Origin of the sequence: Marinifilum sp. JC120, assembly GCA_004923195.1 — a bacterium.
GTDB lineage: Bacteria > Desulfobacterota > Desulfovibrionia > Desulfovibrionales > Desulfovibrionaceae > Maridesulfovibrio.
The window spans coordinates 57,672-111,815 of the sequence record RDSB01000016.1 but is presented as its reverse complement, the minus strand read 5'-3'; the positions used below and the strand labels follow the sequence as shown (position 1 = coordinate 111,815).

The window sequence follows — 54,144 nt, the reverse complement described above, 5'->3', positions numbered from 1 at the left end:
GGAGAGGTCACACCCGATTCCATTCCGAACTCGGAAGTTAAGCTCTCCATCGCCGATGATACTGCTGGGTAGCCAGTGGGAAAGTAGGTCGTCGCAAGCTTTTATTTCAAAAGCCCCCTTAAGAAATTAAGGGGGCTTTCTTGCGTTTGGAGGATTTTTGTTTTTATTGTCTGTTTATTCTTTTAAAGCCCATGCCAGAAAAAGTCTTAATATTGACTCCGCTTGATTGTACGATTCCTTAATTTCAGGGTGAAATTGAACACCGTATCTCATTTTGTCTTTGCGTCTGATGGCCTGAATGTAATCAGAGGCAGCAACTATTTCATAATTTTCAGGTAGAGAGTATATTGCCCACCCATGTACTTCAGGGGCAATAAATGGTTCCGGTGTGTTCTCGAATATCTGATCGTTAATTTTTTTATTGATCCGGGTGCGTTCCTCCGGAGTCTGCATGGCTGATATGTCTGACCAACCCATGGAATGTACTCTGGTGTAGCCGTGGGCAAAAGCGTGCATTTGGCAGCCAGCGCATATTCCGAAGATGGGGATGTCTGCTTCACGGATAATTTCGTATTCTCCGTTGTATTCAAACATGGGCAGTTTGTTGTAATCAGCATTGTTGCCGCTAAGAATTATTGCCGCTGGCTTGTGGGGAAGGTTTTTGATCATTTCCATGTTTGCCTTCCAAAAGGGAATTTGTAGGACCTTAGCTCCAGAAGCCAATTCTTCAATTCTCTGGCTTAAGCGGGTAAAAGTGAAGCCATTGCGTTGGTTTCCAATAACTATAATATACGGGGTGTCAGGAATATTCGGGATTTCCGGCTGAGACGGAGTGAATAGCATAATTTCATTCAGTGCCGGAGCATAACCTCTGTATTTGGTAATTGTCAGTCTCCAAAAACGGGCTTTTTGTTCTGGAATATCTTTAATGATTCGGTAGGAATCCGATTTCTTGACTATTCCGCCTGCAACTTTTTTCCAGTATGCTCCATCGTTACTCATTTGCCAGTAAAAGTCAGTGGGCCAGCCGTCCGGTTGACCAAAGTCCGAGAGCATCCAGATGCGTGAAACCGGGGTCGGTTTGCCCAGATCAAGTTCTATCCATTCATTCTGCGGTCCAGGAGGGGCCGCCCGCCACTGGCTGTTTAGTCCTGCGTCGCTGTAATCAATTAGATATTCGGGGTTGGAACCGCTTCCTGCTTTTACTGATAGTGGTATGATTCTTTGTAGCCCGGAATAATTATCGTCGCTGGCAGTATCAATAAAAAATCTGCTTACAGCCCAGTCGCCAACCTTGTTGCCTGTGATGGTTCTTACACGCCACCACCAGCGGCTGTTATCTTGTAATGGATTGTCGTTCGGAATCTGGAGTCCAGCGACTTTTCCTTCAGTTGTTTTTAGAATGTATTTGCGCAACTCCGGTGAGTTGAAATTTTTTTGACGATCTAGATGAATTTCAAATTTTGTGATTGAGTCGCTATTTTTCTTAAATGAGAGCAGCGGTGTAGTTCGAGTTACAATTACATCCATGCATGGATTAGTGTCCAGTGAGGGACTTGGAATATCTGATGCGTAAACTGAACAGCAAAATGCAGTAGTTAAGAGGACAAAACAAAAAACTTTTTTCATAGTTAACTCCTGATTTGTTTCTGACAATAATGAGAGCATAGCTAAATTTTTATGGCAACAGAATCCTGAAAATGTTTTGATTCACATTTATCGGGTAATGGGCGTGTTGCAGAGTGTAGTCTTGAACTCTTGCCCACTTCATATTAAACAGGATTTAATCTTATATTTTAGTTGAGAAGGATCATACATGAGCTTCAAAGTAGATGTCGCCATAAATGTTTTTGGAAAAGTTCATCAGACAGCACTTTCCCTGCTTTCATTAATGGAATGCAGCAGTGAACATATTGATAGAATTTATTTTCAAGAAGAGCCTTTTACTGCTGAGTATGAATTCAAGAAACATGATAAAATTCTTGAGTACTTTAGTCACAAAATTAAACATTATGTTCCAAAGTATTGGAATGGTATCGATCCTACTGATGTTGAGCGCGCCGCCTCGTCAGATGATTATCGTTTATCCATAAGATACCAGTACGGTTGGGAAAAAAGTCGGCAACGCTATTTGCTTACCGTTCATAATGATATTGAGGTGACTACAGATATTATCGCAAATCTTTATGATGAGCTGGATGGGAATACAGGGGTAGGGGAAATCGGTCAGTGCTGGTGGTGTCCCGCTGGTCAAAACGGTCTTTGCGATTCTGAGCGGTACACTAAGTTTAAACCTTCCTATCAGTATTTGATGAAAATTTATAATAAGGACATGGATTATACCCAGAGGCGGGCCTATAACCTTGGTCTTTCCGAACAGTATAAGGAAAATGCGTGGCCCCTGCCTGAATGCCGTTTAAATGAGTGGTGTGCTTTGATTGATATGGATAAGGCCCGTAACAGTACCATGCCTCTGGGAAGTGCGGTTCCTTTTGGCGCGCGCATGCCCTCTGGAGCCTGTATCGGCAAGAATTGGGATCGTCCTGTCTGTCTCGATGTGGCGGTGCAATGGTTTCGCGATATGTTGCACATTGGTCATACATTTAAACATTACGATGTGAACAAAGACATGATCCATGATAAAAAAGGAAGTGTGAAGCTGGATTCAGCAGAGGCTTACGTTATGGCAGAGCAGAAGGCATTGATCCGTCTCAAACAAAGATTCCCCGAATATTGCGATTTTGCCGGGCTGGGGTAGGTTCAGTTTCAGAAACGATTAATTATTTTTTATCCTGACCAGCAAATTATCCTTGCATTTACTTACGTTCTGATTACTTTTTTTCCATTATGCAAACAGAATTAAAGATTCCTATTCTTCCCCGCAGGATTGTCTCGCAGCAGTTCAGTGATGCTGATATTGAGCGTCTTGCCCAAGGGCTGGCTGATCCTGAAAATCGCATGACTGAGATCATTGGTGCATTGATTAATGTGCACAAGAATGATGTCTGCGATACCCGCGAAATCCGGGTTAAATTTAAAGATATGCAGATCGAAGTGGCTCCAGTGAACGGGCATATCAATCTGCAATGTACGCGTGTGCCGAGGGATTGTCTTTATGACGGACGAAATGTCATCTGGCAGTCTGTGGAGCATATTTCTGCGGTCATTCGTGATATAATTTTTGCCCCTAAATTCGATTGTGGCACTGATTGCTGCCGGTCTACAAATATTAAAAAATTTGTGGAGCATTCGGGGTTAATGTACCGGGGTGAGCGCGGTCTGGTTATGTTCACTTGGGGCGGGCATCAGGTTCCCATTGAGGAATACAATTTCGCCAAGGAACTCGGGTATTGGACAGCTCTTTTTATGCCGGACATGGAAAATATCACCGGGTGCGGCGTGGGTGTTATGAAGGCTCCGTTCAAAGGTGCTCAGGTTGCTTATGGTAAGCAGAATTCTTTTGAACGGTTTGGGCATCGCGACTTTATTGGATTTTCAGAGAAGAAGATTCTGGCTGCGGAAGCTCCTAACGAGTTGGTTACCCAGCTTCTAACTTTTCCTACCATTGAAGAACGTATGGAAGCCTTCATTCGTGCCTCGCACCGTGGTAAGGTTCATCCCGGTGGTGCCGGTACTGTTGAAGAAGTTTTGACCATGCTGGCTTTGCTTTCCATGCCGGACAACAAGGGCATTCCTTATGAATTCGACCTTGTTGAGAGAGGCGGCGGGGTGTATTTTAAGGAACTCGACGAGTATCTTAAAATCTGTTTTGGAGATGCTCTGGATGGTTTGTATAACGTGCATGTCGGTACTGCCCGTTCGTATGCTAATTATGTTGCCTACCAGACTCAGCATTTGAACACTCGCTACTTATGGAATGATGATCTCGTTTTTGAGCCCCGGATTCAGGAGCCTTTTGCGGTTACTTTTGAATCCATGGAAGGTTTGGATCTTTCCCGTGATCAGGAGCCTTTTTCTCTGCTTATTAACCTGCGCCGTTTCTTCTCAGGCGTTGTCCACCTAACAGTAAAAGACCCGGATATGCTTGATTCGTGGGGGGATGACAGACCGCTTATCAAAGGTGATAAGAATATTCTGGCAGCTACAGACCAACTGGTCCGTAAGTTGGCCAAGCAGGGCAGGATTCATCCCAGCAAGAGCAATAAACCTGCTTATCGTATTGAATAGTTTATATTGATTTTGGGAAAATAAAAACCGGTCTGTTTTCGAACAGGCCGGTTTTTTAATGGATGAATTCATTAACGATGGCTTCAATTTCATCACTGCATTTCATTTCGTATATCACTTGATTGAATTTTTTTATAAAATTACGTTTGAATGGCGGATTGTTCTTGCGGGAGAAGGCCAGATGTCCGTATTCGGTGCTGATTTTTATTCCTTGCACCAGCTTAGAAGAATCGACGCCCATTAGTTTTGCTGTATAGATGATTGATTTGCTGTCATTCACGTAGCAATCAATGCGTCCGGCAAGGAGTTTTTTGATATTTCTTTCATTGCTTGAGGCATCTTCAATTTTCAAATCATCTGCATCAGGGATTATGAACCCGTCATTAACCCCTATGCGTAGGTCTTTATAGTCTTCTGGCCAATTGGGGCGTGAAGTATCCAGAATACCGTCGGCGCAGAAGATCGAATAATCTTCCTCAAGTATCGGCGTAGAGTATGCGTCTATCCATGGGCGTTTTTGTGGAAACTGGTACGGGGGAAAGGCTGCGAATATTTTTCCATTTTCAAGTCCCAGCAATAACCGCTTATATGGGACTGGTACAATTCTGATGTCGTATCCTTTCATTCTGGAAAAAGCCTTTTCTAGAATCCGTACATAGATACCGTCAAAAGTGCCATTTTGCATGAAGCAATATGGAACATATGCATCATCACCATAGACAGTTACTCTGATAATTGCGTCTACCTGTGGAGTGCATGTAAGTAACGTTGCAAAGAGTAGGAACGTGCTGAAAAAGTTTTTCATTCAGAACTCGCACTTGGATTGTTCATGGATTACAATGAATAGTACAATACTATTCAATTTTAGCGAACAAGGTCAAATGGATTGTTCTGAAGTAGTAGTAATTTTACTTGCTGGCCCGGATCATACGCAGAATTTCAAATGAATAGTTACCGCAAAGTCCATTGAATACGGGGCTTAACTGCATAAATCCTTCCTCTTTATAGAAAGATAGCGTGTCCTGAAGGCATTCAAGTTCAGATGCGCTGAAGTCCAGAATGTCGCTGACGTCCATTTTCCCGGCTTCGATGCAGGAGGTCAGATGGGCGTAGACTGTGGCTGGTTTGATATTGCGGTTCTCAGCTACCTTTTCGATATCCGTGAGTTCTTCAAACAGTTCAAGAGTTTCAAGGGCCGAAGCTGAAACTGTGGGGCCTTCTTTCTTGGGGTGCGAGGTTGGAACTTCCTTGATTTTATCTTCGGGAATGGGAAAAAGATCGTCCGGTCTGCCATGCTTTTCCTGATGGTCCAACAAGACATCCACAATAGCGGCTCCGTAGCGAAAAATTTTCTGATCACCCAATCCGCTTACTGCGTAAAGCTCCCCGGTGGTCTGGGGGCGGTAGCAGCCTAGTTCTAGTAGAGTCTTGTCCGCGAAAATGGCGTAGGCCGGGACATGCTGTTCCTGAGCGAGAGTGTTACGGAGTGAGCGCAATGATTCCAGCAGCTCCTGTGCTTCCGGGCTGGAAAGAGATGGGCTGTTTGCATCACCGATGATTAATTTTTTACTTGAGCGGCGGTTTTTTGTTTTTGCCAGAACCGGGTCTTTGCGCAGGTCCACTTTTCGTTCTTTGCGAAGTACTTCCCAGCTTTTAGCATTCAGCTTAAGCGATCCATACCCCTCCATATCAACATCCACCAGCCCTTGGGAAACAAGTTGGCGGTGAATGGAAAGCCATTCATCGGAATTAAATTCTTTGCCGATGCCATAGGTACTCAGGCTTCCGTGTCCTTGTGCTGAAATTCGTTTATTTTCTTTGCCCAGCAGAATGTCGATCAGATAGTTGGCTCCGAAAAGTTGTTCGGTGCGGTAAATATTTGAGAGAGCCTTCTGCGCGGGAATGGTGCCGTCAAAGGTTGAGGGCGGGTTAATGCAGGTAAAACAGTTTCCGCACGGCTTTTCAAGTTCTTCCCCGAAATATGCAAGCAGTGACTTGCGCAGACATCCCGGTGATTCGCAATAGGCCAGCAAAGCATTGAGTTTACGCAGCTCAAGGGCTTTGCGGTCATCCGGGGCATTGCCGGACATGATCATTCGTTTGAGGAAGCCGATATCTTGAATCCCCACAGACATCCATGCCTCGGCGGGCAGCCCGTCACGTCCTGCGCGTCCTGTTTCCTGATAGTAAGCCTCAATGGTCTTGGGCAGGTCCAGATGGGCAACGTAACGCACATCCGGTTTATCGATACCCATGCCGAAGGCGATGGTCGCCACCATGACTATACCGTCTTCGGACATGAACCGGGCTTGATTGGCTTCGCGGGTTTGGGCGTCCAGTCCTGCATGGTAGGGCAGGGCTTTGATGCCCTGTTTGCAGAGCCATGCTGCGGTGGATTCCACTTTTTTGCGACTCATGCGGTAGATAATTCCGCATTCGGCAAAGTGGTCATTTTTGATGAAATTCAGTAGCTGCCGTTTTTCCTGATCTTTGGGGATGACAGTATAACGGATGTTGGGACGATCAAACCCGGTAGCGAAAATATCGTCCTCAGTGAATGACAATCGATGAAGGATTTCTCTGCGAGTCGGTCCGTCAGCAGTGGCAGTCAGGGCCATGCGTGGGACCATAGGGAACATTTCCGCAAACACGGAGAGGCGCAGGTAATCGGGCCGGAAGTCGTGTCCCCACTGGGCCACACAATGGGCTTCGTCAATGGCAATGAGACTTACTTTGATCCCTGAAAGCATATCTAAAAAACCGGGTTGAGCCAGCCGTTCGGGGGCAACATACAGCAGGTCCATGTTGCCGCTATGCAGTTCATGGATGATGTGATTGGCCTCGGAAGCTTGTATAGATGAATTCAAGCAGGCCGCCCGCACGCCCATCTGTTGCAGGGCCGCCACCTGATCGCGCATCAGGGCAATAAGCGGGGAAATGATGATCCCCACCCCCGGACGCAAAATAGCCGGAATCTGATAACAGGCGGACTTACCTCCCCCGGTGGGCATGAAAACTACAGCGTTGCCGCCGCTCATGATGCGGTTGATTATATTTTCCTGTGGACCACGGAATGATTCATAGCCGTAAGTCTGGCGCAGGACTTCCAGAGGAGTGCGCTGGTCTGGTTGATTCATGGTATCTTTTGGCTTTTTGTTTATGCGGGAAAAATCGTTTTTTTGCTGTAGCCGCTTTGTGCGCGAAAGTAGCGGGTCTGGTTGTGGCGGTCAATGAATTTGGGAAGAGAAAGGCCCCTTTCGGGGGTTCCAAAAGGGGCCTTTTGTAAGTTTAATTACTATAGCTAGTTACATTGCCCAGCCTTCGCCGTTTTCACCACAGGTCAAAACCTGTGCTCCTGTGGAAGTTACAGCGATGGTATGTTCAAAGTGGGCGGAGGGCTTGCCGTCCTTGGTGATGATGGTCCAGTGATCTTTTAGGGTTTCAGTTGTTTTTACCCCGGCATTGATCATGGGTTCCACTGCGATTACCAAACCCTGTTTGAGCTTGAAATCCTTAACCAGCCTGCTGTGGTAGTTGGGCACCTGCGGAGATTCCCAAAGACCTTCACCAATGCCGTGACCGACCAGTGATTCAACTACAGAGAAGCCTTCATTGCGGGCATATTTGGACATTTCCTTGGCAATTTTGCTCCACTTCACACCCGGCTTGATTCTCTTGATGGCGATGCGCAGGCATTCTTCGGTTACATCCATCAGTTTTTGCTTTTCGTCATCAATTTCGCCGATGGCATGGGTGCAGGCGCAGTCAGAGCACCAGCCGTTCAAGCGCACGCCGATGTCGATGCTCAGGATATCGCCGTTTTCCAGCTTACGGGCAGAGGGGATACCATGCACAATGGCTTCGTTGATGGACATGCAGCAGCCCGCGGGAAAAGGGGTTTTACCGGGAACTCCTTTGAAAAGCGGGATGGCATCGTGAGAGGTGATGAATTTTTCCACTTCGGCATTGATTACTTCGGTTGTTACACCCGGTTCGCACATCTCTTTAGCCACCATGTGGGCTTTGTGAAGCAGGATACCTGCTTCGCGCATGAGGTCGATTTGTTTTTTATTCTTTATAATCATTTGGATAACTCCAGAAAATGTGTTCGTGACCGGGACAGGCTACTCCTAAATTTAGCTGTGTCAACCCACTATTTTAGCCGTATAAGAGGATTCTTAGTGATAAAACAAACTTAATTCAAAAATGCTGGACTAAACTTTCTGTTTCCGTATTCTATAAACAGAATAAGAAAACTCTTATTTATTTAAGCCCAAGCTCAAGCTGTGACGGTGAAATTATGGAATATAAGTATTCGGGCAAAGTCATATCCGTGCGGGGAAGTGTTGTGGACGTGCGTTTTCCTGAAGACATTCCTCCTTTGCTTTCAGTCATGCATTCCGGTGGAGAAAAGGCTGTAACCCTTGAGGCAGCCGACCATCTGGATATGAATTCCGTACGCGCCATTGCCATGACTCCTACGGGAGGACTGGCCCGTGGTGATGCTGTTTATAGTGACGGAGAAACCCTGCGAACTCCCGTGGGTGAGGAATTGCTGGGCCGGGTTCTTAATGTTTTCGGTGATCCGGTGGACGGCAAGGATTTGCCTGAAGATGTGGAATTTCGTTCCATTCATAATCAGCCCATCGAACTTTCAAAGCGTGTAGTTTCCGAGGAAATATTTACCACCGGAATTAAGGTTATCGATTTGCTCATGCCTCTTGAGAAGGGCGGCAAGGCCGGGCTTTTCGGCGGTGCCGGGGTGGGCAAGACTGTACTCATCACCGAATTGATCAACAATATGGTTGGTGCACATAGCGGGATCAGCATTTTTTGCGGAATCGGCGAACGTTGCCGCGAGGGTGAGGAACTTTATCGCGAAATGGGCGATGCCGGGGTACTTGATAATACGGTCATGGTCTTCGGACAGATGAACGAACCGCCGGGGGCGCGCTTTCGTACCGGACACACGGCCCTGACTATTGCTGAACATTTCCGCGATGATCAAGGCAAGGATGTGCTGCTGCTCATCGATAATATTTTCCGTTTTATTCAGGCCGGGATGGAGCTTTCGGGTTTGCTGGGACGTCTGCCTTCGCGCATGGGCTATCAGCCTACACTTGGCTCGGATCTTGCGGAATTGCAGGAGCGTATTTCTTCCAGCCGATCCGGGGCAATTACTTCAATTCAAGCCGTATACGTTCCTGCCGATGATCTGACCGACCCGGCGGCGACCCACACATTCTCTCATCTTTCATCTTCCATAGTCCTTTCCCGCAAACGCGCGGGGGAAGGATTTTATCCGGCTGTGGACCCGCTTGAATCACGCTCTATGATGCTTTCTCCTGCAATTGTGGGGCAGCGTCATTATGACGTGGCCCGTGAGGTGCGGCGCACTCTTGCCCTGTACGAAGACCTCAAGGATATCATTGCCATGCTCGGCCTTGAAGAACTTTCCCGCGAGGATCGTAAGATTGTTTCCCGGGCGCGCAGGCTGGAGCGGTTCATGACTCAGCCGTTCAACACCACCAAGCATTTTACCGGAATGGATGGCCGCATTGTTTCCCTTGACGACACGGTCCTCGGCTGTGAGCGGATTTTGAATGACGAATTTCCTGACGCATCTGAGCGCGATTTTTACATGATCGGTTCACTTGAGGAGGTCGGCAAATGAGGCTGAAGATTCTGGTTCCCGCAGGTCTGTTTCTGGACCGTTTAGTTGATAAGGTTTTGGGCGAGAGCACTCAAGGCGGATTTTGCCTGCTGCCTAATCATATTGATACGGCTTCGGCTCTTGCTCCGGGAATTCTGACTTACGTTGCTGAAGGTGAGCCGCATCATCTGGCTGTGAACGGCGGTGTGCTTGTCAAGAAAGGGGATGCCGTGCGTGTCTCTTCCCGCGCAGCGGTTGCCGGGGAGCTCGGCAGGTTGGAGGCCGAAGTTTTGCGCATGCAGGATGAAGCCGCAGAAGCAGAGAAGTCCGCCCGAAGTGCGGTGGCAAGGCTTGAAGCCGGGTTTGTGCGTACTCTCATAGAAGTGGAGACTACATGAGTGAGCGGAAACCGAGCGAGCCTATGCCAAATAAGCCTGAGTCGGATGAATTTCGTCAAACTGTGGGTACTAAAGAACAGCGCAGGATACGAGCGGAGCAGAAAGGGACGGTCGGTGCATGGTCGGCTTTTGGGGCCATGGGTGCTGTGGGCTGGCTGGTGGCTTTGCCGATGGTGCTGGGAAGTCTGTTCGGTGCATGGTTGGATTACCGATGGCCTGCCAAAATCAATTGGACCATGACCATGCTCGGGGCTGGTTTGGCTGTGGGATGTTTATTTGCCGGGATATGGATGAATCGTGAAAAGAATAAGATTATTAAGGAACGTGAGGAATGGGAGCAGCAGGATTTGAAGCCCAAGGATGGAGCCGAAGATGATCATTAGCAGTTTCATGATAACTATTGCCGCTTTCGGTATCGGCTTGCTCCTTTCGACAATTCATTTCGGAGGATTGTGGTTGACTGTGCGTATGCTGCCAAGTTGCGAAAGACCAAGATTATTCTTTTGGTCCAGTTACTTAGGCCGTTACGGCATCACCCTCTGGGGTTTTGCGCAGGTGATGAGTTACGGGCCTTTGCCATTTGTCTCAGCTTTTTTGGGATTTTATCTTTTGCGTACTTACGCGCTGGCAAACCATTGCGGCATGGGCATGTTGGATATCGTTAGAGTAAAGAGGTCTGAATGGAAATAAGCCCGGACCATATCATTTATTTCAGTTTTGGATTTATCAAGCTGAATGCCACCATCGTCTTTACATGGCTGGTAATGGTCCTCCTTGCGGGATTTTCATGGTTCGTTACCCGCAAAGTTACTTCCTCTGCGCTGATTTCAGGGCAGCAAAATTTACTGGAAGTTTTAGTCGGCGGACTTCTCTCCCAGATCAAAGACGCCACCAATCAGCAGCCGGAGAAGTTTCTGCCCTTGCTTGGAACATTGTTCATCTTCATTCTCGTTTCTAACTTGCTTTCCGCTGTGCCGGGGTTCAAGCCCCCCACGGGATCGCTTTCCACCACAACGGCTTTTAGTCTGATCGTATTTTTCGCTGTTCCCTATTATGGAATTAAGGAGAACGGCTTGCTAAATTATCTCAAAAGTTACGTGCAGCCTTCGCCGTTTATGTTGCCGTTTAACATAATCGGTGAGGTCAGCCGGACTTTTGCTTTGGCGGTGCGTTTGTTCGGGAATATACTCAGCGGAACCATGATGGGGGCGATTCTGCTGGTCATCATGCCGTTGTTTGTTCCGGTGATTATGCAGATGCTGGGACTGCTCATCGGAGTGGTGCAGGCTTATATTTTTACGGTGCTTGCTGCGGTTTTTATTGCAGCAGGGCTTGAAGTACATTCGTGATAAACACTGGAGAAAGTCTATGGAAACTCTTGGTTGGATTGCTTTCGGGTCGATTATTGCGGCAGGGCTTTGCATGGGCATCGGGGCTATTGGGCCGGCTATTGGCGAAGGGATGGCCCTCTCGCGGGCACTCAGTTCCATTGCCCAGCAGCCGGACGAGACTAATACTATTGTGAAGTTCTTGTTTGTGGGTATGGCAATGGTTGAATCAACAGCTATTTATTGCTTTGTACTGGCAATGATCTTGCTTTTTGCCAATCCGTTTTGGTCATACTTTATTGAAAAGGCCGGAGGCTGATAATGCTGCTGGACTGGTTCACGATCTTTGCCCAGATCCTGAACTTCTTTGTGCTCATCGTATTGCTCAAGTTGTTTCTATATAAGCCGATTGTTGAGGCCATGCAGGAACGTAAAGAGCGTATTGTGAGTGAGACGCGTGTGCTGCGTGAAGCCAGGGTTGAAGCGCAGACTCTTAAGATAGAACTCCTTCGTAAGCGTGAGGATCTTGAGAATCGCGAATCCGAGGTCATGGCTGAGATTCATGCCGAGGCTGAGAAGTGGCAGCAACAGGCCATGGAATCTGCTCGTGCTGAGATTGACATCATGCGCAAAGAATGGCTGTCCGCGCTGGAGCGGGAGAAGGAAAGTTTCGCGCTAAATTTGCGTAAGAAACTTATTCATGAGGTCTCAGCCACAGCTGCACGCATTGTGCATGACCTCTCCGGCAGCGACCTTGAGCAATTGATTTTAAGCGGCTTCATGCAGCGTATTGATGAAGAAGCCCGTGGAGTGGATTCCGGAAATTCTGAAATTTTAATTCGAACTGGGTTTGAACACACCGATTTACAGAAACAAAAACTTAAACAGTTTCTAGAGGAATTGTTTCCGGTCCATAACGAACGAATTTTCATTACAGATTCCAGACTGGGCCTCGGCATTGAACTAATTGCCGGAGACCGCAAGTGGGAGTGGAATCTAAATTCGTATGTTACTGAACTTGAAACTAAAATTTTAACGGAAATAAACAGCTAAATATTTACTCACTCTCCTCCAGACGTAGCGGCGAAGCCTATTAAAAGGTTCTGAAGGGGATGGGGTCTGGGGAAGGGGAAACTCTTGCAAGAGTTTCCCCTTCCCCAGCCGCCGGAGGCAAACAATATGGGGTTCCTTGAAAAAAATATAAATCAGGCTCTGAATGCTCATGAAAAGGGTCGCGAGAAGATGGAATACAGCCCGGATTCGCGCGAAGTGGGCCGGGTTAAATCCGTCGCCCGAGGCGTTGCGCATGTGCAAGGGCTTGGCTCCGTGCGCTCAGAAGAGCTGATAACGCTCGGCAACGATGTTCCGGGCATGGCTTTGGACTTGCTGCCGGATTCCATAGGTATCGCACTACTGGGCGCGAATACTGGATTAAAGGCCGGAGATGAGGCCGTTCCGTCCGGCACGGTACTAAGCGTGCCCGTTGGTGAGTCTTTGATCGGGCGCGTTGTAGATCCGCTTGGTAATTCGCTGGACGGCGGCCCGAACCCCGAAACATTCGAAACCCGCGTGGTAGAATCGGAAGCTCCGCCGATACTGATGCGTGCTCCTGTGGATACGCCTATGTCCAGCGGTATTAAGGTGATTGATACGCTGATTCCTATTGGCCGTGGACAGCGGGAGTTGATTCTAGGCGACCGCCAGACCGGGAAGACAGCTATAGCCCTCGACATCATCCTGAATCAGAAAAAAGAGGATGTTGTTTGCGTGTATTGCGCCATTGGGCAGCGCAGTACTTCCGTGGCAAGAGTAATAGATACCCTGCGCAGTCATGGGGCCATGGACTATACTTTGGTGGTCGTGGTTGAGGGAGATGCTCCATCGGGCATGCAGTATGTTGCGCCTTATGCAGCAACAAGCATGGCGGAATTTTTCATGGAGCAGGGCAAGGATGTACTTATTATCTATGATGATCTGACACGCCACGCACAGGCATACAGGCAGCTTAGTCTGCTCATGCGTCGCCCGCCCGGACGTGAGGCTTTTCCGGGTGATATTTTCTACATCCATTCAAGACTGCTGGAACGATCTACAAGGCTCAAGCCGGAACATGGCGGCGGCACGCTTACCGCACTTCCCATTGTGGAAACCGAGGCCCAGAACATTTCGGCTTACATTCCGACTAACCTTATTTCTATCACTGACGGGCAGATTTATCTTTCTCCGGTGCTGTTCCAGAAGGGCATGCTCCCGGCAATCGATGTGGGGAAGTCTGTTTCCCGTGTAGGCGGACGTGCACAACCCAAGGCTTACCGCAAGGTCTCCGGTGATCTGCGTTTGACCTATTCCCAGTTTCAGGAGCTGGAGGCATTTGCGCGGTTCGGCACAAGGCTTGATCAGGATACCCGAAATCGCATTGAACATGGAATGCGAGTGCGGGAATTGCTCAAGCAGGACCGCTTTTCACCGCTCAGTGCTGCCAAGCAGGTGGTGATTCTCTGGACGGTTTCATTGGGGCTGCTGGATGACATTCCATTGGAGCGTATTGCTGACGTGCAGCAATATCTGCTTACCCGCATGGAAGAGAGTTTCGAACCCATGGGCCGTCTGGCGCAGGCTGAACCTAAGGATGAAATATGGGCTGAGCTTGAAAAGGCGGTTAAGCATCATATGCAGAAATGGAGAGATGCGAATGCAGCAGCTTGAGGCTGTACGTAAGAAGATTGCGACCACGGGCGATTTGCTCTCGGTGGTCAAAACCATGAAGGCCCTTGCTGCGGTCAATATTCGTCATTTTGAGAATGCGGCTAAAGGAGTCGGCGAGTATGCCGAGGTCATTGAGCAGGGCTGGACGGTATTTTTCCGCAATGCCGGAATCCTGCCCCATGGCCCAAGGGATGGCATCGCCGTGGTGCTGGCAATTGGGTCCGATCAGGGCATGTGCGGACAATTTAATGAGCTGGCACGGGCTGAGACAGTAAAGGCCGTAGATGAACTTCATAGCGCAGGTCACAAAGTAATCTGCTGGACCTGCGGAGAACGGGTGCGCGGTGCGTTGGAAGATTCAGGAGTCGAGGTCGATTTGAATTTTCGGGTGCCGGGAAGTCTGCGCGGGGTGGATACTATTGTAGATGAGATTGAGAAGAATTTGGAAGAGTGGCGGAACAAGCGCGGGATGAACCGTTTCAGCATAGTTAATAATCTGCATGTCAGCGATGGGGCCAAGGTCGCGGCCCGTCATATTTTACCGCTTCATAAGCGCAGCGGAAGCACGAAATGGGACGGGAAATCACTGCCCATGACCAACGTTCCGGTTCAAGATTTATTCTCAAGTTTATTCAGGGAATATCTATACATCTCCGTATATGGCGGAATTGTTCAATCTTTAGCCGCCGAAAACAGTTCGCGCCTCGCCGCCATGCAGGTAGCTGAGAAAAACATCATCGAGCATGTCGAGGTCCTTGAGTCCGAGTATCGCACTACCCGGCAGGGGAATATCACAGGTGAGTTACTTGATATTGTTGCCGGGGTGGAGGCTGTTGTTGGGGGGTGATTGACGCAATCTCTGATGAAGGTTATTGTTTATTTGTAAGGTGATAACAATGGCTTTACTTTTTGATGATTCTGAAAAATTAAAAGAAGCAGTTGGAAAAGAGGCTGCTGAAGTTATTGCTCACGTGCTTGAAAGGCAGGATGAGCAGTACAAGAAAGAATTAGCGACTAAAGCAGATATAGCGCGGGTTGAAACTAAAATTGAAAATCTGGAATTGAGTCTCGATAACAGAATTAAAGTTGAAATTCATTCTGCAAAAGCCGACATCATCAAGTGGATCGCAGGATTGATGATTGTTCAGGCGGCTTCAATTGCTGCTTTGGTTAAGCTGGTTAGTTAGATATTAATATTTTTTGTGAAAGTAGTCTTCACCTGTTAATTCGGGTGAGGATTTTTTTTGTTTGGAGCTATGCGCATGTCGAGGCCCTTGAGTCCGAGTATCGCACTACCCGGCAGGGGAATATTAAGGGTGAGTTACTTGAGATTGTTGCCGGGGGATGGTCTTAGATTATAAAGTAGATAGCTTGATTTTTATCACATGATACGTATATCTTTTTCTGAAATAAGCGTTGGTGTGATTTATGTGAAAATTTAGTTTAAAGGGTGGATGAATGCTTTTTGATACAGCCTTTAAATATTTAGGGGAAATTATTGTCCGTATATTTTCCGCAACAGGTGGATCATTTGCAACTCATTGGTTTAAAGAGAAAGGATTTAGAAAGAAACATGATAAAGAGATGTTTGATTTGATTGATTCTATTCTTCCAGAGGATGTAGTGAAAAAAGTCGTTGAAGATGCGAAATCAAGTTATAATATATTTTACAATGATTCACACGGCATTACTGGATTAGATCTTCATTGGGAAAAAGAGTCATCAAAATTTCATGATAAAAAATTAAATGAACTTGCAAATGGTGTTTCGGAAAGCGGAATGGCATTGCTCAAGTATTTTGTCGGTGAGGGAATGACAGCCTTGTTTGAAAAGTATGACGGTAAATTTTATACTGTGTATTTTAAAGAATACAAAAATGAACCGATTAATCATAGTGAAGAGTCTCAAAGGCTACAAAATTAAATTAGACCAGAAGTGATCAGATTATCAAATGATTTTGAAAAAAATACTGTGAATTTCGTAAAAAAAATAAAGAAAATCTATCGTGTTAAGATTTATATAGATTGATATGAGATGTCTATATGAGAAAATTTAATAAAGAGAAATATTCAGAAGGGCTATCCATGTTGATTGATAAAGCCTACTCTGAGTATGAAATATGGGCTTTGAAAATCAAACAGACTCAATTGCGATATATAAGAACGTATCTATGGATTTCTTCTGTTATGGTGGGTATGGAATTCGTTTTTTATCGAGATTTAATTCTTAAAAAATCTCAAAATATAATTTTGTCAAATGTGGACGTAGTGAGGGAATTTTGGGTTGCTTTTGCTATATTATCGCTCTTTTTTTCAACCAGTGCGTTTGTTCTTGGATTACATACTCTTAAAGGAAAAACTCCAACCCATAGGGCTTTTGTCGATTTTAAAGATTTATTGCATGATTTATATCACGAATCTTATACGAACCAGTTTAAGGTTCAGGGGAAGATGTTGTATCGACTTGAAAATGTTCTGAAGGTTCATCAGGAAGGTTGTGCAGAGACAGGCCAACATTTGAGAGTATTATGCATGTTGTTGATTTGTTCGATAATTTGTTTTACGGTAACTTTGTTGTGTTTAACTTATAAGTTATAAGAGAGGTCGTATATGTCTGATGATAAAGATCAGGAGATTGTTTCTCCTCCTGGAGATGATTTGGACGTCCCGTTGACAACGGGTATAATCACTGATTCCGCAGATGATACTGACAACGAGAGAAAGTGATTTGACATTTGGGGATATCCCAAAAACTTCCCCCGCCTGCATAAGCAAGCGGGGGAGTTTAAGTGTAGGGTGTGAATCACAAAAAAAATTATTCTATATTCCGCCAATCCTGACTATGCCGCAACACTCGTAAAATTTCGACTTCTTCATTACAGCAGTAAGCTACAAGATACGCCCCTTTAAGCACAATTAATTCACGGGTTCCGGGCACTCTGCCAGCTCGGCCTATTTGAGGATGTTGTTCTAGTTTTTTTACGTTTTTTAATATGGCAGAAGCGACTTTTTTTGCTGATTTTGGATCGTCTTGGCGTATGTATTCGTATATGGAATCCAGATCTAAAGTGGCACGCTCAAGCCATTTAATCCTCGGCATACTTTGCCTCTAAGTCTTCATGGGCGGTCCATTTGGCTTCAGGGGTTCTGGCTTCGTCCAGTCCTTCTTGAATAGCCTTGACTTGCCACTCATTTACATCAAGATAACTTGAAATGGCTTCACCGAATAGAAAAGCTTTTGATCTATTGGTTGCTTGGGCCAATTTTTCAACCCGTTCTTTCATTTCAGAAGTCATGCGAATTGTTACTACTTCGCTCTTAGGTTCTTTACTTATCATTTTTTATGTCTCCATTTGTATTACAGTGTATTGCAGCGTAATACAAAAGGCAAGTTTTTGATTAAACGCATCTCCTTTTTATGAAAATTGGTTAAACCCAAAAACTCCCCCGCCTGCAAAAGCAAGTGGGGGAGTTTAAGTGTGGTATGTGATTCTTTTATAGGAAGATGGTTTTAGTTGGCTTCAACTGCTGCTTTGGGCTTTACGTACTTCACGAAGAAGGCACCGAATGTTGCAACTGCTGCTGCGATACCGATCATGATGGAGATGTTCATGTCCAGTCCGAAACCGATCTTGGCCTGGCAGATGAATGTGGCAACAACTGCGGTCATGAAGGTTGCGGGGATGGATGCTATCCAGTGCAGTTTTGCGCGCTGGGCGAGGTATACTGCGGAGGTCCAGAGAACCAGCATGGACAGGCACTGGTTGGAGAAGCCGAAGTATCTCCAGATTGCAGAGAAGTTCTGGGTGGAGATGATGTAACCGAGTACGAACAGGGGTACGGCAATCAGCAGACGCTTGATAGCGGGGCCCTGATCCATTTTAAAGGTTTCCGCTACGATGAGGCGGGTGGAGCGGAAAGCGGTGTCACCACTGGTGATGGGCAGGATTACTACTGCGATGATAGCGAAGATGCCGCCTACGGGGCCGAGCAGGGAGTTAGCAACTTCAGAGACTACTGCGGAAGGGGAACCGGCAGCGATTACTGCGTTGAGTGCTTCGGGGGATTCGTAGAAGGAAAGTCCGAGAGTACACCAGATCAGGCCGATGATACCTTCGATGATCATTGCGCCGTAGAATACCGGGCGGCCTTCTTTTTCATTTTTTACGCAGCGGGCCATGAGCGGGGACTGAGTCGCATGGAAACCGCTTATCGCGCCGCAGGACAGGGTAATGAAAAGCAGAGGCCAGATGGGCTTGCCGCCGGGATTGGTATTAACTGCGAAATCGAGGTTGGGCAGCATGGTGTGGCCGCTGAACATAAGGGCGATTGCCAGTGCAACAGTCATAACCAGCAGTAGTGCGCCGAATAAGGGGTAGAGTCTACCGATGAGTTTATCAATGGGCAGGATGGTGGCGAGGAAGTAGTAACCGAAGATGCAGGCTACGAGGATTCCGGTCTCTACTCCGGTCAGTCCGGTGAGCAGCTTTGCGGGGGCGAGTACGAATACAACACCGACCAGCATGAGCAGTACGAAAGCGAATACGCGCATAACCTGACGGGCGGTCATGCCGAGGTATTCACCGACCAGTTCGGGAACGGATGCGCCGTTGTTACGGATGGAAAGCATTCCGCTGAAGTAGTCATGTACAGCTCCGGCAAAGATACAGCCAATGACGATCCAGATAAGAGCTACGGGACCGTACAGAGCACCGAGGATGGGCCCGAAGATGGGGCCGATTCCCGCGATATCCAGAACCTGAATGAACATGAGCTTCCACATGGGCATGGGCATGTAGTCAACACCATCACGCATGGCGTATGCGGGGGTGGTGCGGTTTACGTCAGGCGCAAACACATTGTCCACGAATTTACCGTAAAGAAAATAACCGACAATAAGTGACGCCACACAAGCAAAGAAAAATAGCATAAAAAGTTCCTCCGTCTTTTTGCTGAAAAAAATTATGCCCTTCTTCTGGCATAATGTAGGGGGTGGGTTCTATGCTTTGTGTTTGAAATGCCGTTTTCGGTGTTTGAAACGACTTATAACGAATGGGATGGCTTAATTGAGCATTTTATTCGGGAATGAAATTTTTGCAAAATAAAGCCTGACGTGACCATAAATCACGTCAGGCTAATTCATATAGAAAGGGTGCAGCGATGCTTATTTAACGAGATCTTTGGCAAATTCGGCAGCTTTCTGTTTGGCTTCTTCCCCGAGGTTGTCGGGGTTTTTACAGCCGCCCATGAATAGAGTCGCGGTGTGTTTGGTCATGTGCGGTTTCTGCATTCTGGCGAGTCCGGTAAAGGTTTCTTCGGCGTTGTTCTCGTAAGGTCCGCCGCCAGTGATCAGAATGCCGTGACGCTGGTCTTTGAGTAGTGAGGCGTGGGTTGGCATATGGTAGTCGACGTACAGGCTGTAGGTTCTGTCGATGACGGCCTTGAGCTGTGCGGAAACACCCCAGAAGTAGAGCGGGGAAGCGAATACAACTGCGTCGGCCTGAATCATCTGTTCCAGAATTTCGGGGATGTCATCTTTGATTACACAGCCGATTTCCTCCGGTTTTTCCTTACACTTCATACAGGCCATACAGCCTTTTAGTTCCTTATCATTGAGGTAGATGGACTCAACTTCATGGCCCATTTCTGTGAGTTCTGCTTCAACCCATTCGATCATTTTTGCTGTATGACCTTTTTTTCTGGCACTGCCTTGAAGGCATAAAACTTTCATTTTCTGCTCCTGCTTTGTTAGCTCGTGTGGCGATATGGATTTGTTATCAGGCGCGACACTGGCTTGATTAGTCGAGATTGTGTGTTGCCTGCATGTAAAGCAGGCGGAAATATTGCCGGGCAAAGTTAAGCAAGATCGGCAGGAAGTGCAACGGACAAAAATAGCAAATCGTAGCGAGTTAATTCATCCCTTCAATTCAGCAACGACATCATTCACAGCGCGGTTGAAGAGCTTCATAACCTGCCCTTCGGTCTGGGGACGGCCTTTTTTGAAGATGAAGATGGGTACGGCTTTGTTTTTCTTTTCGGAGTAGAAGTAGAAGAGACGTAAACCCTTGCGTGGGGATATACGCAGGATTCTGATAGAGACCCTGATTTTGCGTAGGGCTATTTTGTTGAGGCCCCGGTAGACGACGCCTCGGGCCGGTTTTTTTATGATTTTCTTTTTGGCGCGTTTGATATCCCGCTTGGCCTGCGGGTACTTTTTTAGCAGGCTTTTTTCGTAGCGCAGGTAAGTGTCTGTTTCCTGAAGCATGGTCACGCTAGAGCACCTCTTCAAGTTCGGAGAGGGATTGCTGAATTTCCGGGTCCGAGGCAATGGAGAGGTCTAGCACGAGGTCATTCCAGTCCATTAGCGGTCCGGTGAGTCTACGCCCAGCCCAGCGTGCGAATGGGGAGGGCAGGGTGCAAAGCGTTGCGTGTGCTTCGGTCAGTTGCTCTTTGAGTGTGATTGCTTTTTGGAGCACTGTCGTACAGTCTTTATCTGCATTGATATGGCAGGATGCTTCCTGCCAGTCTTTGGAAAAATTACGGATGACGATTCGGCTGAGGCTCTTGATTACGAAAAGGGTCCTGATGGTGCTGTAAAGTTTTATGCCCGTGGTGGATTTTGCGTATACGGTTTCATGCAGGGTCTGAATCCGTGCGGCAAAGGAATTGAATATGCGGGTGTTGCAGGAACATTTGCTCATAATTTGGGCCTTTAATTGTGATTATTTAAGGGGTAATTTAGAGCAGCTGTGTTTTTTTATCAAGGCCTACCCCGCATTCCTCGCAAACTCGCGCATCTGTACGGCTGTGCGCAGTTTGGGAACCCGGAAAGTTATTTCGGTTCCTGTTCCTTCTTCACTGGTAATAACCATCTTGTACTGCGGTCCGTAAATCTGTTCCAGACGTTGGATGCAGTTGCGGACCCCGATTCCTTTTTCGCGGGAATCGATTTTCTTTTTGGCGTAGATGGCTTCAATCTGTTCCTGAGCCATGCCGATGCCGTCATCTTTGATGGAAACATTCATCTCTTCATTTTTGCAATGAATATCGATTGTGATGGTTCCGCCTTCTTCGCGGCCCATTAGGCCGTGCTTTACGCTATTTTCCACCAGCGGCTGAATGATCAAAGGTGGCATGGGCCAGTCCTTACATGCGTCTTCCACATTCAGGTCTACCTTTATGCGTTCTCCGAAGCGAGCCTGTTCAATGGCTAGGTAACTATGTAACTGAGCTAATTCCTCATGCAGAGGCACGTAGCCACGGCTGCTGTCGAGGTTTTTGCGCATGTACTTGGAAAGTTCCAACAGCAGTTCGCGGGCGCGGTCCGGGTTGGTGCGGCAGAAGGATGTGACTGTGTTCAACGAATTGAATAGAAAATGCGGGTTGATCTGGGCCTGTAAGCGGCGAATTTCCGCATGGGTCAGCATTTGTTCCTTGATCTGGATTTCTTCCAGCTCCAACTGGGTGGAACAGAGATTGGCCAGTCCTTTAGCCATTTCAAAGGAAAGCTGATCAAGCTGGTTCCGGCGGGTCCCGTAAAGTTTCAGGGTTCCAACTACTTCACCGTTTTTGTGTAGGGGAACTACTGCCGCTGAGGTGAAAGGGCAGCCTGGATGGGTGCACCCAATCCTTTTATTGCTTTCCAGAAAGAGGGGTTCTCCTTCGGCTAGGACTTTCAGAGTGGATTCAGTGCGGATTTTTTTGCCCGGGAGATGATGGTCTGCCCCGGCACCCACATGGGCCAGCACGTTTACATTGTCGGTAATGGCAACTGCTGCGGCGGTGAGGTGGGCATGAATGATTTTAGCGGTTTCCTGTGCCGATTCCAGAGTCAGCCCTGATCGCAAATGGCTGACGGTCAGGTTGGCGATATCAAGAATATGCTGGGCTTTCACTGAATCCTGCTTGGTTYCATGGCGAAAAACGATATTGATAACCTGTGCAAATAATGCCGCGCCAAAGGTGTTCAGCACGATCATGGGCATGGCGATGAGTTTTACCAATTGCAGGGCGTCTTTATATGGATGGGAAAGATATAGGACCATGATCATGTGGACAATTTCACCTACAAAGGCCAATCCTGCTGCGGCCCGCCAGTCCATTTTCTTGGTTAGGTATAATGAGACTATACCGGCGGCTAGGCCTTCGATCATGGTTGCCATGCCGCAGGGCACGGCACTGAATCCGCCGAAATCAATGAGGATACGATGCCCCCCGGCAATGAGCCCCGCGCCGAGGCCCACCAGTGGCCCGCCGAAGAGTCCTCCGGTAATGACGGCCATGGCGCGTAGGTTGGCAACGGATTGAAATACAAAGTTACCGCCGTAGGTTCCTAATATGCCGCAGATTCCGAATATAAGAATCTGCATGGCAATATCTGTTCTGGGAGAACTCTGGCGAAAACCTATTTTATGGATCGGGGTAATGGTCAAGAGCAGGAAAGCCCCGGCCACGATAAGGCCGAAACGTTCAGCTAGTGTGATAATTAAAGTTTCTGGGTTCATAATAATATATTTGAAAATTTTATAAATCGAAGTTGCGAAGCAAATTAAAAAAGTTTGAAAGAGTCCAGAGAAAACTTTTCAAAGTTTTCTTTGGCCCCCGGAGGGCCGCCGGAGGCATCTACGCTAATCCTAATCTTTGGCGAAAATCTTTTACGCGCCCTTTACTGATGATAATTTCCTGTTCATCAATATGCTTCATGGTTACTACATATTTTCCGTTAAACCACGGCGCAAAATCGCGCACATGGGTCAGGTTGACCATTTCGCCTCGGCTGGTGCGGAAAAAAGGCTGGCCCTGTAACCGCTCTTCCAGTTTATCGAGAGTCTTGTCGCCGTAGCAGGTAAAGATGCCTTTCTGGGTGTAGATCATGATCTTGCGATCTTCGACCCGGCAGAGAATGACGTCTGACGGCTCCAGAAGTAGAATACGCCCGTTGGCTTCCACAGATATACGTAGAACTTTGGTTCCAATGCCCATGGTGTCCAGTAGGGCGTTCATGTTCGGTAACTCTACTTTTTCTTCACAATTGGCGTAAACAAGACAGCGAATGCGTTCGATGCTTTTTTCCAGCCTTTCATGGGAAAGGGGCTTGAGGATGTAATCCACAGCATTTTCTTCAAATGCTTGTAGGGCATATTCATCGTAAGCAGTAGCGAAAACCACCAAAGGAGGATTAGGGAGCTGCATGATTTCCTGTAAGACATAAAAGCCATTCTTACCGGGCATCTGAATATCGAGAAAGACTAGGTCTGGTTCTTTTTCTGCAATAAGTTTTATGCCCTGTGTGGCGGAAGTGGCAGTGCCGATGATATCGATATCATTGAAGTCGGAGAGTAGAAAATTCAGTTCGTCAATGGCTGGGAGTTCGTCGTCAATGAGAATGCAACGTATGTTTTGTTGGCTGGACATGAGTTTGTCATTAAAGTTAAAATCGTTGAATTGCAAATATGAAAAAGGGGTGCCGTTAAAAACGGCACCCCTTTTGGTTTTTATTCAGCCCTGTGAACCACCAATTGATCGAAGGGGATGTTCCATCCGAAATGGGTGCAGGCATCTACGCTGTAGCGTTGCAGTGCACGGTTTAATCTTCCATATAATGCAGCAATATCACTGTGGAAATCAGCGATGATGACCAAGTTTAGTGATGAAGCGGCTGCGGATTCAAACTCCACATTCAGGTTGAGGACATGCTCGGTGTAGCCATCCTCTTCAAGCTTTGCAGTAATGAACTCCTTGGCCTGCTTTACGATGGTGGAAGTGCAATCCGCCTGATGGGCATAGTCAATGCCGAATACTGATTTCAAACGGAAATTGCGAGACAGGTTCTTGGGATTAAGGCCTAGAAAATCAGAGGTCTGATAGGTTACGTAGGCTCCACCGCGCTGGATGAGTTCCACCATGTCCGGGGATTGGCTGATGACCTTGCCACGCACACCGTCGGAGAGAATTACCCAATCGTCGATCATGCAGGGGAACCATGGCTCATTCCTACCCACCGGACGCGAGACAATATTTTCTAACTCACCGATAGGCAGCCTGATGCGACTGGGGCTGAGTGCCGGGTTTTTAAGCTTGGCATAAAGAGCGAGTCTATCCACCTGCCACGGAACACCGTTGTAGGTGATGCGTTCGTTTTCGCGCACTGAACCGAGGTTAAGGATGAGTTTTACCTGTTCGTAGTAACGGGTGAAACCTTCACGGGCGGTCCAGAGAGCACCGATGATGAAGATGATGGCAATGCTGAGCAGGAACCAGTCGCCGGATATGTAGAGTGTGAAAAGGGAAGCGGAAGTTGCGGCAATGACCGTGAAGATCAGTAGCAGTACTTCTATGATCCTGACGTAGAAGGGACGTTCTTTCGTCTTGAATGCCGGATGGGTTTTCTTGAAAATGCGATCCACAAAACGGAAAAATAAAAATACTCCGGTAAAGGCTAGCATGGCGAAGAGAATGTTTTTTCCCCTGCTCTTGAAGAATACAGCCATGACCTTCTTTGTTGATTCGTAGAAAGACTGCTTATCCTTGGTCAGTTCGTTCAGTTCAAAACGGGCAACATCAAGCTGGTTATCGATATTTGTTTGTCTTTTGGTAAAATCTGTTTTTAGAATTTCCAGTTCCGTTTTCAGCAGCGGGGATTTAGCCGCAGCAATAAGTTTGTCGATGTTCTTAACCGCTTCTTCGGCTCTGGGCAGCCTGCTTTCAAAGTAGGCGACCCTGCTTTTCAAGCGTTCAATCTGCCGGGGTCGCTTGGTCATTTCCTTGAGTTCCTGAAGCAGGGGACGGACCAGTGTTTCCACTTCTTCCTGCCATACGAAATCCTGCTGCGCTGCTTCATTAAAAATGCTGAGATCCAGTCCGGTAGCTACTTTAATGAAATTCTGGCGGACATTTTTGAGCTGTTGCTTAAGGTCAGTCAGTTTAACGGAAAGGACTTCCTTATCCATCTGATGGCTGGTTGTTTTGAGATTTTTTTTCGTTATTTTGATTTGTGATTCAAGCTCAGATTTATATTGCAGCAGGTTGGCAAGAGTTTCAGCCTGAGTAGTTTGCTGCTCTACTAGTGTTTTTATTTGTTTTGCAGGGTCAGATATGGATTGTTCGCTTTGATCTATTGCGCTGGCTGGGCTTTGCAGCAGAAGAAATGTGAATAAGAGTGCTATGGCTGGAAATATACGTAAATTTTTGGTCGTCATGGTCGATTCCTGATTGAATTAAAAAAAATTGAAACAACTCTAAATTAATAGCTGTATTTGACGGGAACGATCAAGTATTAATTGTTCACTGTAGGAGTGTTTTTCAAGCAGCAAAAGAAAAAGCAGGCATGAAGAATAGCCTTCATACCTGCCCGGGAATGTTCAAAACATTATTATTGTGGATGGTTAGAAATCTACCTGACCTTCCTGTAGTATCGCTTTGCCTGCCTGTGTATCAATAACCGCTCCAAGTGCTTCGATAACTGAGCTGTCGTATTTCTTATCAGCCATGCTTTGCAGAATTTCTACAGCCTGACGGGCTGTTTTGGCTTTTCTGTAGGAACGTTTCTGGACCAGTGCGCTGAAAGTATTGGTTACCCCGAGAATTCTGGCCAGCATGGATATGCTTTTGCCTTCCAGTTTGTTGGGATATCCAGACCCGTCGAGGTTCTCCTGCATCTGCCAGATGGTCTGAGTGATGGGCAGGTCAAATTCAACGCCATCAAGAATTTTGCAGGTGTGTTCAATATATCTTTGGGTTTCCTTTATTTCTTCCGGGGTCAGCTTGCCTTCTTTTTCCATGATTTCTCTTGGAACAAAGGTTTTACCAACCTGAGAGAGAATTGCCGCAGCTTCAACTGTTGCGCAGTCTGCGTCACTCAGGAGCAGGGTTTCGGCGATTTCAAAGGCCAGCTTACGCATGAGGGAAGTATGACCGTCCAGAAACGGAACACTTTCCACCGCCCTGATCAATGCATTAATAACCTGCTGGCGGACTTCAATGCCCCTATTGGAAGCATTCTTTTCTGAGGTTACATCACGATATACAGTGAGGATTGAGTCACCCTCTTTTTCGACTGTACAGGGAACAAAGGTTACCTGAATTGTTGACTTACTTGGCCCGCGGGTAAGAGTCAGCTCTTCGCTGTAGGTGTTGTTGGACATGTTGACCATCTGGTCGCCGTGGGAAAGGGCTTCTGCTTCTTGGTGATCGAAAACCTGACTGTCAGTGAGGTTCAGAGCTTCAACCTGTTTAAGTCCTGTGAAATTTGAAAATGATTTGTTTACATGGATAAATGCACCGCTATCACTTTTCTTCAGGGTCACTGGCTCCGGCAGGGCATTGTTGATTATGCGCAGCAGGGAAAGCTCCTTTTGCAGGGCCGGTATTTTTTCTTCCAGTCTTGAGCTTTTGAGGTGGTATTTCCGTGTGGATACAATAAACCGGATAGTGAGTACAAAGAAGACCATTGCTGCAAGGGCCAGTGAAGCATAGATGATGCTTTCCTGTTTGTAGATTGAAATAATTCTGCCCGGAACAGCCGTTTCGGTTTCAATCATTACCCACCAGTTCACCACGGGAATGAATTGGGCTGAGGAGTACACTTTTGTATCCATAGAAAGGTCGGTCCTGACTCCAAATAGAACTTCGCTGACTCCGTCAAAAGAGACTTTCATAGCTTGAAGTTTCAAGCTGTTAGGGTAGCTGAAGACTGTTTCTTCGCTGGTTTTGCCGTTCTGTTGGATTAGATGGATTGTGCTTTCATATTTGAAAGCACGCTCTGATCCGAGAAAGGCCCGCAGGATAGAAGTCATGGGAACTTCGAGCATAAGTACCCGTGCCGGAGGCGCGGATGTGCTGGTTGCATACGCATCGTAGACCGGGAGAAAAAGGTCTGCCACTAGGCCGTTTCCTTTTGTACGCAATGGTGAAAACATGGGTGTGCGGCTGTGCAGGGTGTTCTGGACTGCTTGTTTGTATCCATGGGCCAGAATTTCTTCCGGACCTTGAGTGGATGCGAAGATGTTTCCGTCCGGCTCAAAAAGACAGCCTGCGGAGTAGCCGCTGACTTTTACGAAGTTCGTAAAGTCTTCCTGAGCTTTGATAACTTCTTTCTTCTCCGGGGAGTTAAGACTGTCCATAGCCATTCTAAAAATTCTGGAACGGGCTACTTCTTTGCCGCGCATCACATAATTGATCAGCTGGGAAGAAAGCAGTTCCGATTCATTTTCCATAACTGCCTGCTGGTACTTTTTAAGATCGGAACGGACAGTTTGTTCTTTTTCTTTCCAGAGATAGTTAAGCGTTTCAAATGTTCCGCCCACCAGTGCCAGCACCAGCAGGACGAGCAGTAGGTTTTTTATTGAGAAAATCTTTTTGAGAATTCCTGTTATTTTATTCGCCATTTTATTTCCTGTTCATGAGCTTTGTGGTCACGATTATCAGCGGGTTCTGTGTTCGGAAAGGGCTCCGCGCATTCCCCTTGTGATGGGGGAGAGCAGGTATTCAAGAACGCTTTCTTCGCCGGAGAGGATGTTAACTTCAACAATCATTCCCGGCAGGAATTCTTTAACCTTGTCCGCGTCTTCCTTAACAGTGTTAAAAATTACCCGGTAGTACCATGTCCGGGTCAGGTCATCGAAATAGGTCTTGGCCGAGATGTTGACGATCTCGGCCTTGAGCATGGTCTGGTCTGAAAATTCATATGAAGAGGGCCTGATCTTGGCTGTCATCCCGTTCCAGATTTTGGTTCTGTCGCTTGGCTGAACTTTTCCTTCAATACGGATTGTCGCATCAAGGGGGACGATTTCAGCCAAGGCTTCGCCGGAACGGACAATACCGCCCACAGTGTTTGCGCTTAGCTTGTAGATTGTACCGTCAATGGGTGAGCGGATAACACTGCGTACGATTTGTTCGTTGGCAGCGTTAAGCTCTTCGCGTACTCCTTTCAGTTCGGAACTTACGAGGTTGATCTCTTCGCGGATATCACGGAAAAAATCAAGTTCTGCCTGATTGATGCGCTGTTCCAGTTCACGGATTTCCAGTGAATATTCATCCCGTTTGTTGTAGATCTCGGCAATGCTGGTGGTGATTTTAGCCAGTTCGGTCTTGCGTTGCAGCAGAAGCTGGCGGGAACCAATTCCTTTCTTAACCATGGGTTCCAGCATGTCGTGCTGTTCTTTAAGCACTATCTGTTCATCAAGCAGGTTTTTCACATGCTTTTCACTGGCGGAAAGGGCGGCTCTTGATTGTTGGATCTGGGTTTTGAGGATGTTAATTTTTTCATCAAGTGCATCTCCACGGATACGGGCGAACTGAATTTCGCTCCTTTCTACCTGGGTTGATGCTTTTTTCGCAAATTCATCAGTCGTGTCGTTGCTTTCAGCGATAAGGCGGTTCAGCTTGGCTTGAAGCCTTTTCATCTTGATGAGGGATTTGTTCCTCTTTTCGGTAATGTTGGTGTTGGCAATGGCGACAATTTCCTGTCCTTTATGCACCGTATCGCCTTCTTCAACAAATACCTTTTCAACGACGCCACCTTCAAAGTGGCCTACGATTTTATCTGTGAGGTTGGTTTCAACCACGCCTTGGGCGCGGACTGTCTTTTCAATCTTGCTGGTGTGGGCCCAGAGTATGAATACGGCTGAAAACGTCAGTATAAGCAGCAGGACAATGCAGTTCCCAAGGCTTTTTTCCAAGGACCAGAGTAGGTTGCTTTTCCAGTTCTTTCCCATGATTACCCCTGTCTGGCCGGAGCCGGGCTGGAAAGTTTCTGGATGATCACGTCTCGGGGTCCGTCAGCAACTATTCTTCCCTGATCTACAACGACAATCCTATCCACGACTTCGAGAATCTGCGGTCTGTGGGTAACAACGAAAATGGATTTATCAGCCATGGTACTTTTGATCTGGTTAATGAGCATCCTTTCCTGTGTGGAGTCCATGGAACTGGTGGGTTCGTCAAGGAGCAGCAGGGGGGGAGAGCTGATCAGGGCACGGGCAACAGCCACGGCCTGTCGTTGGCCTCTTGAAAGGTTTTTGCCTCCTTCAAGGATAGGCATTTTCAGACCAAGCGGGTGTTTGGAAACAAATTTATCAATACCTGATACGGATAGGGCCTGACGTAGGGATTTCTGAGTGGCCGCGCGGGACCCCATGAGCAGGTTAAGCTCGAGGGTGCCGTGGAAAAGGACGGGTGACTGCGGTACTACGCCCACAAATTCGCGTACTTTTTCGATATTAAGGTGGGCCATATTGTGGCCATCCAGCATGATCAGCCCTTCACTGGGATCAGCAAGTCCAGCCAGAAGCTTGAGCAAGGTGGATTTCCCGCTGCCCATGGGACCGATGATCCCGACTTTTTCGCCTGCCTTGCTTTCAAAGGATACGTTTTCAAGGGCGTAGGGTGACTCCGGCTGGTAGCGGAAGGATACGCTGTCAAAGCGAACGCCGCCGCCAAGCTGCTGTATTTTGAACTGCCGTGTTTCACAGCTTTCCTTTTCCAGATTCAGAATCTTACGCAGATCTTTGTATGAACGGCGCGCAAATAGGTAGGAGGTGATCAGGTTGGACATGCTGGCAGAAACCGCGATGCAACGTCCGGAAAGAACCATGGTCGCCAGCAAACCGCCGCTGCTCATGTCGCCATTTTTAATCAGAAAAAAAGCGACTATGAGCAGTCCTGCTGAGTTCAATTGTCCCAAAAATCCGGTGGTCATAGAGCAACGAGACTGGGCAATGCGGTACTTGGAAGACATTTCGCCAGATTTTTCAATTTCAGAAGCCCAGCGGGAAACAAAAAGTCTTGCCGCATTGGTTACTTTAATTGATTCAACTCCATTGAAAATTTCATTTAAAAATGAAGTCTTACGTGATTGCAGCTTGCTCTGGGCCGAAACATTTGTATCAATGAAAAATCCGTAAACAATGGCTACGAGCAGCACCAGAAATGAGGTTACAGCCGGGACAGCGAAGAGCATCCCACTGTTAAGGTAAATGACAAACAGGAAAAAGAATAAAAAGAAAAAGTCAATGGACCCGACCACAAGCTGGGTAGTGAAGAGGGACTTGATACGTGAAAATTCCTGTATCGCATGGGTCAGGTGCCCTGCTGAGACAGGCAGTTTGGAATAGTTTGTGTCCAGCACAAGGGATAGCAATTGCGGTTCAGCATCCTGTTCCACGCGTAGGGCGGCTTTTTCCACAAGGGATGTGCGGACATTCTTTAGAATGTAATCAAAGGCCAGAACTATGATAGCCCCGGTGATCAGCACTCTGAGAGAATTTTCTGCAAGGTTGGGCAGGATGCGGTCGTAGAAGATACCCATCAGCAAGGGGATGACCAGAGTGAAGCAATGGATCATCACTGTCGCCAGTATCACCTGAGAGTACATGGGCCACATCTTGCCGATCTGCCCGATAAACCAGGTTAGACTCAGGAAAGGAACCTTATCTGTTTCGAATATGGGCTTAAGAGAACAGGACCAGTCTTTGAATTCTGAAAATTCAGATTTCCTGTTTCTAATGATTTCCTGTTTTCCATTCCAGAGGGTCAGTCTTCTGCCTACTTTTTCTTCAAGCAGGGCAAAACTACCGTCAGAATACTGGACGATCAAGGGGAGCATGTCGTCATCAACTTTTAGCGGCAGGGGCTTGATGGACAGGTTCAGCCCCATGTTATCGGACTGTAAGCGCAAATATTCATTGATGGGTGAGGAACTGCCCAGTTGCAGGGAACTGCCGGTAACGACAATTCCGTATTTATCTGCAATCTTTTTCAGGCAGGAAGTTATGGACGCGCCTTTTTCATCCTCACCGGGATTGAAGAGTCCAATGTTTTCCTGAGATACGAATCTTTTCTTATCTGAACCGTTGTTTTCCGAGTTGTCGGTCCCCTTTGTATCGATGGTATCGCTTTTAGGCCTTGTGGCCGTAGTCTCCGTCCCTTCGTTTTGCTCACTGCTTTCCGTAGGGGATGAGGGGGTTGTTTTTTTCTGATTATCCAAGTCCCTGCCCCTTATTTACTGACGGAAACATTCAGATCTTTATTGCTTTTTCCAAAGCTGCTGCCAATGCTGACCACAACCTGATTAGTTCCCGGAACGCCTTCATTTAAAGCTCGGAATTTAATTTTGCTTTTGGGAATATGCGCCTGTTTATTTACGAATTTAATCAGCCCGTAAAGTCTTTTAAACGATACTGAGTTGGACATGCTGGAAGAAACCCCTTCATGATGGAGGGCAGCTGTCAAAAGCAAGCCTTTCTGCATGATGACGGATTCATTTTGTTTCACCCAGGCCAGCAGTTCGGATTCAGTCTTTTCTTCAAGAGTACTGGTCAGTTTGTTGTAGAGAATAATCACCCGGTTCTTGTTATTAAGCCCTTGTACCAGCTTGGTAATAAACGGCGGCGGGACGAATTCGTCTTCAGTTTGAACTTCCTTCTCCACTGCACCATCAGCTTCAAGGCGTTTGATTTTATCAAGGGCGGCCTGAAGTTTTGCGGCAAGTTTCGGGTCTTGCTTATCCTGCTGGTCTTTTACTTCTTCTTTTAATTTCTGAAGTTCCAGATGAGCAGTCCAAGCCGCACTTTCAGCAAGGGCGACTCTTTTCTGGAGCATCTCTTTTTCTCGTTCAAATTCTTCGATGTCGAATCTCTGGGGTGGGGGAGTGGTTACAAGGTCTTCCTTGCCCAATACGGCACTCTGAGTCATGGCTTCAGCAAGTTTGTCCATGGAAGATGGTTTTTCCATGAAAGAAAGATCCTGCGCCGCAGCCACCATGGTTTCCACTTGTTCGGAGGATGAGGCAGCTCCGGGCTTAACTTCCTTGAGCGCGACAATATATGAGAGCGTCCCCGTTACCAGTACCATGAGCAGGGTGAAGAACACCATCATCATGAGCACGGTTGAGAGCGCATCAACAAAACCCGGCCACGGAGGGCCGCTATCAGCAGACATTTATATTTTTCCCCGTAAAACTAATTTATTTAAAATTATGCAATATCAAATTCGATATGAGTCTGATGTACTTCAGTTTCAACAACCACGTTATTTGTGGAAGTTGTATCAGCAGTATCTCCGCCGTTTCCTTCTTTGGCTCCGTTGAAATCCTGATTGGATCCAGACTCAAAATAATCATTTGAAGGAGTCGCGTCGTCCATGTCCTTCAACGTAAAGTTGAAGTCTTTTGTGGTACTTGTTGAAATGGTATTTCCTTCGGAATCAAGTCCGGAAATATGTAAGTCAAAATTTCCTCCCGCGAGATTGCGACCAAAATTAAGACTCCACGTTCCGTCTCCGGCATCATAATCACCTGTTACTCCAGAAACATCGTCGCTGGTGACGGTTATTGAATTGTCACCCCTATTGATAGTTGCAGTTATAGTATCAGCGTCACCGTCACCGTCAATATCTCCGGTAATAGTGGCTTTAAAGCTCGTTACTTCATTTTTAGAACCAACTTCAGAGCTATAATTCAGGTCACTCTTATCAAGATCGTGGAAAGATGATTTTGACTCATTTCCGTACTTATCGACCACCTTTACTTCTGCATAATCGTCACCGTCTGAAACTTCATGAAAGTGAGTGATTGATCCGTTAGCTTTCAGGTCAGTCTGGGTCACGCTTGTGGTTTCGGTTCCGCCTTTTGTATTGTGAATAATGAGTTCTGTCTTATAGTCGTCCAGATTATGTGTGTTAGGATCTAAGTAATTTTCATTGCTTGAGAACTTAATATCTCCCGAGCCGCTGACCTTCATGTTGGGAGTGGCTAGATCGATATTTTTAATTTCGAATGTTGTGTTTGATGCTTCAGATACGTTGCCTGCATCGTCAATGGCTTTGATTTCTACGGTGTAGGTTCCGTTGTCGAGCGCATCTCCGGCGTCGTTATCAAGGAAATCGAAGGTATAAGTTCCGTCTGCGTTAACCTGCACATTCTGTATATTGTTGTCCTGTGTTCCATCTGAATTGTATACCCAGCTCTCACCACCTGCGCTGATGGTAATTTGATAATCCGTGTGGGAGAAATCGGTTGTACCATCTTCTTTGAATTTACCTTCAAAAGTAAAGGATTCTCCACTTGTTATCCCATCTTCCCGGGTGTCTTTGTCGATACCGAGATCTGATCCACTGCTGAGATCAATAGTAGCAGAGGGGGTAATAGTATCCACTTCCATGGTCAGGGTAACATTACTGGTATCGGTCTGGTTGCCTACATCATCAATAAATTTGATGACGTACGTTTCAGTTCCGTCATCAATACTGCCGGTAGTTGTATCTTCTTCGAGAAGCATAGTTGCTTCGTTGTTATTTACACTGGCGGTATATTTTAGGGTCAAGTTGCCGGTTACTTTATCTTTCAACCACAATTGAACCTCGGCTGTGTCATCGGCCGTATGGATCACCAAGTCGGTTTTGTTGTTATTGGTGTGGATACTTGCTGTATTATTGGTGAGATCAATTGTCGCTGTATCAGAGCCATCCGAAGTCTTAAAATCTATTGTCGTTGCAGGAGCAGGGTCAGCGGTATCTACATCCACTGTGTAGTCGGAAGTCTGAGCGTTTCCGGCTTCGTCAACTGTGACGAGTTTGTAGACTAGTTCATGCGCACCGTCTGAAAGGGCATCTGTCGGGTAATCGCTATCCTGTACAACGTAGTCAGCTATTCCGTTTGAATTAAGAAAGTCTGACTTCACAGCGATGTAGGTGCCATTCTCTTGTTGGACGTAAAGTACGTATGCAGTACCTGCTTCTCCGGTAAGACGGAGATTCGGATTTTCCTGCCCAGTATAAAAAATATCCGGATTACCATCTACACCATGTCCATCATTATCTCCGGTGAGCGTAATGTCAGGATTTGTGGATAATCTGCTGTCCACATGAATTTCCAGCTCAGCACTTGTCTTGTGATTGCCTGCTACATCCGTAGCGGTAACGGTTATGGTGTGGTCCCCCTCGGAAAGGGCGGTGTTGTTAAGTTCCAAAGACCACGTACCGCCTTCGTTCGCATGCGTTGTATAAACACCGGCTGTGCCGTCGATTGCAATGCTTATTAGTGCTCCTGCTTCTGCTGTACCGGTCAGTTCGGGAGTGCTGTCTCTGGTTAATTTATCAACTTTAAAATCACCGTTCTGCGCCTTTATCTTGTAGGCTTCCGGCAGGTCGTCGTAGACGTCCAATGTGCCGTTATTGAGGGTGATTGTGTCTTCAGTAAAAGAAGTATCACTGGCCGCAGCGAGTTCTACGGTCGGAACATCAGTGCCAGTATCCAGCACAAGAATTTCATCAGCAGTGTTTGTGCTGATGTTACCGGCTTTGTCTTTAGTCGTGACGGTAATCCGGTACTGTCCGTCGCTTAGTGCTGACAGGTCTGCGCTGTAGCTGCTGTCAGAGGTGTTAGCACTGGAAACGGTATCGGTCGTTACACTGGAAACAAAGTATTTATTACCATCTGCATCTTCAACAATAGTTGCGTCTGCGGGGACTGACTGTTCGTCGCCGTTTGCATCTATATATTTGTCTTCCCCTGCAGTCAGAGAGAAAACCCGTTCAGCTTTGACCTCGACAGTACAATCTTTTTCCACTGTCCCGGTGATGGTCGGATCACTGGTCACCCAGTCATTGTTGGCGACATTCTCTACCGTGCTGGTATCCTTCTCAAGGCCGATTCCGGGCTTTACAATGCCGTTATCAACCACCAGAGTGAAGTCTTTTGTGGATTTTACTCCCTCGCACTTCACAGAATATTTATGCGTTTTTTCGGACTGATTGTCGGCATCAGTAAATGTGTAGCTCCAGCTTCCGTCAGCTAGAACCGCTATGGGGTCCGTATTTATTTTGGTCCCGTCAATATCGTAAATATCGACAGTGCTGTAAGCAATGGCAGTCCCTGTAAGAGTCAGCATGGGGTTGGCCGGGGTGTCGTCTTTAGCACCAAGGACTTCAAGGCTGACGTAGGTTGTGTTCGTGCTTTCGTCAGTTTCCCCGGTGTACTGAGTTTCATCCAGTCCGATGGTCGGCTTGGATGTTAAATCCTGTACGATATGAAACTCAGTGGATGCATTGACGCTGTTGCCTGCTCCATCCGTGCTGGTTATTGTCGCGGTATAGGTTCCGCCACGGATATGGTCGTATTTATCATCTGAACTGAAGTTGTAACTCCAGTAGCCATCGGCATCGATGACTAAGTCTGATTCAGCCAAAGTCTTGGAGTTACCGTCACCGTCAAGGATCGTGATGGTGGTCTCAACATCAGAATCAGGGTCCAGCTTACCTTTCAGCAACGGAGTCAGGTCATCAGTGCTTTGCAGGCCGCTTACAGGATCGGTCCCGGACAAGGCTGAACCGTTATCTTCGTAAATTTGGATTGCCGGGGTCTCCGGGTCCTCATTATCATGGTTAAAATCAATGGTCTCAGCAGAAAGGTTACCGGCTTTATCTTCGGAAACAATGACTACCCGGTAATCCTGCTCTTCCGGGGTAGAGCTGAAAGAAGGAACAGCCGTCCATGTGCCGTCGGCATTCATGTTGACAACGTTATCATCAAGAGCATCTTTGTTGGCGGCAACAAATGCTTCCAGATCGGTGAGGTTCGGGTAATTTGCCGACCCTTTGAAAATCATCATGCGGACCTGACTGCCCTCATCCGTGGTTACGGTGATTTTCGGATCGTCTTCGTTGGTCAGGTAAACACCGTTGTCAGCTTCGGCGGCTTCTGCTGCGCCTGTCTTGGTGTAAGACAGCCCCAGCGCGGGATCTACGGAATCAACTTCAATGGTAACAGTTTTCGCATTACTGGATATTTCGGAAGTGCTGTCTGTTGCCGTGAATTCAAAAGTGTAGTGACCGTCATCAAGACCGCCGGTGATAGCGTCAGTATCGAATTCTACTGCAGAAATATCTCCGGCATCTTTGTACTCTACAATTGTTTCGGCGCCAATTTTGACTCCGGCTTCATTCACTTCCCAGTATTTTACAGTGATATAGGTTCCTGTACTTTTGGTAACAGTGAATTGTCCTGTATCATCGGAGGTGATGCCGTCATCTTTTGTGTCGTCAGTGCTGAAGAAAAGAGGAGTGGTGTCATCTATCAGTTCGACTGTAGGAGCATCCGGCTTTGGTGCGATGACCAGATCCGACCCCATGTCGATCATATTTGTGTTGCCGGCTACGTCAGTAACCGTGGCTACTACTTTATAGCTGCCTGCTGCAAGAGTGGAGGGATTAACCTCCCAGTCTCCGGTGTTCGCATCAGCATAAACAGTGGCCGAGTATTCAACCCCGTTATTCTCATTGGTCACATTGCCGTCTGCATCCAAAGTTGAAATCAGATCTCCATTTGAATTCAGCTTAAGAACCTTCAGCTCAATCTTTGCCCCGGCTTCGGTTTTACCTTCCAGAGTCGGATCGGGGATGGTGGTGATGGTGTCGGTTTTATCGCCGGCATTATCATCATCATTAAGCAGGATATTCCCGGTGGGATCAGTCGTATCAATTACGAGTGATTCGTTGAAGGGGAGACTTGTGTTACCGGCTTTATCGGTAACAGTAATTTCAATACTGTTGGAAGTGTCGGAGCCGTTATTGAGTGTAGGCGCAGTCGCGGTCTTACCATCGGGATTGGCAAGATCAATGGTCGCCTTTCCTGCACTTATTTCCGCATCAGTCAGATCGCGGGTATAGGTAGTCCCGTTCAGTACAATACTGATACTTTCAGGGTCATCTTCAGTTATATTAACGTCAATTTTGAGTCCGCTATCAACATTGGTGATCCAGTCACTGCCGTCCAGTCCGGTATCCATGTTGTCGCCATTAGTGTCATCGGCGAGGGCAACAGTGATTTCCGGCAGATCGCGGTCAATGTGAACATCAACAGTTTCCCCGCCTGCGGGGTAAGCTGTGACGTTTCCGGCGGCATCTTCAATTTCAATACTGAATTTGTGGTCGCCGTCTGAAATATTGTTGTTTGCATTCAGAGTATTACCAATGGTGTATTCCCAATCGAATCCGGTGGCCGTTTTGGTTGCCGTTACGGTATCCACAAGCTTTTTGTTGCCGGAATCGTCAATATCGTAAATACGCACAACAGGCACGCTGACAGTTGGAGCGTTGGTAACACCGCTAAGGTCGATACCGTCATCAAAAGATCCGCTTAAAGTCAAGGTTTTGGCGTTGGAGTAGGTAGTCTCGTCAAAATCCGTGTCCGTGGCAGTAGATATAACGGTGGCATCTGTCTCTGTAGTAATTTCTATGGCACCGTTTGTGGGCAGCTCGGGTGCTTCATCATCAAGGAGGACGGTGTAAATTTCTGAAGTTGCGGTGTTGTTGGTATTATCGGTGGCTACAGCAACAAACCGGAGCACATTTTCGGTTCCGTCGTTTGCGTAATCGGAAGCGTCAAAAGAGATTACATTACCGGTCTTTATTACTTGGCTTTCAGCAACTTCCGCGATGTGCGTACCATCGTTATCAACTAAGTAGACTTTAAAAGTCGCGTCAGAATCACCGCTGATTTTCAGGTTGACCATGTTGCCCTGACCATCCGCAAAATCAGTGATATCATCACCTACAGTCCCGGTATCAGTTCCTTTTTCAACTGAACTGTCCAGCTCGATGGTGGGGACTTTGGTTTGCTGATCGGATTCAAAAGTGAACACTTTGGAGCTTTCGGTATTACCGGCAGCGTCCTCTACTTCAACGTAGTATGAGCGTACTTCTTCGTGGGTCAATCCCCCTACGGCATAAGTCCATGTGTATGTGCCGTCGTGGTTGTCGACAATCTTAAAGACATCACTGTTCTGTTTGGTGTTGCTTATTTCTAACGATCCGCTGCCGTCTTCTTTGCAACTGTAGAGGGTTACAACCACATCGTTGCCGCTTTCCCTGATCACTCCGGTAAGGGTTACGGTTCCACCCGGTACGTATGTGGTATGGGCGTCAGTATATTCCGATACAGCAGTTATGGTAGATTTGTCGGGATCAACATTATCTACATGAACATTAAGTACATCTGATAATTTTACGTTTCCTGCCACATCTGTGATTGCAGAGCGGAAATAAATTGTTTCATCACCGAAGCTGCTGGCATCAAAATCATAATTCCAGCTTCCATCGGTCCCGGCGGTAATGAGGGTGCTGTTGATGGGAACGGCATTCTCAGCATCGGTAACATTACCGTTTTCATCAATGTATTGCCCTGCGGCATTAACCCGGTACAGGTTTACTTTGCCCTGATTTCCGGCGTTATCACCTTTGAGTAGGAGCATGCCGTCACCTTTGGCATGGCCTTCCGGGGTGCCGTGAGTGTAATTGTCTGCATCATCGCCAAGCAGACCGTCACGGGCCGCGGAGTCGCTGTCTGCGTCCAGATCGATGGTCAGGTTGTTCGTAGGAGCTTCGCGGTCGATTGACACGGTCAGGTCGGAGCCGGGAGTAAAGGAGTTCCCGGCCTTATCTGTGGCTTTGACCATAAATTTGTAGTTAACGTTATCCGGGATAACTCCTTCTGTTACTATGTAAGTCCAGGTGCCACTGCCAGCATCATATGTGGCCTCTCCGAGATCCTGTGTTGTTCCACCATCCAGTACCAGCATGACTGTTACGTCTTTGGCTTCGGAGTTGATATCTTTGATGGTCAGGTCAAGCGTTTTAGCATTGGTGATCGGGGGCGTTTCAGTTGTCTGGTCAACCCCGAAACCTTTGCTGTTAGAAGTATCGTTAAGAGTGATGGTCGCGTTAGTCTGGAAGTTCGTATCGATTATGTAATTTTCAATAGTCTGGGTCGTGGTGAGCACGTTACCCGCATCATCAACACCTTTAATTGTGAAAGTATAGGTGCCGTCGCCAAGGCCGTTGCCGTCAGCATCTTCAGGGAAAAGAACACTCCAGCTACCGCTGCTTGTAATAGTCGTCGGGTCGAGAGTTCCACTGGCAATAGTGTGGCCATTTTCGTCTTTACCTTCATATGAAATAGTCAGGATGGTGTCTTTTTCTCCGGTACCTTCCAGTCTGGGGCGGTCGTCATTGGTGTAATAAACATCACCTTCCTGAGTGGTGAAGTTTATCTGTGTTTCATTCAGCGTGGGGTTGGTGGTATCCACTTCCACCTCAATGGTACTTGACTGTGGGGCCGGATCAACTGTGCTGTCAGCTAATTGGGCATAAAATCTGTGGGTGATCGAACCAAACCCGTCGTCTTTACCTGAATCGGCACCGGTTATGGGGAACTCATAATAACCGGCGGGGTTGCCGTGAGCATCTTCAGTGGCATTGGCAGTAACAGTTCCCATGCTTTTGTTGTTCATAAAGATTTCGAGCTTTGAACCCGGATCAGCAGTACCGACGAGTGTAAAGTCAGTATTATTTGTAATACCGTCTTTGGTGTATACTTCTGTTGTGCCGCCTGCACCGTCATCCTGTGTCTCTTTGATGCCGGATTCGCCATCAGTCTGAGAAAGTTCTATGGTGATATTGCCGCTGTTTGTATTCACGGCAGGGTTTGTGTCGTCTTGATCGTCAGTAGTTGTATCCGGCTTCTCTTCTTCTATAGGCTTTTCTTTTTCTTTCTCATCGTCCTTCTTATCATCATGCTCATTTTCTTTCGCCTCAATCTTTTCGATCGGCTCAGCCTTACTGGAAAGACTGTCCTGCTGCGCGAACTTGTCGATATCATCGAACATGCGCTGCTGGCTCTTAAGGATATCGTCAGTGGGGTCGGTTACCAGTGCGGCTTGAGCGTTCTGAAGGGGCTGGAGCTGTCCGTCTTTGAGGTTGCCGTCATCGGAGTTGCCTTCTTCTTCAGAGGGAGTGGACTCTTCGGTTACGGCTTCCCATTCAGGGGCCTCCTCGTCCTGTTTGTCCATGTCCAGCATTTCTGAGCGGCTGAAAATTTCTTGCGACTGTAAGGAATTACCATCGGAGAATTCCATGTTGACCTTACCGTCAAGACTCATGATGTTACCTACAAAGAGGAACACCTGTTCTTCGTTGGTCTGCTTGTTGACCAAAATAAGGTCAGCACCCTTGAGGACGTAGTTGTAGTCATCAGGAGAGCCTTGAACATTATATACTGTTGACGGAGAAACTTTCTGTGCGTCAGCCATGATTATTCACCTTTAGCGGAGTAAAGTGCATTGTTTGGTTCAAAAGGAGTTTCTTCAACGGGCAATCCCAGTATTTCGGGGAGGCGGCCCTGTTCGAGGAAAATATTGAGTGCTGCCCGTATTCTTGAGTAGCGGGCGTTAACTTCGCGTATAGCCGCGCTTGTCTGTCCTTCGCGCGCAGTGATGAGATCGAGCAGGGTGCGTATGCCTAGATCAAACTCGCTCAGGTAGAGACTCATGAGGTTGATACTTGCGTCATAAGCGTCCCGGGCTAGCTCGAACTCTTTCTCTGAAGATTGGTATGCGTTGAAGGCGTCAGAAAGAATGTTCTGAATTTCAAGCTCAGTAGCTTCTTTGGTAGCCATAAGCCTTTTGAGGACAGCTTCTTCTCTCTTCATTCCTTCGTCAGTTGCATAACCGTTGAACAGGTTCCAGTTCACGGTGAGCTGGGCATCCAGTGCATTCTCATAGCCGTCTACTTTCTTGAACTCACTCTTGGCCTGTAATCTGTATCCGAAAGAAGGGTAGTAGCCTGCTTCAACGGTGGAGACTGCTTTTTTCTGTGATTCAATTTCAGCATCATAAGCTCGAAGGTTAACGTTGTTGCTCTTGGCTATCTCGTAGGCACCTTCTAGGGTGTCCGCGATTTCCATTTTGGCCATGGCAATGTCAGTCTCAACTTCATTGACGGACTGCTTGATGATGTTTTCAAGAAGCAATCTGGCGGTCTTGAGCTGCTGTTTTTGCACTGTGACTTGGGATTCAGTTGAGCGCAGAGATACTTCTACCTTGCGGGCATCAGCTTTGGAAGAAATCCCGGCATTGTAACGTTCCCAGAAGGTCTTAAGTAGCTTGTTGTAAAATTCTAAAGTGTTGTTGTAGACCTTCAGGCTTTCCTGCGCCTGCATCACACTCAGGTAGGAGTTGATGGCTAGTGCGGCGATATCTTCCTGAGTACGGGCCAGACGGTATTTTGCGCCTTCGGCTTTCATCTTGGCACTGTCTACACTGTCGTCCAGACCTCCAAAATTATAGAGAGTCTGGGTCATGGCAACGGAAGATTGACCGTAGCTGGTGGTCTCGGTATCGAGGTTGTGTGAGGGACCACCCTGCGCAGCAAAATCAATGCGTGGGAAGTATACCCTGCGGGCCATTCCGTACTCTGCATTTTTTTCAAGCATGGAGTAGCGTGAGGAAGCCACCAGCGGATGGTTACTCACAGCCAATTCGCAGGCACGATGTAGGGTCAGGGCTGTTGCGTTGGCAGCATTGGGGTCGTTTTTCTGCAAGGAAGATCCTGCAACACCGGGATCTTCAATTTTAATGACCCCCTGTTTGAAACTTTCAATGTCTTCTGCGTTCTTGTATTCTTCGCTTTTATTTTCCAGACCTGAAAGGTTGACTGTTTCGGCGGAATCCGCAGCAAAACCAAAGTTGCCCTGGAATGTAAGCAGCGCACAAAGTACGCAAACTGTTCCAAATTTTTTAATCATCTGCCCTGTCATATTTTCACCTGAGCTATTTAATAACAGCCTTAATTAATTTTTAAGCTGTTTTCCATTTGTTGTATTCATGGTCTCAATGCTTTTTTCCAAAGCTGTAACCATCTGGCGCGATTCTTTGATAAGTCTTCCGGTCAATTCGTTGCCGAGACCGATTTCTTTTGTGGTTTCAACAGACTGGTCTTGAACAGTATTAATAGCTTCTGCTGAGCGCTGCTGGAGCAGGGTAAGTTTCAGCAGAAACCTGTTTGTGTTTTCAAGGGACTCAAGCAAAGCTTCGTTGTTCTTTTCTAACTGTGTTGATATTGCTGCCATCTGGCTGCCCAGATCCTGATCAGCGGGGAAAGCTCCGGCGGTTCCGCTTTTGGTCGCGGAGTACTCTGTTTTTTCATTAAGCCAGTTCTCAAGGCGTTGCTTAAGCTGATCATGCATACGACCCATAAGAATGGCCAGAACACCAACAACAGCACTGCCCGCAAGGCCGAACAGGGAAGTTGAAAAGGCGGTGCCCATACCGGCCATGGGGTTTTTCAGTTCAACAATAAGCTGAATCATAACCTGCATGATGGATGTGTCGCTGGAGTCAGTCAGACCGCCTGCAAGGGTGGAGAGGATTTCTCCCATGGATTGCAGGGTCAGGGTCAGGCCGAGAAATGTTCCCATAAGGCCCAGCAGGACAAGGAATCCGCCAAGAAACGAGATTAATGATGAGCGGGAAGAAATATTTTGTTCGAGGCTCTCTATAATGGAACGGCCGTCACTGGTCGATCTAACGATCAGGACGCCATTTTCCTTGATCGAACATCCGATGGATATAAGTACGTTTCCGAGTAAACCTTTATTCAGGTCATCCAGTTCAAAAGTGCTTTTCTCCGGGCCTTCACACCACTGGGTGAACGCCGCAAAGAGTGTCATATCTCTGCGTACCGAGAAAATATAACGGAATGCTGTGATCACACTGCCTGCGAATACCGCAAGAATAATTGAGTTGATTATTTCCGAGGTGGCAAAAAGAGTCTTCAGGAAGGCGAAGCTCACCACCACACTGACAATAACCGCAAGCAGAACAAAGATCGATAAAGTTAAATATAATTTATATTTATTGCTATTGTAAGCCATGTTGTACAAATTCCTTACGCTTTTTATCTTCTGTATAATGTCAAAATGACGCTATATTCATATAAAAGAAAAATAATTAAAAGAAAAGTTCTAAAGAAAGTTTATAAAACGAATTTTTAGAGACAAGTAAGCCTTTTAAACTTTAATTCGTTTTCAACTACGTCTTTTCAAATTTTATTCGTTTTTAGTTCCGAGTAATGCCTTTAGAGAGGGGTCTGCATGTGTTTGTAAAATTCACCCATTACCAACTCCCTTTCATCGTTAGAAGAGGTGTATATGAATTTTTGAAAAGCACTTTTGGGGCACCCGGAAATTCCCCCGCAGATTTTGCACTGGTGGAGGGAAAAGGAGATAGTCCGAATAGTAAAATTGCATTGATTTTTACTGAGTGGAACAGGACAGGCGAGATCTTCTCTACAATTGCAAACCGGAAGAGCCTTTGAAGACTCTTTCATTTTGTATGTAAAGAATAGAAGAAAAGAGCAGATCATGCTCCTTAAATTTAAAAATATTGTTTTCACAGACTCCCTCCCCGGACCAGTGAAATTATATTTATCAAAAAGAAGTGTGTTTTATTTGAAAAATAACCACCACGTTGGTGGTGTCTATTATTATATTATTTCAAAATAAAAGTGAACCCCTTCCTTATTATATATTTCTATTTGCAAAAAGCAAGAATACATTGGTGGTTGTATGTTTGTAGGGCTTATAAATACCTAAAGGATTGCATGAGAAACCATGCAATCCTTTAGGTGTAAAATGCATTAAAAAAGTGGTTAGTCACAGAGTTTTGCGATTGGTTCGCCTATTTTGATACTGGTCTCAAACCCATTTTTTGTGTTTTTGATTATGTCGGTATCGATTTGCGCTTTGTCTTTTTCCAGCAGCATAATTACGGTTGATCCACCGAATTTGAACCAGCCTTTTTCCTGTCCTTTCTTCACTTCACTATCCGGGGTGTAGCTCTGGATGATGGAGCCGACCATTGTCGCACCTACTTCGCAAAGCAGGATATCCCCTGCGCCTGCTGTCTTAAGAATGCTGTATTCCCGCTTATTCTCCCAGTATACACGGAGCATGTTTTTGACTGCGTATGGTGAGACTGAGAAATAGTCACCTTTAATCGGGCTTGAAGCGGAAATATTGCCTTCAGCCGGGAAGTGGAAACGGTGATAATCAACTGGTGCGAGTCGGATGATCAGCAGCGTACCTTCTTCGTATTTCTTACTGAGCATGCTGTTTTGCAGGAATTTATCGAGCGAAAACTGTTGTCCTTTTACGAAAAAAGAATCGAGGCCGTTGATTTTTTCAAATGCTATAATCTTACCGTCAGCAGGAGAGACTATTGTTTCGGGGCTGCGGTTAATGGGGCGGACTTCCGGTTTTAGTTGGCGGATGAAGAAATCGTTGAATGAATCATACTCTTCCATCGGACGTGTGGCTTCATTCATATCGATTTTCAAATCCTTCACGAATTCTGGAATCTTATTTTTTGATGCCGGGCTGTCCATCTTGTTGCCGTACCATTGTGAAATAAACTTCCTTTTAACCACGCCATGCAGCGCAAGTTTGCCTAAAGGATTATGGTACAACCATTTAAGCCAATGCTCTCCCGGTACAATCTCTTTGCAGAGTTCGCCGGACTTCCGGTCAATGTATTCTATATAATCCATGTTTGCCTCGTGTTTGTTCATCTCGCTTGAGGCGTGTGATAGCACTTGAAGGGTAGGGCGGCAAGGGGTGGTGGGGAATGTTGGAATAGGGAAGGATTTACAGGAACCCTTCGCTATTTTTATTTAGAATTTTTAAAAAATATCAAGTTTTTGGTATTAGCTGAAAATCGTGAGTTATTAATGTAAATTATATGTACATGAAAATTGCTTGATTTTTGGGCGGAGGGCAATAAATTTCATACTTTAAAATGAGCATGATGATCGTTATTTGACTGTGTTTTATTGACATTGTTTTTTGTTTGGTTAATTTGCCAAATACAAACATAGTAAGGAGTAAGCAATGAAAATTCAAGTTCTCGGACCCGGTTGTCCCAAGTGCGCCAAAGCGGAAATGATTGTACAGGAAGCGGTTGCGGAAAGCGGCATACAGGCCGAAGTTGTCAAGGTTAGTGATTTTCAGGAAATTGCAATGATGGGTGTTTTTTCTACTCCAGCTGTTGCCGTTGACGGTGAAGTAAAGGTTGTGGGTAAAGTTCCGAGCAAGAATGAAGTCCTCAAATGGCTGAAATAATCAGTGATCAGGAGTAACAGTGTTAAAAAGAAGTATTGTCTTGGTAGGGTGTTTGTTGGTTTTGGGTATGTGTCTTTCTGCTTGTTCAGCTGATGCTGAAGAATCAGGAAAAGTTCTTGTTGAGGCTTCTGAACTTATTTCAGGAAAACCGCACAAGCTGCCTATTGCCGGCATGGTGACCATGGTTGATATCGGTGCCCACGCTTGTATTCCCTGCAAAATGATGACTCCGGTGATTAAGGAACTGTCCAAGGAGTATGACGGACGGGCTGCTATTGCCTTTATCGATGTCTGGGAATACCAAGAAGAGGCTGCCAAGTACAATATCCGTTCTATTCCAACTCAGATATTTTACGATGCACAAGGCAGAGAACAGTATCGGCATGTAGGTTTTCTGGATAAAAAGAGTATTGTGGCAAAATTGAAAGAACTGGGTGTCCGGTAAGAGTATGGACCAGTTTTTGATTTCTATTAATCATTGGATTGTGAGTGGCACTGCATGGGCGGGACTTGGTTGTCTGCTCTGGGGAATAGTGAGTGTGCTGTTCTCACCATGTCACCTTGCCTCAATCCCACTTATCGTCGGTTATGTGGGCGGGCAGAATGAACTTGTGGAAGGGCGCAGGGCTTCTGTTTATGCCGGACTGTTCACCCTTGGTTTGTTTATTACTATCGCCCTGATCGGTACTGTCTGTGCCATAGTGGGGCGGATGATGGGCGATGTCAGCCCTTGGTGGACGGTGTTAGTGGGCGGTATCCTTTTCTGGGTGGCCTTAGATATGCTTGGCATAGTCAAATGTTCCATGTCTGGCAGTCTGATGGGGCGTCTCAAGTTAAAAGGATACAGCGGCGCTTTTGTGCTCGGGTTGGCATATGGCATCCTGTCAGGTTCGTGCACTTTCGGTTTTATTGCTCCCATTCTGGCAATTATCACCGTACAAGGTGAAATTGCTACCGGAGTGCTGCTTATCTTTCTGTTCGGTCTCGGGCATTGTTTGCCTATCGCTGTAGCTGGAAGTTCTACGGCTTTTGTTCGGCGTATGTTGGAAAATAGTAGCTGGCAGCAGGGGGGCAGTCTTTTTCGTAAGCTGGCCGGGGTAACTATTGCTCTTATGGGCATATATTTTGTGATTCGTCCTGTTCTGTAATCCTCAAACACTCTTATCTTTGGTCTGCATAGAAAGTCGTATCTGTGATCCCATGAAAGACGTTGCCCATATATTGTGAGCAGCGTTTTGTTTTTTTAGATTGTAATTGGGGATGGTTGAATAAGATTCTGGACTAAGCGCAACTCTGAACTTGAACTTAGTCTGCTTGCTGTGTAGTTTTCGGTTTTTCGAATCCAAGCGAGGGAAATTTTTTATGGACTTTTATCATCTTCCATTTCCATCCCAACTAAGGGGAAGATTAAATCCAAAAGAAAAAGGGTTACAAGTTTTCACTTGTAACCCTTTGATTTCTAAGTGGCGGGGCAGGAAGGATTCGAACCCTCGGCCAACGGCTTAGAAGGCCGTTGCTCTATCCAACTGAGCTACTGCCCCGCTCGAGAAATGGTTATCTATACAAACCGTACACGGCGGTCAAGTAAAAAAACAGGAAAATGTTTTGAAATTTAAAAATTTTATAGATTTTAGCACTTATTTGGATGAACTGGGCCTCTTTCATATGGATTTGAGTCTTGGCAGAATGGAAGAGTTTGTGCGTAATTGGGGCGGTAAGTCCAGCTTTCCGGTTATTCATGTGGTGGGAACCAACGGAAAAGGTTCCACCTCATCATATTTAACCTCAATCGGTTGCGAATACGGACTTAAAGTCGGGACATTCATTTCACCGCATTTTGTTACTCCCCGCGAGCGGATTACAATTAATGGGGCTATGCTTTCGGAAGATGAATGGGTTGCCATTGCCAATCAAGTTATGGAGATTGCCCCGGATGCCGGGTTGACCTATTTTGAATTGCTGACTTGTATGGCATTGGTGGCTTTCAAGAATAACGGAGTCGATCTGGCTGTGATGGAAGCTGGTTTAGGTGGACGTTTTGACGCTACCAATACGGTTGATCCTGATCTGACCGTATTTACTCCCATCGGGCTTGATCATGAGAAGGTGCTCGGTTCTACAATTGATCTTATCGCAGCAGACAAAGCTGATGCTATGCGTGAAACCGGAACAGTCATCACAGCGGTACAGGTTTCAGAAGCTATGGCGGTGCTTGAATCCCGGGCGAAGGAATTGGACTGCAAGCTTAATCATATTGATGAACAAAAAGTTGTTGCGGACCTCAGCCCCACACTTGCCGGGGAGCATCAGAAGCAGAACGCACAGCTTGCGGCATGTGCATGGCGGTTGTTCTGCCGCAAGTCTGAGATTACGTTTGATGCTGATAAGGTCCGTGGCGGGGTAGAAAAAGCGTTTATCGCTGGACGGCTACAGATTATTAAATCTGATAGGACTTATATTCTTGACGGTGCGCACAACACCCATGCTTTTGATGCACTTGAGGCCGAGCTGGCACGGTCTGAAATTAAACCGGATGCGATTATCTTTTCATGTATGAAGGATAAGAATCTTGATCCGGTGAAGGAAACCCTTTTCCGTTTGACCGATGGTCCGGTCATGGCTTGCGGTATTGAGAATAATGAACGGGCGTATCCTTTCAATGAGCTTGCCGAGGTCCTTGGAGAGCGGGCAGAACCTGCCAAGGATATTGACGAAGCACTTTCAATGCTTAATTCCGGTGATAAAACAGTTCTAATCTGTGGGTCCTTGTATTTGCTGGCAGCTTTTTATACAAGATACCCAGAATTTTTAAGAAGAATGCCTCCGGCGGCTTAAACCCTTTTTGTAAAAAGGGTTTAAGAATCCCAAAAACTCTTATCGGTTTTTATTTGGCTTAAATTCGAACGAGATGTCCTTCGAATGAATTAAGCTTGGGTGTTGTTGGTGGCTTTAAATTTCGGAGGCATTTTTTGTCCAATTTATTTAAATACCTGCCCTCTGTTGATTCTGTATTGACCCGTCTTGAAGACGAGGGTGTCATTGACGGACTGCCGAGGACCCTTTCCCGTGATTTAGTTAACGGCTTTCTTGATGTTTGCCGTGAGGAAATCAAGGGCGGGGTTATTACCGAAGAAAAACAGCTTTCGCCGGAAACTCTTTTTCCGCGTCTGACCTGCCATGTGCGGGCCGGGGCCAAACCGCATTTTCGGCGGGTGCTCAATGGAACCGGGGTGGTAGTGCATACCAATCTCGGGCGCTCCTTGCTGGCGGAATCCGCGGTTAAGGCTGTGACTGAGGCCTGTGCCTGTTATTCCAATCTTGAGTTTGATCTTAAGACCGGGGAGCGGGGTAGCCGATATAGTCATGTAGAAAAGCTAATTTGTGAGATTACCGGGGCTGAAGCTGCTCTGGTGGTCAACAATAATGCTTCGGCGGTGCTGATTACCCTTGAAACTTTTGCCAAAGGGCGCGAGGCCATAGTCTCACGTGGGCAATTGGTTGAGATCGGTGGATCGTTCCGTATCCCGGATGTGATGACCAAGAGCGGGGCTTTTCTGCGTGAAGTTGGGGCTACCAACCGTACTCATCTGCACGACTACGAAAATGCCATCAATGAGGAAACCGCACTGCTCATGAAGGTGCATACCTCCAATTTCCGGGTTATCGGTTTCACTAAGGAAGTTTCCGGCGGTGAATTGGCGGAACTTGGTCGTAAGCACGGCCTTCCGGTCTACGAAGATCTCGGCAGCGGAAATCTGACCAATTTTTCCGGGCTGGGTTTGATGCGTGAACCCACGGTACAGGAAGTGGTGGCCGAGGACGTGGATGTAGTTTCATTTTCCGGTGACAAAGTGCTCGGCGGACCGCAGGCTGGTATCATTGTCGGTAAGAAGAAGTTTATCGATATGATTAAGAAGAATCCGCTCAACCGTGCGGTTCGTATCGATAAGATGACCCTTGCCGCCCTTGAAGCGACTCTGCGCCTTTATCTTGATCCCGAAACAGCCAAGCGTGAAGTGCCCACAGTACGTATGATCACCGAGAAGCCTGAAAATCTTAAAAAGCAGGCTCAAGCCCTTGCCCGCTTATTGCGTCGTGTGCTTGCTGAATCAGCAACTATCGGCGTGCGTGAGGGCGTTTCCCGCGTAGGTGGCGGGGCATTCCCGGAGCAGGATCTAAAAACTTTTCTGGTGACCGTAGTACCAAATATTAAAGTGAGAGTAGAAGAGTTGAAAGAAAGGCTTCTCTCAACTGAACCACCTTTGGTGGGACGCATTGAGGAAGATGCTTTCTGCCTCGATCCAAGGACTCTCACACGCGAAGAATATAAACTCTGCGCTGACGCAATATCTCAAGTTTTGAAAGGATAATTATACATGAATAAATCTCTTGAACATGAATCGAAAAGCTGCTGGGAAATTTTCAAAGACGAAGAACACCAGCAGGCAATGGATGACCTTGCAGCCCGTTACATCGATTTTTTGAGCAGCTGCAAGACCGAACGCGAGACTATCAAATACGTTGAGGACAGACTGCGCGAAGCCGGATTTGAAGATTATCTCGGTGCGGACCAGTGCTTCCGTTCCTTTCGCGATAAGACCATTTTTATTGCCCGTAAGGGAAAAAATCCGCTCTCGCAGGGTTTTCGTCTGGTGGGCGCACACGCAGATACTCCGCGTATCGACTTGAAACAGCATCCCTTGTACGAAGATCTCGGCATGTCCATGGCCAAAACTCACTACTATGGCGGAATCCGTAAATATCAGTGGCTGGCAAGGCCTCTTTCTTTGCATGGCGTGGTGGTTAAAGCAGACGGCACCAAGGTTGATGTTGTGATCGGTGAAGACCTAGATGATCCGGTCCTTTCTATTCTCGATTTGCTGCCTCATCTTGCCCAAAAGCAGGTAACCAAAAATATCAGTGATGCTTTTGAAGCTGAGAAGTTGAATATTCTCATGGGCCATTCCCTGTCTTTTTCCAAAGACGATGAGGACGAAGAAGAGGGCAATGGCAAACCTTCCGCAAAACGCAAGGTGCTAGAGCTTCTCAACGAGAAATATGATATCGTTGAGGAAGACCTTTTCAGCGCGGAAATGCATATTGTTCCTGCCGGTCCCGCTCGTTACGTAGGTCTTGATAAGTCTGTAGTGGGTGGTTACGGTCAGGATGACCGTTCCTGCGTGTTCCTTGCACTGGAAGCATTCCTGAACGCTCCTGAGCCGGATAATGCCCAGATTGTACTTTTCTATGACAAAGAAGAAATTGGCTCTGAAGGTTCAACTGGCGCTAAATCGCTCTTTTTCGAATATTGCCTTGAAGATCTGATCGAGGCATGGGAACCCAATGCCAAGATGTCCCGGGTTATGATGGCCGGTAAGGCCCTTTCAACAGACGTTCACGCAGCAATCGACCCTGACTATCAGGATGTTCACGAGAAGCTTAATTCAGCCTATCTCGGTTACGGTCCTTGCTTCTGCAAATTTACCGGGCATCGCGGTAAGGTTGGAGCCAACGACGCCCATCCTGAATTTGTTGCATGGCTGCGTAATATTCTCAACGAAGCCGGTGCACCGTGGCAGATGGCTGAGCTTGGCAAGGTCGATCTGGGCGGAGGCGGTACTGTTGCCAAATTCCTCGCTCTCTACGGTATGGATGTGATCGATTTCGGTCCTCCGGTTCTTTCCATGCACAGCCCGTTCGAGCTGACCAGCAAGGTCGATTTGTACGCTACTGAATTGGCTTTCAGGACTTTTTTGAAGAATTAGTTTGATGCGCTTTGCGCTTTAAGAATTGAAAGATTATGCCTCCGGCGGCTTAAACCCTTTTGTAAAAGGGTTTGTTCCACTGTCGTTATCCCTAAGGCTCGCGGAAGACCGCTCGTCTAAGGGCTAATGCAAGAATCCCAAAACCTTTCAGTAGGTTTATTAAGCTGTTTATTCGAAGATCACTTTAGTGCGCTAGATGCGAAGCTTATTAAAAGGTTCTGAAGGGGATGGGGTCTGGGGAAGGGGAAACTCTTGCAAGAGTTTCCCCTTCCCCAGCCGCCGGAGGCATTCCCCAAAAGGAGCACTAATGCCCGTAGTTATGGGAACTGCTGGTCATATTGACCATGGTAAGACCAGTCTGATCAAAGCTCTGACCGGAACGGACTGCGACCGTCTGGCAGAGGAAAAGAAACGCGGCATCACCATTGAGTTGGGCTTTGCAAGCCTTGATCTGGGTGGTGATGAACATCTGAGCATTATCGATGTTCCGGGCCATGAAAAGTTCGTTAAAAATATGGTTGCCGGGGCAGCAGGTATTGATTTTGTGCTGCTGGTTATCGCCGCTGATGAAGGCGTAATGCCTCAGACCCGTGAACATTTGGAAATCTGCACTTTGCTGGGCATTGAGAAGGGCTTCGTCGTTCTGACCAAGGCTGACACGGTTGATGAAGATTGGATGGAGATGGTTCAGGAAGACGTGCGTGAATTTCTTGCGCCGAGCTTTCTGGCTGAGGCCCCGATTCATGCTGTTTCTTCGCATACCGGGCAGGGGCTGGATGAACTGCGTGGCGAAGTTGCGAATTTCATGAAAGGTTTTGCTCCGAAACGTAGAAGCGATCTTGCTCGTCTTCCTGTGGACCGTGTGTTTACCATGAAAGGGCACGGAACAGTTGTGACCGGGACCTTGATTTCCGGGCAGCTTTCCGTGGGCGATGATGTGGTCCTTTACCCGAAGATGACCGAGACCAAGGTGCGTAGCCTGCAATCGCATGGAGCATCCGTTGAGACCGCCCCGGCAGGGCGCAGGACAGCTATTAACCTGCACGGCGTAGAAGTCGAAGACATTGACCGTGGCGAAGTGCTGGGCCGTCCGGGGACGCTTTTCCCGTCCACTGTCTGGGATGTGGAATTGACCTGTTTGCCGTCTTCCCCGAAAAGCTTGAAACACCGTAAGGAAATCCATTTCCACCACGGCTCCAAAGAAGTGATGGCTAAGGTTTATTTCCTTGATCGCGAAAAGCTGGAAAAGGGTGAACGTGCGGTCTGCCAGATTCGTTTTGATAAACCCATGACCGGGGTTTATGGTGATCGCGTTGTTTTGCGTTCTTTTTCTCCGTTGCGGACCATCGCCGGGGGTAGCATCATCAACCCGCTGGGTCGTAAGGTGAAACGTTTTTCCGATGACGTTAAGCGTCTGGAAACGCTTATCGATGCCGAACCGGAAGAGTTAGTGCTGACTCAACTTGAATTAGCGGGCAGGGCAGGGCTGACATTTCAGGAACTTTCTATACTGAGCAACGTGGCATCCAAGCCGCTGGAGAAAATGCTCCAGACCATGGGCGGGCAGCAGAAGGTATTCTTGTATGACAAGGAAACCCGTAGCTATGTTTCCGGTACACAGTATGAAAATCTGGTACAGGGATTGATTCGTCACCTTGAGGCATTTCATAAGAATGAACCCATGAAACCGGGTGTTTCGCGCGGGGAGATCGGGTCTACTTACGGTAAGGGATTGTCGGATAAATTGTTCCATTCCATCGTGGAGCGGCTGCTTAAGAAAAAGGAAATCGTGGCGGTGCAGGAAATTCTGCATCTGCCCGGACATAAGGTTTCGCTTGCTTCTGATCAGCAGAAGTTGCGCGATACCCTGATGAGCACTTACGAGAAGGGCGGGCTTACACCTCCGAATTTGAAAGACGTGCTTGATCCGCTGGACTTGGTCTTTAAAGATGCTGCGCCAGTTTACAAACTCTTGCAGGATGAAGGGCTGCTGGTCAGAATCAAAGACGACATGTATTTTGCTAAATCAGCTGTGGATGGCTTACAGAAGATTTTGGAAGGCTATTTTGCGGAAAACGAAGAACTTGGTCCGCAGGATTTTAAGACCTTGGTCGGCTTATCGCGTAAGTTTTCCATTCCATTGCTTGAATACATGGATAAGGAAAAGGTCACCATTCGAGTTGGTGATAAGCGCAGGTTGCGTAAACAGAGTTAAGTGAGATTAACCCCCGGATTTTTATTCGGGGGTTTTATTTTAACATGCGCATTCGTTCATGCAGAAAACGGATGATCTCAACGTGATTGTCTTTAATCCGGTAAACGCAGATGAAGGGAAGTTTCGGGATGACCAATTCTCGGGTTCCTTCGACTGTTCCATCGCGCCCAATCTGTGGGAAAGTATCCAGCGATTCGGTTGCTTTTCTAATTTGTGAAGCAATTCGGGAGACTATTTCAGGATTTTCTCGTTCAATGTATTCAAGTTGTCCTTGCAGGTCTTTTTGAGCAGGCTTGGTCCAGCGGGGCATTATCCACCGAACCTGTTGAAGACGTCGTTGATCTCTTCATCAGTTGCAAACTCACCTTTGTCCGCTGCTTCCAGTCCTTCCTGAACCTGTTTTTTGAACCACTGTTGGTATTCAATAAAATCTTTGATTGCTTTATTCAGCACCCAGTTGCGGCTTCTGCCCATGTCCTTGGCTATTTCATCAAGGGAGGACAGAGTGTCCGGATCGGTACGAAAACTTGTGCTCGATTGGGGCATTATTCACCTCGAATGTGTTTAATGTCATTTGTAGTCACTATGAATAATAATGATTGAAGCTGAGTATGGCAAGCAGTTTAACTGCCCGGATTCGTGAGAGTCCGGGCTTTTTTGCGTCTTTTTCTGGTTGGAAAAGAGTCAGGGTGGTATAGTCGGGTAGTTCTGTGAAGAATAAATTTCAACCTGACTGGAGAGCGGAAATGATTAGGAAGCTTTATCCGTTATTGGCTGCGATTTTATGTGTCTTTCTCTTGAGCATCATTTTTGTGTCTCCTGCGGATGCCGGGGATGCGGAAGCCATTTTGAAGTTGAAGCAAGAAATTATCGAGGTGCAGAATAAGGGTAAACTTGGAGTTCAGGAATTCACCCTGTGCGCAAAAGTCCTCAACTACGCTTCATA

45 protein-coding genes, 1 tRNA gene, 1 rRNA gene and 1 pseudogene (1 of these 48 cut by a window edge) are annotated in these 54,144 nt (G+C 47.0%); 23 read left to right on the top strand and 25 right to left on the bottom strand.

Features of this window, described 5'->3' with window-relative positions; all coding sequences use genetic code 11:
- Positions 1–100, top strand: a 5S ribosomal RNA gene (gene rrf / locus D0S45_15360); the annotation flags it as partial.
- Positions 101–174: 74 nt separating this feature from the next.
- On the opposite strand, the gene D0S45_15355 is transcribed toward rrf, so the two are convergent.
- Positions 175–1,629, bottom strand: a complete 1,455-nt coding sequence (locus D0S45_15355; protein ID TIH13432.1) for a glutamine amidotransferase — start codon at positions 1,627–1,629, stop codon at positions 175–177.
- A gap of 187 nt (positions 1,630–1,816) precedes the next feature.
- Between D0S45_15355 and D0S45_15350 the strand changes: the two genes are divergently transcribed.
- Positions 1,817–2,758: a hypothetical protein gene (locus D0S45_15350; protein TIH13431.1), complete on the top strand. Its 942-nt coding sequence runs from the start codon at positions 1,817–1,819 to the stop codon at positions 2,756–2,758.
- A gap of 89 nt (positions 2,759–2,847) precedes the next feature.
- Positions 2,848–4,188 (top strand): DUF3412 domain-containing protein, encoded by a 1,341-nt coding sequence (locus D0S45_15345; GenBank protein TIH13430.1) that lies wholly within the window; start codon positions 2,848–2,850, stop codon positions 4,186–4,188.
- Between the two features lie 55 nt (positions 4,189–4,243).
- On the opposite strand, the gene D0S45_15340 is transcribed toward D0S45_15345, so the two are convergent.
- The 3 genes from D0S45_15340 to map all read right to left on the bottom strand — a co-directional run bounded on the left by D0S45_15340 (position 4,244) and on the right by map (position 8,273).
- Complete coding sequence (locus D0S45_15340; protein TIH13429.1) at positions 4,244–4,993, bottom strand: ABC transporter substrate-binding protein; 750 nt, start codon at positions 4,991–4,993, stop codon at positions 4,244–4,246.
- Positions 4,994–5,096: 103 nt separating this feature from the next.
- Positions 5,097–7,325 (bottom strand): DNA helicase RecQ, encoded by a 2,229-nt coding sequence (gene recQ / locus D0S45_15335; protein ID TIH13428.1) that lies wholly within the window; start codon positions 7,323–7,325, stop codon positions 5,097–5,099.
- A 168-nt stretch (positions 7,326–7,493) separates the two neighbouring features.
- Positions 7,494–8,273, bottom strand: a complete 780-nt coding sequence (gene map / locus D0S45_15330) for a type I methionyl aminopeptidase (GenBank protein TIH13427.1) — start codon at positions 8,271–8,273, stop codon at positions 7,494–7,496.
- A 215-nt stretch (positions 8,274–8,488) separates the two neighbouring features.
- Here map and D0S45_15325 point away from each other — a divergent pair, with 215 nt between their 5' ends.
- The 12 genes from D0S45_15325 (at position 8,489) to D0S45_15270 (ending at position 16,870) form a co-directional block, all read left to right on the top strand.
- Positions 8,489–9,862 carry a F0F1 ATP synthase subunit beta gene (locus D0S45_15325; protein TIH13426.1) on the top strand — a complete coding sequence of 458 codons (1,374 nt, stop codon included), beginning with the start codon at positions 8,489–8,491 and terminating at the stop codon, positions 9,860–9,862.
- The gene (locus D0S45_15320) at positions 9,859–10,239 is read left to right on the top strand and encodes a F0F1 ATP synthase subunit epsilon (GenBank protein ID TIH13425.1); all 381 of its coding nucleotides are present in this window, start codon (positions 9,859–9,861) and stop codon (positions 10,237–10,239) included. The genes D0S45_15325 and D0S45_15320 overlap by 4 nt, the downstream gene beginning before the upstream one ends.
- Positions 10,236–10,622, top strand: a complete 387-nt coding sequence (locus D0S45_15315) for an ATPase F0F1 (GenBank protein ID TIH13424.1) — start codon at positions 10,236–10,238, stop codon at positions 10,620–10,622. Before D0S45_15320 ends, D0S45_15315 begins: the two co-directional genes overlap by 4 nt.
- Entirely contained in the window at positions 10,612–10,929 is a 318-nt protein-coding gene (locus tag D0S45_15310) for an ATP synthase subunit I (protein ID TIH13423.1), read from the top strand. Before D0S45_15315 ends, D0S45_15310 begins: the two co-directional genes overlap by 11 nt.
- The gene (locus D0S45_15305; GenBank protein TIH13422.1) at positions 10,920–11,588 is read left to right on the top strand and encodes a F0F1 ATP synthase subunit A; all 669 of its coding nucleotides are present in this window, start codon (positions 10,920–10,922) and stop codon (positions 11,586–11,588) included. The genes D0S45_15310 and D0S45_15305 overlap by 10 nt, the downstream gene beginning before the upstream one ends.
- Positions 11,589–11,607: 19 nt before the next feature.
- Positions 11,608–11,886, top strand: coding sequence for a F0F1 ATP synthase subunit C (locus D0S45_15300; GenBank protein ID TIH13421.1), 279 nt, complete (start codon positions 11,608–11,610; stop codon positions 11,884–11,886).
- A gap of 2 nt (positions 11,887–11,888) precedes the next feature.
- Positions 11,889–12,620: an ATPase gene (locus D0S45_15295; GenBank protein TIH13420.1), complete on the top strand. Its 732-nt coding sequence runs from the start codon at positions 11,889–11,891 to the stop codon at positions 12,618–12,620.
- Positions 12,621–12,746: 126 nt separating this feature from the next.
- Positions 12,747–14,273, top strand: coding sequence for a F0F1 ATP synthase subunit alpha (locus D0S45_15290; protein TIH13419.1), 1,527 nt, complete (start codon positions 12,747–12,749; stop codon positions 14,271–14,273).
- Entirely contained in the window at positions 14,260–15,120 is an 861-nt protein-coding gene (locus tag D0S45_15285) for an ATPase (GenBank protein ID TIH13418.1), read from the top strand. The genes D0S45_15290 and D0S45_15285 overlap by 14 nt, the downstream gene beginning before the upstream one ends.
- 49 nt (positions 15,121–15,169) lie before the next feature.
- Positions 15,170–15,460, top strand: coding sequence for a hypothetical protein (locus D0S45_15280; GenBank protein TIH13417.1), 291 nt, complete (start codon positions 15,170–15,172; stop codon positions 15,458–15,460).
- A 271-nt stretch (positions 15,461–15,731) separates the two neighbouring features.
- On the top strand, positions 15,732–16,196 hold the full coding sequence (locus D0S45_15275; protein TIH13416.1) for a hypothetical protein: 465 nt from the start codon (positions 15,732–15,734) through the stop codon (positions 16,194–16,196).
- Positions 16,197–16,315: 119 nt separating this feature from the next.
- The gene (locus D0S45_15270) at positions 16,316–16,870 is read left to right on the top strand and encodes a hypothetical protein (GenBank protein ID TIH13415.1); all 555 of its coding nucleotides are present in this window, start codon (positions 16,316–16,318) and stop codon (positions 16,868–16,870) included.
- Positions 16,871–17,087: 217 nt separating this feature from the next.
- On the opposite strand, the gene D0S45_15265 is transcribed toward D0S45_15270, so the two are convergent.
- The 18 genes and pseudogenes from D0S45_15265 to D0S45_15180 all read right to left on the bottom strand — a co-directional run bounded on the left by D0S45_15265 (position 17,088) and on the right by D0S45_15180 (position 44,647).
- A complete protein-coding gene (locus D0S45_15265) occupies positions 17,088–17,372 on the bottom strand; it encodes a type II toxin-antitoxin system RelE/ParE family toxin (protein TIH13414.1) in 285 nt (94 codons plus the stop codon).
- Entirely contained in the window at positions 17,359–17,610 is a 252-nt protein-coding gene (locus tag D0S45_15260; GenBank protein ID TIH13413.1) for a ribbon-helix-helix protein, CopG family, read from the bottom strand. Before D0S45_15260 ends, D0S45_15265 begins: the two co-directional genes overlap by 14 nt.
- Positions 17,611–17,783: 173 nt before the next feature.
- A complete protein-coding gene (locus D0S45_15255) occupies positions 17,784–19,202 on the bottom strand; it encodes a carbon starvation protein A (protein TIH13412.1) in 1,419 nt (472 codons plus the stop codon).
- Between the two features lie 234 nt (positions 19,203–19,436).
- The gene (locus D0S45_15250; protein TIH13411.1) at positions 19,437–20,003 is read right to left on the bottom strand and encodes a flavodoxin family protein; all 567 of its coding nucleotides are present in this window, start codon (positions 20,001–20,003) and stop codon (positions 19,437–19,439) included.
- A gap of 183 nt (positions 20,004–20,186) precedes the next feature.
- Positions 20,187–20,543: a hypothetical protein gene (locus D0S45_15245; protein TIH13410.1), complete on the bottom strand. Its 357-nt coding sequence runs from the start codon at positions 20,541–20,543 to the stop codon at positions 20,187–20,189.
- A 1-nt stretch (position 20,544) separates the two neighbouring features.
- Positions 20,545–20,973 (bottom strand): hypothetical protein, encoded by a 429-nt coding sequence (locus tag D0S45_15240; GenBank protein TIH13409.1) that lies wholly within the window; start codon positions 20,971–20,973, stop codon positions 20,545–20,547.
- Between the two features lie 66 nt (positions 20,974–21,039).
- A complete protein-coding gene (locus D0S45_15235) occupies positions 21,040–22,776 on the bottom strand; it encodes a GAF domain-containing protein (GenBank protein TIH13408.1) in 1,737 nt (578 codons plus the stop codon).
- A gap of 118 nt (positions 22,777–22,894) precedes the next feature.
- Entirely contained in the window at positions 22,895–23,686 is a 792-nt protein-coding gene (locus tag D0S45_15230) for a DNA-binding response regulator (protein TIH13436.1), read from the bottom strand.
- A gap of 80 nt (positions 23,687–23,766) precedes the next feature.
- Entirely contained in the window at positions 23,767–25,470 is a 1,704-nt protein-coding gene (locus D0S45_15225; GenBank protein TIH13407.1) for a hypothetical protein, read from the bottom strand.
- A gap of 186 nt (positions 25,471–25,656) precedes the next feature.
- Entirely contained in the window at positions 25,657–27,657 is a 2,001-nt protein-coding gene (locus D0S45_15220) for a PAS sensor protein (protein TIH13406.1), read from the bottom strand.
- Between the two features lie 36 nt (positions 27,658–27,693).
- A complete protein-coding gene (locus tag D0S45_15215; protein TIH13405.1) occupies positions 27,694–28,986 on the bottom strand; it encodes an HlyD family type I secretion periplasmic adaptor subunit in 1,293 nt (430 codons plus the stop codon).
- Positions 28,987–28,988: 2 nt separating this feature from the next.
- A pseudogene (locus tag D0S45_15210) lies at positions 28,989–31,163 on the bottom strand (ATP-binding cassette domain-containing protein).
- Positions 31,164–31,267: 104 nt separating this feature from the next.
- Positions 31,268–32,209: a hypothetical protein gene (locus tag D0S45_15205; GenBank protein ID TIH13404.1), complete on the bottom strand. Its 942-nt coding sequence runs from the start codon at positions 32,207–32,209 to the stop codon at positions 31,268–31,270.
- A 35-nt stretch (positions 32,210–32,244) separates the two neighbouring features.
- Positions 32,245–40,353 (bottom strand): hypothetical protein, encoded by an 8,109-nt coding sequence (locus D0S45_15200; GenBank protein ID TIH13403.1) that lies wholly within the window; start codon positions 40,351–40,353, stop codon positions 32,245–32,247.
- 2 nt (positions 40,354–40,355) lie between these two features.
- Entirely contained in the window at positions 40,356–41,858 is a 1,503-nt protein-coding gene (locus D0S45_15195; GenBank protein TIH13402.1) for a TolC family protein, read from the bottom strand.
- A gap of 33 nt (positions 41,859–41,891) precedes the next feature.
- Positions 41,892–42,974: a hypothetical protein gene (locus D0S45_15190; protein ID TIH13401.1), complete on the bottom strand. Its 1,083-nt coding sequence runs from the start codon at positions 42,972–42,974 to the stop codon at positions 41,892–41,894.
- 203 nt (positions 42,975–43,177) lie between these two features.
- Positions 43,178–43,465 carry a hypothetical protein gene (locus D0S45_15185; GenBank protein ID TIH13400.1) on the bottom strand — a complete coding sequence of 96 codons (288 nt, stop codon included), beginning with the start codon at positions 43,463–43,465 and terminating at the stop codon, positions 43,178–43,180.
- A gap of 285 nt (positions 43,466–43,750) precedes the next feature.
- Positions 43,751–44,647, bottom strand: a complete 897-nt coding sequence (locus D0S45_15180; GenBank protein ID TIH13399.1) for a phosphatidylserine decarboxylase — start codon at positions 44,645–44,647, stop codon at positions 43,751–43,753.
- Positions 44,648–44,987: 340 nt separating this feature from the next.
- Here D0S45_15180 and D0S45_15175 point away from each other — a divergent pair, with 340 nt between their 5' ends.
- The 3 genes from D0S45_15175 to D0S45_15165 all read left to right on the top strand — a co-directional run bounded on the left by D0S45_15175 (position 44,988) and on the right by D0S45_15165 (position 46,366).
- Positions 44,988–45,218, top strand: a complete 231-nt coding sequence (locus D0S45_15175) for a thioredoxin family protein (protein TIH13398.1) — start codon at positions 44,988–44,990, stop codon at positions 45,216–45,218.
- A 67-nt stretch (positions 45,219–45,285) separates the two neighbouring features.
- The gene (locus tag D0S45_15170; GenBank protein TIH13435.1) at positions 45,286–45,663 is read left to right on the top strand and encodes a thioredoxin; all 378 of its coding nucleotides are present in this window, start codon (positions 45,286–45,288) and stop codon (positions 45,661–45,663) included.
- Between the two features lie 4 nt (positions 45,664–45,667).
- Positions 45,668–46,366 carry a cytochrome C biosynthesis protein gene (locus D0S45_15165; protein TIH13397.1) on the top strand — a complete coding sequence of 233 codons (699 nt, stop codon included), beginning with the start codon at positions 45,668–45,670 and terminating at the stop codon, positions 46,364–46,366.
- Between the two features lie 316 nt (positions 46,367–46,682).
- Here the strand turns inward: D0S45_15165 and D0S45_15160 are convergent.
- A tRNA-Arg gene (locus tag D0S45_15160) sits at positions 46,683–46,759 on the bottom strand.
- 124 nt (positions 46,760–46,883) lie between these two features.
- Here D0S45_15160 and D0S45_15155 point away from each other — a divergent pair.
- The 4 genes from D0S45_15155 to selB all read left to right on the top strand — a co-directional run bounded on the left by D0S45_15155 (position 46,884) and on the right by selB (position 53,198).
- Positions 46,884–48,053, top strand: a complete 1,170-nt coding sequence (locus tag D0S45_15155) for a bifunctional folylpolyglutamate synthase/dihydrofolate synthase (GenBank protein ID TIH13434.1) — start codon at positions 46,884–46,886, stop codon at positions 48,051–48,053.
- Between the two features lie 134 nt (positions 48,054–48,187).
- A complete protein-coding gene (locus D0S45_15150) occupies positions 48,188–49,588 on the top strand; it encodes an L-seryl-tRNA(Sec) selenium transferase (protein TIH13396.1) in 1,401 nt (466 codons plus the stop codon).
- 6 nt (positions 49,589–49,594) lie between these two features.
- Positions 49,595–50,983 carry an aminopeptidase gene (locus D0S45_15145; GenBank protein ID TIH13395.1) on the top strand — a complete coding sequence of 463 codons (1,389 nt, stop codon included), beginning with the start codon at positions 49,595–49,597 and terminating at the stop codon, positions 50,981–50,983.
- 307 nt (positions 50,984–51,290) lie between these two features.
- Positions 51,291–53,198, top strand: a complete 1,908-nt coding sequence (selB, locus tag D0S45_15140) for a selenocysteine-specific translation elongation factor (GenBank protein ID TIH13394.1) — start codon at positions 51,291–51,293, stop codon at positions 53,196–53,198.
- Positions 53,199–53,232: 34 nt separating this feature from the next.
- Here the strand turns inward: selB and D0S45_15135 are convergent, their stop codons facing one another.
- Positions 53,233–53,508 (bottom strand): type II toxin-antitoxin system RelE/ParE family toxin, encoded by a 276-nt coding sequence (locus tag D0S45_15135; GenBank protein ID TIH13393.1) that lies wholly within the window; start codon positions 53,506–53,508, stop codon positions 53,233–53,235.
- On the bottom strand, positions 53,508–53,744 hold the full coding sequence (locus D0S45_15130) for a ribbon-helix-helix protein, CopG family (GenBank protein ID TIH13392.1): 237 nt from the start codon (positions 53,742–53,744) through the stop codon (positions 53,508–53,510). Before D0S45_15130 ends, D0S45_15135 begins: the two co-directional genes overlap by 1 nt.
- A 200-nt stretch (positions 53,745–53,944) precedes the next feature.
- On the opposite strand from D0S45_15130, the gene D0S45_15125 reads away from it, so the two are divergent.
- On the top strand, positions 53,945–54,144 hold the beginning of the coding sequence (locus D0S45_15125; GenBank protein TIH13391.1) for a hypothetical protein. 337 nt of this gene lie beyond the right edge of the window; the window shows 200 of its 537 coding nt (coding positions 1–200); it begins with the start codon at positions 53,945–53,947; the stop codon falls past the right edge of the window.

Bases quoted from the DNA above. Each gene is read 5' to 3' on its own strand.
- D0S45_15355 (TIH13432.1), bottom strand. From the start codon at position 1,629: ATGAAAAAAGTTTTTTGTTTTGTCCTCTTAACTACTGCATTTTGCTGT.
- D0S45_15350 (TIH13431.1), top strand. From the start codon at position 1,817: ATGAGCTTCAAAGTAGATGTCGCCATAAATGTTTTTGGAAAAGTTCAT.
- D0S45_15345 (TIH13430.1), top strand. From the start codon at position 2,848: ATGCAAACAGAATTAAAGATTCCTATTCTTCCCCGCAGGATTGTCTCG.
- D0S45_15340 (TIH13429.1), bottom strand. From the start codon at position 4,993: ATGAAAAACTTTTTCAGCACGTTCCTACTCTTTGCAACGTTACTTACA.
- recQ (TIH13428.1), bottom strand. From the start codon at position 7,325: ATGAATCAACCAGACCAGCGCACTCCTCTGGAAGTCCTGCGCCAGACT.
- map (TIH13427.1), bottom strand. From the start codon at position 8,273: ATGATTATAAAGAATAAAAAACAAATCGACCTCATGCGCGAAGCAGGT.
- D0S45_15325 (TIH13426.1), top strand. From the start codon at position 8,489: ATGGAATATAAGTATTCGGGCAAAGTCATATCCGTGCGGGGAAGTGTT.
- D0S45_15320 (TIH13425.1), top strand. From the start codon at position 9,859: ATGAGGCTGAAGATTCTGGTTCCCGCAGGTCTGTTTCTGGACCGTTTA.
- D0S45_15315 (TIH13424.1), top strand. From the start codon at position 10,236: ATGAGTGAGCGGAAACCGAGCGAGCCTATGCCAAATAAGCCTGAGTCG.
- D0S45_15310 (TIH13423.1), top strand. From the start codon at position 10,612: ATGATCATTAGCAGTTTCATGATAACTATTGCCGCTTTCGGTATCGGC.
- D0S45_15305 (TIH13422.1), top strand. From the start codon at position 10,920: ATGGAAATAAGCCCGGACCATATCATTTATTTCAGTTTTGGATTTATC.
- D0S45_15300 (TIH13421.1), top strand. From the start codon at position 11,608: ATGGAAACTCTTGGTTGGATTGCTTTCGGGTCGATTATTGCGGCAGGG.
- D0S45_15295 (TIH13420.1), top strand. From the start codon at position 11,889: ATGCTGCTGGACTGGTTCACGATCTTTGCCCAGATCCTGAACTTCTTT.
- D0S45_15290 (TIH13419.1), top strand. From the start codon at position 12,747: ATGGGGTTCCTTGAAAAAAATATAAATCAGGCTCTGAATGCTCATGAA.
- D0S45_15285 (TIH13418.1), top strand. From the start codon at position 14,260: ATGCAGCAGCTTGAGGCTGTACGTAAGAAGATTGCGACCACGGGCGAT.
- D0S45_15280 (TIH13417.1), top strand. From the start codon at position 15,170: ATGGCTTTACTTTTTGATGATTCTGAAAAATTAAAAGAAGCAGTTGGA.
- D0S45_15275 (TIH13416.1), top strand. From the start codon at position 15,732: ATGCTTTTTGATACAGCCTTTAAATATTTAGGGGAAATTATTGTCCGT.
- D0S45_15270 (TIH13415.1), top strand. From the start codon at position 16,316: ATGAGAAAATTTAATAAAGAGAAATATTCAGAAGGGCTATCCATGTTG.
- D0S45_15265 (TIH13414.1), bottom strand. From the start codon at position 17,372: ATGCCGAGGATTAAATGGCTTGAGCGTGCCACTTTAGATCTGGATTCC.
- D0S45_15260 (TIH13413.1), bottom strand. From the start codon at position 17,610: ATGATAAGTAAAGAACCTAAGAGCGAAGTAGTAACAATTCGCATGACT.
- D0S45_15255 (TIH13412.1), bottom strand. From the start codon at position 19,202: ATGCTATTTTTCTTTGCTTGTGTGGCGTCACTTATTGTCGGTTATTTT.
- D0S45_15250 (TIH13411.1), bottom strand. From the start codon at position 20,003: ATGAAAGTTTTATGCCTTCAAGGCAGTGCCAGAAAAAAAGGTCATACA.
- D0S45_15240 (TIH13409.1), bottom strand. From the start codon at position 20,973: ATGAGCAAATGTTCCTGCAACACCCGCATATTCAATTCCTTTGCCGCA.
- D0S45_15230 (TIH13436.1), bottom strand. From the start codon at position 23,686: ATGTCCAGCCAACAAAACATACGTTGCATTCTCATTGACGACGAACTC.
- D0S45_15225 (TIH13407.1), bottom strand. From the start codon at position 25,470: ATGACGACCAAAAATTTACGTATATTTCCAGCCATAGCACTCTTATTC.
- D0S45_15220 (TIH13406.1), bottom strand. From the start codon at position 27,657: ATGGCGAATAAAATAACAGGAATTCTCAAAAAGATTTTCTCAATAAAA.
- D0S45_15215 (TIH13405.1), bottom strand. From the start codon at position 28,986: ATGGGAAAGAACTGGAAAAGCAACCTACTCTGGTCCTTGGAAAAAAGC.
- D0S45_15205 (TIH13404.1), bottom strand. From the start codon at position 32,209: ATGTCTGCTGATAGCGGCCCTCCGTGGCCGGGTTTTGTTGATGCGCTC.
- D0S45_15200 (TIH13403.1), bottom strand. From the start codon at position 40,353: ATGGCTGACGCACAGAAAGTTTCTCCGTCAACAGTATATAATGTTCAA.
- D0S45_15195 (TIH13402.1), bottom strand. From the start codon at position 41,858: ATGACAGGGCAGATGATTAAAAAATTTGGAACAGTTTGCGTACTTTGT.
- D0S45_15190 (TIH13401.1), bottom strand. From the start codon at position 42,974: ATGGCTTACAATAGCAATAAATATAAATTATATTTAACTTTATCGATC.
- D0S45_15185 (TIH13400.1), bottom strand. From the start codon at position 43,465: ATGATCTGCTCTTTTCTTCTATTCTTTACATACAAAATGAAAGAGTCT.
- D0S45_15180 (TIH13399.1), bottom strand. From the start codon at position 44,647: ATGGATTATATAGAATACATTGACCGGAAGTCCGGCGAACTCTGCAAA.
- D0S45_15175 (TIH13398.1), top strand. From the start codon at position 44,988: ATGAAAATTCAAGTTCTCGGACCCGGTTGTCCCAAGTGCGCCAAAGCG.
- D0S45_15170 (TIH13435.1), top strand. From the start codon at position 45,286: ATGTGTCTTTCTGCTTGTTCAGCTGATGCTGAAGAATCAGGAAAAGTT.
- D0S45_15165 (TIH13397.1), top strand. From the start codon at position 45,668: ATGGACCAGTTTTTGATTTCTATTAATCATTGGATTGTGAGTGGCACT.
- D0S45_15155 (TIH13434.1), top strand. From the start codon at position 46,884: ATGGATTTGAGTCTTGGCAGAATGGAAGAGTTTGTGCGTAATTGGGGC.
- D0S45_15145 (TIH13395.1), top strand. From the start codon at position 49,595: ATGAATAAATCTCTTGAACATGAATCGAAAAGCTGCTGGGAAATTTTC.
- selB (TIH13394.1), top strand. From the start codon at position 51,291: ATGCCCGTAGTTATGGGAACTGCTGGTCATATTGACCATGGTAAGACC.
- D0S45_15135 (TIH13393.1), bottom strand. From the start codon at position 53,508: ATGCCCCGCTGGACCAAGCCTGCTCAAAAAGACCTGCAAGGACAACTT.
- D0S45_15130 (TIH13392.1), bottom strand. From the start codon at position 53,744: ATGCCCCAATCGAGCACAAGTTTTCGTACCGATCCGGACACTCTGTCC.